The 46,016-nt window shown below is 63.4% G+C and carries 46 protein-coding genes and 2 tRNA genes; 26 read left to right on the forward strand and 22 right to left on the reverse strand.

The features are described 5' to 3' along the window. Positions 1-90: 90 nt before the first annotated feature. Complete coding sequence (gene ilvD / locus ACX80T_RS15585; protein WP_459304882.1) at positions 91-1,794, reverse strand: dihydroxy-acid dehydratase; 1,704 nt, start codon at positions 1,792-1,794, stop codon at positions 91-93. Between the two features lie 152 nt (positions 1,795-1,946). Here ilvD and ACX80T_RS15590 point away from each other — a divergent pair, with 152 nt between their 5' ends. Next, positions 1,947-2,402, forward strand: coding sequence for a hypothetical protein (locus ACX80T_RS15590; protein WP_459304884.1), 456 nt, complete (start codon positions 1,947-1,949; stop codon positions 2,400-2,402). A gap of 35 nt (positions 2,403-2,437) precedes the next feature. On the opposite strand, the gene ACX80T_RS15595 is transcribed toward ACX80T_RS15590, so the two are convergent. After that, the gene (locus tag ACX80T_RS15595) at positions 2,438-3,388 is read right to left on the reverse strand and encodes a 2-hydroxyacid dehydrogenase (protein ID WP_459304885.1); all 951 of its coding nucleotides are present in this window, start codon (positions 3,386-3,388) and stop codon (positions 2,438-2,440) included. Between the two features lie 116 nt (positions 3,389-3,504). On the opposite strand from ACX80T_RS15595, the gene ACX80T_RS15600 reads away from it, so the two are divergent. The 5 genes from ACX80T_RS15600 (at position 3,505) to ACX80T_RS15620 (ending at position 7,318) form a co-directional block, all read left to right on the forward strand. Further along, a complete protein-coding gene (locus ACX80T_RS15600; protein WP_019481268.1) occupies positions 3,505-3,636 on the forward strand; it encodes a hypothetical protein in 132 nt (43 codons plus the stop codon). Between the two features lie 6 nt (positions 3,637-3,642). Beyond that, on the forward strand, positions 3,643-4,740 hold the full coding sequence (locus ACX80T_RS15605) for a PQQ-dependent sugar dehydrogenase (RefSeq protein ID WP_459304886.1): 1,098 nt from the start codon (positions 3,643-3,645) through the stop codon (positions 4,738-4,740). Positions 4,741-4,830: 90 nt separating this feature from the next. Next, positions 4,831-4,903: transfer RNA gene (locus ACX80T_RS15610), tRNA-Lys, on the forward strand. A gap of 479 nt (positions 4,904-5,382) precedes the next feature. After that, entirely contained in the window at positions 5,383-6,078 is a 696-nt protein-coding gene (locus tag ACX80T_RS15615) for a helicase associated domain-containing protein (RefSeq protein WP_019481266.1), read from the forward strand. 859 nt (positions 6,079-6,937) lie between these two features. After that, on the forward strand, positions 6,938-7,318 hold the full coding sequence (locus ACX80T_RS15620) for a hypothetical protein (RefSeq protein ID WP_459304887.1): 381 nt from the start codon (positions 6,938-6,940) through the stop codon (positions 7,316-7,318). 313 nt (positions 7,319-7,631) lie between these two features. Here the strand turns inward: ACX80T_RS15620 and ACX80T_RS15625 are convergent, their stop codons facing one another. The 3 genes from ACX80T_RS15625 to ACX80T_RS15635 all read right to left on the reverse strand — a co-directional run bounded on the left by ACX80T_RS15625 (position 7,632) and on the right by ACX80T_RS15635 (position 10,308). After that, positions 7,632-8,342 (reverse strand): hypothetical protein, encoded by a 711-nt coding sequence (locus ACX80T_RS15625; protein ID WP_019481263.1) that lies wholly within the window; start codon positions 8,340-8,342, stop codon positions 7,632-7,634. A 10-nt stretch (positions 8,343-8,352) separates the two neighbouring features. Continuing rightward, a complete protein-coding gene (locus tag ACX80T_RS15630; RefSeq protein WP_019481262.1) occupies positions 8,353-8,532 on the reverse strand; it encodes a hypothetical protein in 180 nt (59 codons plus the stop codon). A gap of 1,617 nt (positions 8,533-10,149) precedes the next feature. Then, a complete protein-coding gene (locus tag ACX80T_RS15635) occupies positions 10,150-10,308 on the reverse strand; it encodes a hypothetical protein (protein ID WP_019481260.1) in 159 nt (52 codons plus the stop codon). Between ACX80T_RS15635 and ACX80T_RS15640 the strand changes: the two genes are divergently transcribed. Then, the gene (locus ACX80T_RS15640; protein WP_443110800.1) at positions 10,262-10,426 is read left to right on the forward strand and encodes a helix-turn-helix domain-containing protein; all 165 of its coding nucleotides are present in this window, start codon (positions 10,262-10,264) and stop codon (positions 10,424-10,426) included. The genes ACX80T_RS15635 and ACX80T_RS15640 overlap by 47 nt on opposite strands. A 130-nt stretch (positions 10,427-10,556) precedes the next feature. Beyond that, complete coding sequence (locus ACX80T_RS15645) at positions 10,557-10,877, forward strand: hypothetical protein (RefSeq protein ID WP_019481259.1); 321 nt, start codon at positions 10,557-10,559, stop codon at positions 10,875-10,877. Here the strand turns inward: ACX80T_RS15645 and ACX80T_RS15650 are convergent. The 3 genes from ACX80T_RS15650 to ACX80T_RS15660 all read right to left on the reverse strand — a co-directional run bounded on the left by ACX80T_RS15650 (position 10,865) and on the right by ACX80T_RS15660 (position 13,944). Continuing rightward, positions 10,865-12,067: an IS110 family RNA-guided transposase gene (locus ACX80T_RS15650; RefSeq protein ID WP_459304888.1), complete on the reverse strand. Its 1,203-nt coding sequence runs from the start codon at positions 12,065-12,067 to the stop codon at positions 10,865-10,867. The genes ACX80T_RS15645 and ACX80T_RS15650 overlap by 13 nt on opposite strands. A gap of 1,145 nt (positions 12,068-13,212) precedes the next feature. Continuing rightward, positions 13,213-13,455, reverse strand: a complete 243-nt coding sequence (locus tag ACX80T_RS15655; protein ID WP_019481255.1) for a hypothetical protein — start codon at positions 13,453-13,455, stop codon at positions 13,213-13,215. Positions 13,456-13,512: 57 nt separating this feature from the next. Further along, a complete protein-coding gene (locus ACX80T_RS15660; RefSeq protein ID WP_019481254.1) occupies positions 13,513-13,944 on the reverse strand; it encodes a hypothetical protein in 432 nt (143 codons plus the stop codon). Positions 13,945-14,330: 386 nt separating this feature from the next. Between ACX80T_RS15660 and ACX80T_RS15665 the strand changes: the two genes are divergently transcribed. Continuing rightward, positions 14,331-14,924, forward strand: coding sequence for a hypothetical protein (locus ACX80T_RS15665; protein WP_156808918.1), 594 nt, complete (start codon positions 14,331-14,333; stop codon positions 14,922-14,924). Here the strand turns inward: ACX80T_RS15665 and ACX80T_RS15670 are convergent. After that, the gene (locus tag ACX80T_RS15670) at positions 14,921-15,133 is read right to left on the reverse strand and encodes a helix-turn-helix transcriptional regulator (protein WP_019481252.1); all 213 of its coding nucleotides are present in this window, start codon (positions 15,131-15,133) and stop codon (positions 14,921-14,923) included. The two genes, ACX80T_RS15665 and ACX80T_RS15670, sit on opposite strands and share 4 nt — an antisense overlap. Positions 15,134-15,250: 117 nt before the next feature. Here ACX80T_RS15670 and ACX80T_RS15675 point away from each other — a divergent pair, with 117 nt between their 5' ends. Next, on the forward strand, positions 15,251-16,303 hold the full coding sequence (locus ACX80T_RS15675; protein ID WP_459304890.1) for a hypothetical protein: 1,053 nt from the start codon (positions 15,251-15,253) through the stop codon (positions 16,301-16,303). 531 nt (positions 16,304-16,834) lie between these two features. Continuing rightward, positions 16,835-17,263, forward strand: coding sequence for a hypothetical protein (locus ACX80T_RS15680; RefSeq protein ID WP_156808917.1), 429 nt, complete (start codon positions 16,835-16,837; stop codon positions 17,261-17,263). A 54-nt stretch (positions 17,264-17,317) separates the two neighbouring features. On the opposite strand, the gene ACX80T_RS15685 is transcribed toward ACX80T_RS15680, so the two are convergent. Then, a complete protein-coding gene (locus tag ACX80T_RS15685; RefSeq protein ID WP_237715195.1) occupies positions 17,318-17,827 on the reverse strand; it encodes a MarR family winged helix-turn-helix transcriptional regulator in 510 nt (169 codons plus the stop codon). Between the two features lie 141 nt (positions 17,828-17,968). Between ACX80T_RS15685 and bcp the strand changes: the two genes are divergently transcribed. Continuing rightward, the gene (gene bcp, locus ACX80T_RS15690) at positions 17,969-18,439 is read left to right on the forward strand and encodes a thioredoxin-dependent thiol peroxidase (protein ID WP_019481248.1); all 471 of its coding nucleotides are present in this window, start codon (positions 17,969-17,971) and stop codon (positions 18,437-18,439) included. Positions 18,440-18,496: 57 nt separating this feature from the next. Beyond that, positions 18,497-18,581, forward strand: a tRNA-Leu gene (locus ACX80T_RS15695). A 21-nt stretch (positions 18,582-18,602) separates the two neighbouring features. Here the strand turns inward: ACX80T_RS15695 and ACX80T_RS15700 are convergent. After that, positions 18,603-19,811, reverse strand: coding sequence for an IS481 family transposase (locus tag ACX80T_RS15700; RefSeq protein ID WP_459304891.1), 1,209 nt, complete (start codon positions 19,809-19,811; stop codon positions 18,603-18,605). Positions 19,812-20,299: 488 nt separating this feature from the next. Between ACX80T_RS15700 and ACX80T_RS15705 the strand changes: the two genes are divergently transcribed. The 5 genes from ACX80T_RS15705 (at position 20,300) to ACX80T_RS15725 (ending at position 28,422) form a co-directional block, all read left to right on the forward strand. Continuing rightward, positions 20,300-21,004: a fasciclin domain-containing protein gene (locus tag ACX80T_RS15705; RefSeq protein ID WP_024476199.1), complete on the forward strand. Its 705-nt coding sequence runs from the start codon at positions 20,300-20,302 to the stop codon at positions 21,002-21,004. 217 nt (positions 21,005-21,221) lie between these two features. Continuing rightward, positions 21,222-22,946, forward strand: a complete 1,725-nt coding sequence (locus ACX80T_RS15710) for an ABC transporter substrate-binding protein (RefSeq protein WP_459304893.1) — start codon at positions 21,222-21,224, stop codon at positions 22,944-22,946. A gap of 90 nt (positions 22,947-23,036) precedes the next feature. Continuing rightward, positions 23,037-24,539, forward strand: a complete 1,503-nt coding sequence (locus ACX80T_RS15715; RefSeq protein WP_459304895.1) for a malate:quinone oxidoreductase — start codon at positions 23,037-23,039, stop codon at positions 24,537-24,539. 49 nt (positions 24,540-24,588) lie between these two features. Then, complete coding sequence (locus ACX80T_RS15720; RefSeq protein ID WP_459304896.1) at positions 24,589-27,726, forward strand: efflux RND transporter permease subunit; 3,138 nt, start codon at positions 24,589-24,591, stop codon at positions 27,724-27,726. Between the two features lie 162 nt (positions 27,727-27,888). Then, positions 27,889-28,422 (forward strand): MarR family winged helix-turn-helix transcriptional regulator, encoded by a 534-nt coding sequence (locus ACX80T_RS15725; protein WP_459304897.1) that lies wholly within the window; start codon positions 27,889-27,891, stop codon positions 28,420-28,422. On the opposite strand, the gene ACX80T_RS15730 is transcribed toward ACX80T_RS15725, so the two are convergent. Continuing rightward, positions 28,416-29,219 carry a transglutaminase-like domain-containing protein gene (locus ACX80T_RS15730; protein ID WP_019481241.1) on the reverse strand — a complete coding sequence of 268 codons (804 nt, stop codon included), beginning with the start codon at positions 29,217-29,219 and terminating at the stop codon, positions 28,416-28,418. The two genes, ACX80T_RS15725 and ACX80T_RS15730, sit on opposite strands and share 7 nt — an antisense overlap. Before the next feature lie 105 nt (positions 29,220-29,324). Between ACX80T_RS15730 and ACX80T_RS15735 the strand changes: the two genes are divergently transcribed. Further along, positions 29,325-30,242 (forward strand): oxidoreductase, encoded by a 918-nt coding sequence (locus tag ACX80T_RS15735; RefSeq protein ID WP_459304898.1) that lies wholly within the window; start codon positions 29,325-29,327, stop codon positions 30,240-30,242. A 13-nt stretch (positions 30,243-30,255) separates the two neighbouring features. On the opposite strand, the gene ACX80T_RS15740 is transcribed toward ACX80T_RS15735, so the two are convergent. Next, on the reverse strand, positions 30,256-31,038 hold the full coding sequence (locus ACX80T_RS15740; RefSeq protein ID WP_459304899.1) for a hypothetical protein: 783 nt from the start codon (positions 31,036-31,038) through the stop codon (positions 30,256-30,258). Positions 31,039-31,144: 106 nt separating this feature from the next. On the opposite strand from ACX80T_RS15740, the gene ACX80T_RS15745 reads away from it, so the two are divergent. Beyond that, entirely contained in the window at positions 31,145-32,062 is a 918-nt protein-coding gene (locus tag ACX80T_RS15745) for an alpha/beta fold hydrolase (RefSeq protein ID WP_459304900.1), read from the forward strand. Positions 32,063-32,099: 37 nt separating this feature from the next. Here the strand turns inward: ACX80T_RS15745 and ACX80T_RS15750 are convergent, their stop codons facing one another. The 7 genes from ACX80T_RS15750 to ACX80T_RS15780 all read right to left on the reverse strand — a co-directional run bounded on the left by ACX80T_RS15750 (position 32,100) and on the right by ACX80T_RS15780 (position 39,525). Next, positions 32,100-33,044 carry a DUF368 domain-containing protein gene (locus ACX80T_RS15750; RefSeq protein ID WP_237742098.1) on the reverse strand — a complete coding sequence of 315 codons (945 nt, stop codon included), beginning with the start codon at positions 33,042-33,044 and terminating at the stop codon, positions 32,100-32,102. A 42-nt stretch (positions 33,045-33,086) separates the two neighbouring features. Further along, positions 33,087-34,235: a cysteine desulfurase family protein gene (locus ACX80T_RS15755; protein ID WP_459304901.1), complete on the reverse strand. Its 1,149-nt coding sequence runs from the start codon at positions 34,233-34,235 to the stop codon at positions 33,087-33,089. Continuing rightward, positions 34,232-35,149 carry a carboxylating nicotinate-nucleotide diphosphorylase gene (gene nadC / locus ACX80T_RS15760; protein ID WP_459304902.1) on the reverse strand — a complete coding sequence of 306 codons (918 nt, stop codon included), beginning with the start codon at positions 35,147-35,149 and terminating at the stop codon, positions 34,232-34,234. Before nadC ends, ACX80T_RS15755 begins: the two co-directional genes overlap by 4 nt. Further along, positions 35,146-36,708, reverse strand: a complete 1,563-nt coding sequence (gene nadB / locus ACX80T_RS15765; RefSeq protein WP_459304904.1) for an L-aspartate oxidase — start codon at positions 36,706-36,708, stop codon at positions 35,146-35,148. Before nadB ends, nadC begins: the two co-directional genes overlap by 4 nt. Then, positions 36,705-38,003: a quinolinate synthase NadA gene (nadA, locus tag ACX80T_RS15770; protein WP_459304906.1), complete on the reverse strand. Its 1,299-nt coding sequence runs from the start codon at positions 38,001-38,003 to the stop codon at positions 36,705-36,707. Before nadA ends, nadB begins: the two co-directional genes overlap by 4 nt. A 17-nt stretch (positions 38,004-38,020) precedes the next feature. Continuing rightward, entirely contained in the window at positions 38,021-38,794 is a 774-nt protein-coding gene (locus ACX80T_RS15775; RefSeq protein WP_459304907.1) for an NUDIX hydrolase, read from the reverse strand. Between the two features lie 239 nt (positions 38,795-39,033). Then, a complete protein-coding gene (locus ACX80T_RS15780) occupies positions 39,034-39,525 on the reverse strand; it encodes an Lrp/AsnC family transcriptional regulator (RefSeq protein WP_116778622.1) in 492 nt (163 codons plus the stop codon). 296 nt (positions 39,526-39,821) lie between these two features. On the opposite strand from ACX80T_RS15780, the gene ACX80T_RS15785 reads away from it, so the two are divergent. The 5 genes from ACX80T_RS15785 (at position 39,822) to ACX80T_RS15805 (ending at position 44,128) form a co-directional block, all read left to right on the forward strand. Further along, on the forward strand, positions 39,822-40,853 hold the full coding sequence (locus ACX80T_RS15785; protein ID WP_459304908.1) for a thiamine pyrophosphate-dependent enzyme: 1,032 nt from the start codon (positions 39,822-39,824) through the stop codon (positions 40,851-40,853). Beyond that, positions 40,846-41,883 carry an alpha-ketoacid dehydrogenase subunit beta gene (locus tag ACX80T_RS15790; protein ID WP_459304910.1) on the forward strand — a complete coding sequence of 346 codons (1,038 nt, stop codon included), beginning with the start codon at positions 40,846-40,848 and terminating at the stop codon, positions 41,881-41,883. Before ACX80T_RS15785 ends, ACX80T_RS15790 begins: the two co-directional genes overlap by 8 nt. Further along, on the forward strand, positions 41,876-42,205 hold the full coding sequence (locus ACX80T_RS15795) for a biotin/lipoyl-containing protein (RefSeq protein ID WP_019481228.1): 330 nt from the start codon (positions 41,876-41,878) through the stop codon (positions 42,203-42,205). The genes ACX80T_RS15790 and ACX80T_RS15795 overlap by 8 nt, the downstream gene beginning before the upstream one ends. Before the next feature lie 25 nt (positions 42,206-42,230). Continuing rightward, complete coding sequence (locus tag ACX80T_RS15800) at positions 42,231-43,031, forward strand: alpha/beta fold hydrolase (protein ID WP_459304912.1); 801 nt, start codon at positions 42,231-42,233, stop codon at positions 43,029-43,031. Positions 43,032-43,159: 128 nt separating this feature from the next. Then, on the forward strand, positions 43,160-44,128 hold the full coding sequence (locus ACX80T_RS15805; RefSeq protein ID WP_459304913.1) for a serine/threonine-protein kinase: 969 nt from the start codon (positions 43,160-43,162) through the stop codon (positions 44,126-44,128). A 115-nt stretch (positions 44,129-44,243) separates the two neighbouring features. On the opposite strand, the gene ACX80T_RS15810 is transcribed toward ACX80T_RS15805, so the two are convergent. Continuing rightward, complete coding sequence (locus ACX80T_RS15810) at positions 44,244-44,399, reverse strand: hypothetical protein (RefSeq protein WP_156911140.1); 156 nt, start codon at positions 44,397-44,399, stop codon at positions 44,244-44,246. Positions 44,400-44,527: 128 nt separating this feature from the next. Between ACX80T_RS15810 and ACX80T_RS15815 the strand changes: the two genes are divergently transcribed. Next, entirely contained in the window at positions 44,528-44,980 is a 453-nt protein-coding gene (locus ACX80T_RS15815; RefSeq protein ID WP_459304914.1) for a PGPGW domain-containing protein, read from the forward strand. Positions 44,981-45,006: 26 nt separating this feature from the next. On the opposite strand, the gene ACX80T_RS15820 is transcribed toward ACX80T_RS15815, so the two are convergent. Then, positions 45,007-45,903, reverse strand: a complete 897-nt coding sequence (locus tag ACX80T_RS15820) for a DNA-formamidopyrimidine glycosylase family protein (protein ID WP_459304916.1) — start codon at positions 45,901-45,903, stop codon at positions 45,007-45,009. Positions 45,904-46,016: the final 113 nt, after the last annotated feature.

Here is a 46,016-nt window from a genome sequence, read left to right on the forward strand (position 1 = left end):
TTCCACCTATTTGCAAGAACGAGACTCAAGAAAAAAAAGACCCGTCCCGGGACCCCCTTTCTTTGGGGGGGGGGGCTGTTCCGGGAGGGGTTAGCCGCAGTACGCGCCCTCGGAGGCCGAGTGCACCAGCTTGGCGTACTTCGCGAGCACTCCCTTGGTGTAGATCGCCGGGAGCGGCTCCCAGCCGACCTTCCGGCTTTCGAGTTCGGCTTCGTCCACCAGCAGGTCAAAGCTCTTGTTGGGGATGTCGATACGGATCCGGTCGCCGTCCTTCACGAAGGCGATGGGTCCGCCGTCGACCGCTTCTGGTGCCACGTGCCCAATGCACAGACCCGTGGTGCCACCGGAGAACCGGCCGTCGGTCAGCAGCAGCACATCCTTGCCGAGGCCCGCGCCCTTGATCGCGCCGGTGATTGCGAGCATTTCGCGCATCCCCGGGCCACCCTTGGGTCCCTCGTAACGGATGACGACGACGTCGCCGGCCTTCACGACGCCGTCGGCGAGCGCCTTCAGCGCACCCTGTTCCCGCTCGAAGACGCGGGCAGTTCCTTCGAAGACCTCGGCGTCGAACCCTGCGGTCTTGACGACTGCACCTTCAGGAGCCAGCGAGCCCTTGACGATGGTGATGCCCCCGCTGGCGTGGATCGGGTTGTCCATGGCGCGAAGGATCTTGCCATCGAGGTCCGGCGGATTGATCGACGCGAGGTTCTCGGCCAGAGTCTTGCCGGTGACGGTCAGGACGTCCCCGTGCAGCAGCCCGGCGTCGAGCAGCGCCCGCATGATGACCGGCACGCCTCCCACCTTGTCGACGTCGGTCATCACGTAACGGCCGAACGGCTTCAGATCGCCCAGGTGCGGGATTGTGTCACCGATGCGGTTGAAGTCATCGAGCGTCAGCTCAACTTCGGCTTCACGCGCAATCGCCAGCAGGTGAAGCACGGCATTGGTGGACCCGCCGAAAGCCATGGTGACGGCAATAGCGTTCTCGAACGCCTTGCGGGTCATGATGTCCCGCGCGGTGATCCCGAGGCGCAGGAGGTTGACCACTGCTTCACCCGACTTGCGGGCAAAATCATCACGACGGCGATCGGCCGACGGCGGCGCGGCCGATCCTGGCAGCGACATGCCCAGGGCCTCGCCGATGCAGGCCATGGTGTTGGCCGTATACATGCCGCCGCAGGCGCCTTCGCCGGGGCAGACTGCCTTCTCGATGCGGGTCAGGTCTTCTTCGCTCATCTTGCCGGCGGCGCAGGCGCCCACCGCCTCGAAGGCGTCAATCAGTGTGACTTCCCGCTCGGTGCCGTCTTCCAGTTTCACCCAGCCCGGCATGATCGAACCGCCGTAGAGGAAGACGCTCGCGAGGTTCAAACGTGCTGCGGCCATCAGCATGCCAGGCAGCGACTTGTCGCAGCCAGCCAGCAGGACCGAACCGTCAATCCGCTCGGCCTCCATGACGGTCTCCACCGAATCGGCGATCACTTCACGCGAGACCAGCGAGAAGTGCATCCCGGAGTGGCCCATTGAAATGCCGTCGGACACGGAGATGGTGCCGAACTGCATCGGGAACCCGCCGCCTGCATGAACGCCTTCCTTGGCGCACTGGGCGAGCCGGTTCAGTGACAGGTTGCAGGGAGTAATCTCGTTCCACGAACTTGCGACGCCGATTTGCGGCTTCGCAAAGTCGTCGTCGCCCATGCCGACCGCACGGAGCATTCCGCGGGCTGGCGCCCGCTCAAATCCATCAGTGACGGCCCGGCTTCGCGGCTTAATATCAGGGGTATTTTCCAGGCTCATGGGTCAAAGTCTAGGCGTACCCGCATTCCCCGCAATGCCATATGACCACCCTGTTACGGGACGCGGGAGTCACGCGGACTCTCGTCATCGGAGCTATGGCACGTAAACTCGGTCCTATGTCGACGCCTCCATCGGACCCTGACCCGCCAGAAGTGACCGACAAAGCCCCTGATAGCGACCAACTCAAGGATGATCTGCGAAAAGTCTTCGACTCGCAGATCCCCAACTACGGCGATTACAACCTGGTCTTTGCTGCCAATGAGCGCTACAAACAACGGGAATCCGATGGCGCCCGTGTCACTATGCCGAAATATTACGTACTGGGCTACCGCTGGCAACCAACCGAAATCATGATCGCTCCTGTCGACTCGCATACTCTGGCGGGCACCGGCATCCCCGTGGAAATCAACATGACCAACCTCTCGCATGCCCACCGTCTGGCCAGCGGTAACTACGAAGTAGGCACCAGCACCGGAAAGACATTCCAGTTCGGAGTGCAACCGGAGGCGCGCTTCAGTTCAGGTCCGCACTCACAGCTGGTGATCGATCAACGCGACGATCATCAGGACTTCGACGCGTTTATGGCCGCCTTCATCGCGATGGCCTAGCACCCAAACTCCAGGGCACCCGCCGTCGGGAACCGTTAGCGGTAGAGGGATCCGCGCTGCACCAGGTTGGTTGGCTCCTCGCCGGCAGCAAAGCTGACCAGCTGGCGCCGCAATAACTTGATCATTCGCGGCCAGAATGCGCCGGTGTTGCCGCCGCTGTGGGGTGTGATCAGCGCCCCGGACGCCGACCACAGGGGGTGTCCCTCGGGGACGGGCTCCGGATCGAACACATCGAGAGCCGCCGACAGGCGACCGGCAATCACTTCCGCCGTCAGAGCCTCGCTATCCACCACCGCGCCGCGGGCCACGTTGACGACCAGTGCGCCATCGGGCATCGCTGCCAGCACTTCGGCGTTGATCAGCCCTCGGGTCGCATCGGTGAGTGGTGTGATGACGATCAGCACTTCGGCTTCCCCTGCAAGCGTCACCAACTCGTCGCTGCCGTGCACGTGCCCCCATTCGTCGTCGCGGGCTGAACTGCCGACCCGGGTCAGCTCCACCTCGAACGGCTCAAGACGCCGGGCAATCTCGACGCCGATTCCTCCGACGCCCACCAGCAGCACCTTGCGGTCGGCGAGGCCGAGATAGCGGCCGGGCCGCCACTGACCCAGAGTCTGGTTGCGGACGGCGTCGTCAATGCCTCGGAGCGAGGCGATTGTGAGGCCAACCGCGAGCTCAGCGGTCGCGGCGGCGTGGACGCCCGCGGCGCTGGTAACGGCGACGTCGTCGCCCACCAACTCGGGGATACCCTCATAGCCAGTGGATTGGGTGTGTACCAGCAGCAGGTTCGGCGCGCTCTTGACTGCAGCACCGAAAGTCTCGGGCGAGGACATGTAAGGCAATACGGCGGCGTCAATCTCCGCCAGATCTGCACCCACCGGATCCGCGTCGAAGTCCCACACCACCACCGAGATTCCATCCGGCGCTGGCTGCAGCGCATCGAGCATTTCAACACTGGGCACCGAAACTGTCTTGATCTTGTCCATCCCGAAAGCCTAACGTCCAGTTGCGGCCAGCGCCCTCCACGGCTGTGGACACTCGCGCGGGTTGGTCGTAACGTCGAAGGCGGTGGGTGTCCCACCAGGTGCGTAAGGATCGTGTCATGGACGTAGTTTTCTGGGTGCTGCTGATCGTCGTCATTGTTGGCGCTGTCTGGTGGTTCCGCTTCCGGAGCGCGCCCGACGACGTCGACACCCACCCGCGCACTGATCCGCCGGCCAGCCGGAAGGATTAGACCATTTTGGCGAGCACCCGGCGGCTACCGTCCGCTCTGGCAACCGCCGTCGTCGTGCTTCTGTCCCTTGCAGCGTGCACGGCTGGTGAGCCCAGTCCAATTGTCGGCGGCAGTCCGGCGCCAGCGCCAGCGACTGAACCGGAACCTATCCGGCTTCCCGACCTCTCCCCCGGCGACCTTCGCGCGGAAGGGCTTAACGTCCCGTGGGCGCTGGCCACGCTGCCCGACGGATCGCTGCTGGTCACCGAACGCGAGACCGGGGAGATCAAACGGGTGGCTGACGGCGAGACAACTACCGTCGGAGCCCTCGGCACCGAGGTTGCAGCCGCCGGTGAAGGCGGCTTGCTGGGGCTGGCCATCGGCCCAGACTTTGACACGGACCCCAGATTGTTCGTGTTCTACACCGGCCCGACCGACAACCGGATTTCCAGCCTCACCTACAGCGAGGAGGGCCTCGGCCAGCCCGAAGAGGTGCTGACCGGTCTGCCGAGGGCCCATATCCACAACGGCGGACGGATCAAATTCGGCCCGGACGGCTACCTGTATGTGGGCACCGGCGACGCCGCTCAGGCGGACGCCGCGCAGGACCCTGATAGCCTGGCCGGCAAGATCCTCCGAATCACCAGCGACGGCGAGCCGGCGCCTGGCAACCCCATTGACGGGTCGCCCGTCTACAGCCTCGGACACCGCAATGTGCAGGGCCTCGCCTGGGATTCAGCCGACCGGTTGTGGGCCAGCGAATTTGGTCCCGAGGTCGACGACGAGCTGAACCTCATCGAGCCCGGCGGGAACTACGGGTGGCCGTCAGTCACTGGCGCCCCCGGCGTAGCCGATTTCATCGACGCCCAGGTGGTGTGGCCCTCTACCGCCACCTCCTCCCCGAGTGGAATGGCAATCGTCGATGACATTGCCTATATCGGCGGACTACGCGGAGAGAGGCTGTGGCAGGTGCCACTGCTGGCGGGGGCCGCCAACGCACCGGTCAGCCACTTCGACGGCGAATACGGACGGCTACGCGATGTAATCCAGGGAACGGACGGAGAACTACTGATCGCCACCAACGAGGGCACCGAATCGCGGGTGATCACCGTCGACGCCTCGTAGCCGCCCAGCAAAGAACCAATTTCAGGTTTCAGCAGAAGTGCTGGTAGAGTTTCATGCTGTTGCGGTTGGCCCGATGGGCCCAGTCAACATGCACCTCTAGCTCAATTGGCAGAGCATCTGACTCTTAATCAGAGGGTTTCGGGTTCAAGTCCCGAGGGGTGCACCTAGTAGATGACCGTCTGACTAGGCATTATGCCCGGTCAGACGGTTTTTTAGTACCCCATGAAAACGCGAAAAGTGTCACTTTGCGGGTTACTTTGATTGGAAGTCGGCCCGCGGTCCCTTGCTGCTATCGCATGCAACACAACGAATCCGTAACGCGGACCCTGCGAGATTCACCAGGTTCACAAGGGTTCACAAGGGTTCACACCGAAGCACGGCTGGGTTAGTCCGCATGTCAAACAGGTGCGGTCCATCACGCCCTCGGACGTCACCGCCTGCCGACACCGGGCCACCGCCGCGTGACCAAGAACCTGCGGTAGTGCTGCAGAGATCATTGCCCGGTTCAAGTTCTGCTCGACCGAGGTGGAGGCGGTGATGGAGTTGCGCCGGACGGCGGCCCTGATCGCCAAGACCCACCACCGTTTCACCGGCGGTCAGGTGCTCCTTCCGCAAGCAGAGTGATGGACCTTATCCTTGGCTATGGCCGTCCCCGCTGGCATTGAGGCTGAGGGTCCCGAGGACTGGGGTCCGTGCATTTCTGCGGCCGAGTGGCGGCTCATGTACCTGCGCGGAATGAGCAGCGAGCAGATTGCCCACCACTGCCGGGTTCCCCTCAAGCGGGTCCGCCGGGTGATCCTCACTTTCCAGAGGACCCGCCCGGAGCTGGCAGGCAAACGCCTGATGCTCCACGACCAACCTTCGCTGCCGTCGGCCGCTGACCGGGCGCGCAAGCCGCCGCGGCCATCCTGGGAGAAGCGTCTCCAGGAGGTGCGGACGTTCTACCGGCGGCGTCGGCGGATGCCTCGGGCACTCTCCAAAGACCCTGCTGAGAAACGCATGGCCGAATGGGTTGCCGGCCAGCGCAGGCAGATCCGCCGCGGAACCATGGCAGAGGAACGCCGGGCTGCCCTACAGGATGCCTTCGGAGACTGGGTGGGCCCACCGCGGGCGGAAGCCCACGTGCAGCTGTGGGCGCAGCGCCTGGATGAGGTCGCAGCGTTCCAGGCAGCAGAAGGGCATCTCCCCCGGTTCCGCAGGGGCGAGGACCGGCACGAGAACATCCTCTCGACCTGGGTGACGACGCAACCCGGCCTGCACCGGGACGGCACCCTGGACCCGGACCGCCACCGGCGGTTGGACGAACGGATCCCCAGATGGGAAACCTGGCGGCGGTGAGCCTAGTCCTCTGATTATCCCGGCTGAGGCCTTCTCAGCTGGCTCTGGCCCATATACTGCTTGCGGCCTCGAGTAGGCGTCCATCTAGCGCTGATTTGCTACATCCGTGCGCCGGTTCTTGTCGCGGACCATTACCGCAAGATCGGCGGGGGCAACGGTGAGGACCACTTTAGGCACAGAGGGATGCCAAGACTGACAGCCGTTCTGCTCTTTGCCTATCAATCCAAGATCCCTCGTGATTTGCTGACCACGTGGTTCTGCACGTCGATGTCGCCGACGGAACGAATTCGTCCTGGCGTAGCTACGGCGCGCCGAAACCCGTTGCGTAACAGGCACACCTATTGTCAAGGCCGCGCCGAAGAACTCCGTTCTTTCTCTGATCTTGTCGGCTGCCTCGGGAATCTCCCGGCCGGGGAATCGAGTATCGACCGAGTTCGCTCGCTCGTCAAGACGCGATTTATAAGAGGACGGCACCTATCCCGACCGCCAGAAGACGTTCCGGAGCTACCACATGCGAGCTGGCATGCCTATCGCTTTCATCGCGAAGAAGCCCCGAAGTTTTCGCTCCTTCGGGGCTTCAATATGGGCAACTCACCCTGCGAATACGGGTTAAGCGTGCTGATTCGTCAGTATGGCTTACCGGCTACCATGGTCACCGGAACGCTACAGAACGAACATTAGCAGGCCCTGAATGTAGCGGGAACGGGAGTATGGAGCGGGTACTCATTCTCGCCGCTCGCCTTCGCATCACGACTGATTCCAAGCTCGGAAAGCCGACACCCAACTGGGTCTTTGAACTCGCGAACCGGCCAATTGCTGGTAGCTACCGGCCGAACCAACGGTGAACCAGGAGCAGTCGATGAGCATGCTCGACGCGCAAGCAGCAGAAGTAGGAATCCGGGAGCTCGTGCGCCGTCTAAACGCGGGGCTCGGAGTAACGCTGGTCGGTGGGCTGACCGGGAGCCCTGTTCGTGGCATCAGTAGCGATTGGCAGAAGGTCAACGGCCCGGAACCCAGTCCGGAAGCTCAGCAGCGTCTCCGGTTGGCTCACCGGGTGTGGCGGATAATCTCCGACGCCGAAGGAGAGCATGTAGCCCGGCTATGGTTCATCGGATCCAACCCTTGGCTCAACGACGACTCCCCCGTCGACGCAACACGAGAAGACCGTGCCGAGGACCTAATCCACGCGCAGGATAAATCGCAGGCAAACTCCCACGTCCGGGCCACGCTCGAGATCTAGTACCAAGCATGCGGATTGGGTATGGAATCCGCGGGCAATTACCGACATACTCGTCGGATACTGACCTTGTGGAACATGCAGACGCCATCGTAATGGGCGACGTCCTGTCCGAAAAACCGAGCACGGCAGTGGCACGCTGCCGCAGGGTGCTCCGAGCATTCGTCGCACAGTCGCGACAGCAATGGACCTATCTACGATACTACGAGCGATCTTTAATTCTTCTCACCTGAGACGTCCTGAAGATTTTTACCAGCGCCTTCCAGTTTAATTTCTATATTCTCTAGGCGCATTATTGCGGGGCACATACCCGGCGTCAGCCGTTGCCGTAATAACGTGGCAGTTGAGTCTTATGGGTCTCCGAAAAGCGCTTTAGGGCTAGCGATGTTCCTAGTCCAAGCGGTCGCTCGTCAGCCCACTGATGATTCCACCTGCCGTTAAATCCCTCCTGGCGCGTTGCCTGAGCTTCTCGCCCGAATCCACCGGTACCCAGACGCCACGACCCGAAGTTGTTCGCCCCCCATGTGTTGCGCCCCCAGGAATCGACATTAGCATCTAAGAATGTATAGCTCCTGCCTTCTTCTTCGAAGTAAAAATGACCAAAGAACTCAGTCTTCGCGACGGAACCATTCGTGAATAGAACTAAGGCAGTGCCGGAGCACAACCCTTCCCTCATGTAGCCCTGTCTGAGAGTCCATTTATTCTTCACCGGGACGTGCCACGTTGCCTCCAACACATCAGCGGAAATCACCCAGTAACCCTCATCCAGCCACGTTGGTACTTGTTCCTGCTGCAAGCCGTGGCTAACCTTCCGGGCATAGCGAACGATGTTCTGTGCCCATGGAGTCGTTGCCACGACAACCTCAGGCGGGAGTAGCGTGTTCTTGGCGGCTTCCACTTTCGGTGGCTCTGTGGCGGCTTCCACTTTCGGTGGCTCTGTGGCGGCTTCCACTTTCGATGGCTCTGTCGTTGTGCTTGAGCTACCCTGCTTCCGAGCTTCGCCTTTGAACCAGTCGAGCAATCCCATCAGAATCCTCTCAGCTAACGTTGCTGCACTCCGCCGGAACATGAGTGTTTAGAGCCTTGTGAACGGCTTCACCATCCGCTGCGGAAATTTGCTGGTCAATGTCCCCGGTGTTGTCGACGTCGATCCCGTAGCGCTGCCGTACCTGGTCCTTGATCCGTTCTGCGTACTCCGCGGCGATTGGGTCATTCACGACAATTGTGTAGCAGCAAGAACAGTGCGGTTCTCAGGATGAAATTGACGCCTGTCAAACTAGCTACCACTTAATACCGCACACTGGGCATTTGCGGTATTTATCCGGATAAGCCACTTCCGCCCCACACGACCGGCAGATGTACATCGACATTCGTATTGCCCGTTGCATAGTAACCTCCAACGACCATTGAGTTTTTCCTAGTCTAGGAGTGAGGAGACTTGCGGGCAATAGCTTGCCCGAAAAGTGTCGTTTATACAAAGCTTGTTCAACGCCGCCTCGCAACAAGCGCCTTGAAAGCGGCCGGCGCAAATCACCCGCCGGTAAATCCCCTTCGCGGCAGGTGAAGCTTAATCGTCGTAGAACATTAGGAAATTGCGAGGCCATCTAACCGTTCCGTTGGATTCGACGTAAGCCTTGAGTGCCATGCTGGTTCCTCTACCATCAGTGTGGCTGTCGGAACCAGGCTTGTATCTGTACTCGAAACGCATCGATTCAACGGTGAGTTGGAGACCGTAGAGCTCCATGTCGTCCTGCGGATGTAACCGCCAGCGCCCCGCATTTCCCCAACCCCAGTCGTATGACTGCAATTGCACGGAGTTGGCCCCGAGACCTGTGAACACGATGTCCATAGTTCGGCTGTCGACCACACCTTCGCTGCCTGCAATAGATCCCCACGCATCGGCTGTGCACAAAACCCCGGATGGCGTCAGGAGCAACGCAGGGCCCCGGAACTGTCCATCAAACTCATTTTTGCTCGGCAGCGGAGGGCAACCTAGGTCAGCCTTCGAGCCGTTGTGGACAACCTCTTTGTTCCAACTTCGGTTCGCTCGGCGGACATCGACCGCCAGAAGCCAAAAAGCGTTAGTGTACGTGCCGGTCCCGTTCCTAGGCCACTTACTTCGAAAGAGTGGGACGCCGGCGCTAGCAAGCTGCCCTGCACACTTCCGAGCGTACGCATACAATCGCTTTTCCCAGTCGGATGAGGGCGGACGAACAATCGGGTCACTCCAGATGCCGAAAGCTACCGGCCTCGCAGACATACCGTCCAGTTCTGCCACCGGCTGGACTATGTGCACGCGATCCAAGATGCCTGCCGATGCTGGGTCCGAGGGGGGCGGCTGGCCGCCAAAAAGCCTACTGAACCAGCTCACCCTACCGTGCGCCTATACATTTCAGCCTCGGATCACAAAATTTCGATGTCACCGGATTCACCATCGACATGAGTTAACTTTCGTCCCCACAGCCAAGGCAAGGTTTGCCTGGAACCTTAGGTGATCCGCACTTTGCGCATTTAGTTGACTCAGCCACAGGGACCCCTCGGTCGACCGGAAAGCACCCCTCCTAGGCTGCTTTGGAGTGACCATACCGGAATGATCACGAGATGGAAAGGGATCTTAGCTCTGTTCCCGCTACGTTCTCCAGCCTTGGAGAGGCTCTCCGGGCAGCCACCCATGAGATTGTCGGTGACGGTCGAAAATTGAGCCGTTCTGACGGCTTGGTGTCTAGTGGTCGTTGCAACACCTGCCTACAAGGAGTTGCAATTATGGCCGTGATGAAACGAGCTGGAAGGGTTCGGGGAGCGCCTCCGAAGAACGCCGCGCGCGTTCATTATGATCAGCTGATGAAACAGGGAATGGGCAATCCTGAAGCCTGTCGGGTCGTCGGGATCAGCCGGAGTTCGGGAACGCGGTGGCGGCACGGGCACACCGCCACCTCGAAGACGGGGGTGGTCACAAAGTACCCGCCGATCTCACGGCGAAAACCATCGGTCATCTCCGTCCGTTTCCTCTCGGAAACAGAACGAATCATCATCGCGGACCTGCTCCACTCCCGGCGCAGTGTTCGAGCCATTGCTATGGAGCTCGGGCGTAGTCCGTCGACCGTGAGCTGAGAGATCCGACGGAACACCCACCATCCCTCCGGCAACTACCGACCCGCGGACAGCCCAGCGCAGCGCCGAACGCAGGCGGAGCCGTCCCCGGGTCGGGAAGATCGCCGCCAGCGCAGAGCTGACAGAGTTCGTGAGGACCCACCTCCTCGAACGCTGGAGTCCACGCCAGATCAGCAACCGGCTCCAGTCTGAGTTCCCCGGCCGCACCGAGATGCAGGTCGTCCCCGAAACCGTCTACCAGGCGTTGTATGGGCGCGGAAGCCTCGATCTTGCGGTCAACCCTGCCCTGACTCTGCGCACCGGACGAACCGGACGCCGGCCCCGCAGGAGGAAAGAACACCGCACCAAACGCTTCCCCGACATGGTGATGATCCGCGACCGGTCAGCCGAGGCCACGAACCGGCTAGTGCCAGGGCATTGGGAATCTCAATGCGTTAGTCAAGCAGCATGAGCGGTGAGGTGCGGGGCTGGTTCTTGGTAGGGGGTGTGGTCGCGGAGCATGGCCCAGATGACGTTGATGCGGCGCCGTGCGAGGGCAATGAGTGCTTGTTTGGGTGATTTTCCTTCACCGCGTTTCCGGTCGTAGTAGATGCGCGAGGCTGGGCTGTTCTTCAGGCTGGAGAGTGCAGCGAGGTAGCAGGTTCGGAGGAGTCTGCGGTTGAAGCGGCGGGGCCGATGGAGATTTCTGCTGATTCGTCCGGAATCACGTGGGACCGGAGCCAGCCCGGCGACGCTCGCCAGCCGGTCAACTGAGTCGAAAGCGTCCAGGCTACCGCCGATGTTCGCGAGGAACGTTGCTGCCAGAATGGGACCGAAGCCTGGCATGCTCAGCAGAACATCTGCGCTGGGGTGCTGCCCGAAGAGCTCGGTAATTTCGGCGTCAACGTCGGCGATCTCCGTGTCGATAGCGCTGATCTGTTCGGCCAGCCGGTTGACGAGGGCAGAGCCGGTGCGTTGGGTTGGAAGGACTGTGTGCTGGGAGTTCGCGGCGATGAGTGCTTTCTGCGCCATCTTGGCGCTGTTCCGGCAGCCGCGTTTCCGTAGCCAAGCAGCGGGCCGGGTCAGACCGATCCGGCGGATACCCTCCGGAGTCTGATAGCCGCCCAGGAGGATCAAGGGGGCCTTTTTGGAGTAGTCGAATGCCCGCTCTAACGCTGGGAAGTATTCGAGCATAGTGGCGCGCAGCCGGTTGATCGCCCGGACACGGTCACAGATCAGGTCGGTGCGGCGGGCGGTCAGAAGCCTCAGATCCACGCTGATCTGGTCGGCGCCGCGGAGGGGTTGGAGGTCCGTGCGCATGCGGGCCTGGTCGGCGATGATCCGGGCGTCTTTCGCGTCAGTCTTACCGTCGCCTCGATATGTTGCAGCGGCGTGATGGACGATTCGCCCAGGAATATAGAGCAGATGCTGCGCGTGCGTAGTTAGAAGCTCGATTAACAGTGCTGCGCCGCCGGAGTTCAGATCAGTGGCCCAACACGCCTCGGCACCCGCCGTAATTTCCGCGATCGAGGCTATTAAGTCGAGCAACACTGTTTCGTCGTTCTCGACCCGTCTCGAGAGCAGCACCGCGCCCGTCTGATCGATTAGAACGCAATGATGGGCGCTTTTGCCCGAGTCGATTCCCACCCAAAATGTTGGCATATTCTTCGGTCCCTTCGATCAGCTCCACTGCTAATTGGCCCTATCGATAACCACGCCGGCACGTCCTTACCCAACGATCAATGTCGCAAGTCTCAATCAGCGGTCGAGTTATCGGCCGGGCAGCGGGCGGCCATTCCCAGTGAGCCGTCCACGCGGCAAGGAGATCTGCGCCATACCCGCCACCCGAGGGTGATCGAAACACTACGACAGCCCCGAAATCACCCACAACAAAACCGTAAGGAAGGGGACCTCAACATTGGGAAGGGCAGCCGATCGGCGATCGGCACCCTCGTGGAACGCACCACACGATTCACGATCCTCGTGCATTTAGCCGGCAACAGAGGAGCAGAGAACCTCCGTGACCGCCTGGCCGGGTCGATGACCGTGGTCCCGGAGCATCTACGTAAATCGCTGACCTGGGATCAAGGGACCGCGAACTCTCAAGATCGACTCCGGATCGCCCACCGCGTGTGGCAGACAGTCGCCTCCGCGGAAGGAGGGGATGTTGCACGGCTATGGTTTCATCGGTTCCAACCCTTGGCTCAGTGAAGACTCCCCCATCGATGCCATCTCGGAAGGCCGCTCCGAGGAAGTTTTGGCTGCCGCATGTGCAATGGTCGAAGGTAGGTTCACCGGATGACTGGGCTGGGACTCTTGGAGGATCACTAAACTACCGTCTCTCACCTCGGTCCGGGCGTCTTAAACGTATGCCCCATCCACGAAGGCTCTGGCTGCGCCTAAGGTCCCTTTTTTGTGCCCGTCACGCAGGGCATCCAGGGGGCGTTGTCCGTCCAAGATCCGGTTCCGGGCGTAGAGCCACTGTCCTACTCCGCGTGGGCTTAGCGAGTCGGAGAGTAGAAGAATGATCTCCCGCAGGTCCTCGAGTTTGGCATGGGTGCTGGCTTGAGGCTTGGCACCCCTTACCTTCCAAGCAGCCATTGTTTCCACATCTACATTCACTACCCGGGCTATGTCAATCGGGTGAAGTCCATAGATTCTCAGCGCAGCCACAAGATCGGGCGCCTCTACTGCCCGACCTAGTCGTTTAGTAGCCATCACGTTTCCTCCCGCTACGCTTTCCGCCGGTGAATGCAGCGATCGCGGCGTCCTGGATCTGGGCAAGCCTGCCAATCGGAAGGTGCCGCTTACTGCTCGAGCGGCTGCTTGGCAGCTAAATCCTTTACCCATCCGGGGGTCTCTTCCCCGAGGTTCTTGTCGACGGTGACGCGCAGCTGTGCGGCGGCCACCTGAACTTTTTCCTTTTCAGAGAGCCTGCTGTAGCCAAGCGTGGCCTTCACTGGACGAATAATGGTGATGCCTTCGGGCAACTTCTTGACGGAAGTGCCGGGCTTTTCGGACTTCCGTTTCTTCAACTTAAATACTGGCATCCGGACCTCGCTTCCCTAATCGGATGCATCCATTATCGCTGACCCATCTCTGTGAGTCTATGGCCTGCGTCTCCGGCCAATACGTCGCCGAGTCTTCGGGGGCGGCCCAGCCAAGACTATGTCGGTCACGATAAGAAGTATTCTCTGCTCAGCGGTTCCCACGTCAAGCTCCATAGCCGCATCGTTTAGCATTCCAAGACCGATACGCTGGCGTTTTGGATCCTGCTCGGCCAGCGCAGCGTCAATGGCCCACTGAACCCGTCGCCACCATTCTGCCTCGGAGTCAGACTTAGTTTTCTGTTCGAGTGCGTCCCTTTGGTGCTTTAGCGACTGCCTCTGGACGAAGAAGGTAATCAGAGCAGCCAGCACGATGGCCGTTGGGCCGAATGCGGCAAGGATTTCCCACACCTCAGCACCGCCATCAACCATCTCTATCCGGATCGGTTCGTTGGTAGCCTCAGGGGCCCAGTAGGCCGCAGGAAGAATCATTCACTCACCCTAGCGGTACTGGACCCCGAGACTAACTAACTGGACTGACGAGCGGCGTATCCAGCTTGGCGTGGACTAACCGACACGAGGACCCAATGTATTGGCATTTGTACCGCTATTGACCTTCTAAATCAGGCCCTTTGACGGTAGAATCGAGAGTAGTAACACCGCTCTCGTGAAAGGCCCGGTCCTCGCCGTGGTTAACGAAATCCCATACGCCAACGTTCTGCAGCTCAAGCGTGAGAAATGCACCTGCGACCGTCAAAGTGAGGCGTGCTACGGAGTCGATCAGGCTCAGCCTGGAGCAACTTCTCGGGGCCCCAGGGAGCAACGAGGTTGCTCCCTGCTGCAGCTCAAGCTGAACACGGCCCCTGACATCTGCATCAGTGAGATCAAAGAGGACAAGGGCGGCGAAGGGGCCAGCGGATCAGCCAAGAACTCCGGCCCCTCAAAACATCGACTCGGTTGAGCTCCTGCTCGACATCGAGGCATTGATCACCGAGAAGATCGCCATCATCACCGGTGAGACCGGCGTGACCGGAAAACTCGCCGAGCGTCTCCGCCGGTGGGTCTCCCTGCTTCCCAGCCAAGAGGCGCACGTCATCTTCAATGCTGAAGAGATCCTGCGCCGATGGGTCGCCATTATTGAGCAAATCTTCGTACCGGAGGACCTACTCGCTATCCCCCAGGCATGCACCGCCGCCGGCTGCGGAGTTTCGAAAGTGACCGAGTTCAACGGCCGCGAGTTCGTTCAGGTCCATGCCATGTACTGGTCCATGGCTTCCGGTGCCGTCTCATGCAAGGGGTCCGGAGGTCGTTGGACCGAAAGAAGCCATGTGGAAGTCCTGGTCGAGCCCCTGACTGGCGGCCGCAGCGCTTCGAAGTGGCCAGGCATCAGGGCCACCCGCCCCATCCGCGCAGCGATCAAGGAATCCGCTTACGAGGCTCGGCACGAACGCCAGGACCAGCTGGCGGCCTAGGCAGCCAAATAAGCAGGCTGCACCCTGGCGTTTGCGTCAAGGTACGCGTCGAGGTCCCGCAGACGGTACCTGACGGAGCGGCCGATACGGATAAATTGGGGGCCGGAAAGAGAGCCACGGAGGTTCTCCACCGTCCCCTCTGAAACCTGCAAGTAGCGGGCGACGTCGGCGGTGGTCATAAGACCATCAACAATTTTGATCGTGTTCATAGTGTTCTCTATGCGTCGACTTCCGCGACGGGTGTCAGGAGAGAAAATGCAAAGTAGTTATGGAGTCAATGGGTTAGTGTCGGGAAGACCAGCACCCGCACCCAAAGGACTCGACGCATGGCTCGAATTGCCCTCGAACCCGGTGGCCCGCACGGCGACCCGAGCTGCTCCAAAGACGGGAAGAAGCATGTCTGCTCCGTCTACTACCGCGACTCACACGGAGAGAGGCGCCGCATGAAGGCCACCGGTGCCACCAAGATGGAGGCCAGCGAAAAACTTGACGCGAAATTCGAAGACCTTCGGCGGTCCGGCCCAGACGCACTGGTGCGGAGCTCGACCACCATCGCAGAGCTCTCGGAGCTATGGCTGGCCTCGCTCCGAGATTTGGCCCCCGGCACTATGACGACCTACCGCAATCGAGCACGGATCAGCATTATCCCGACGATGGGATCCAAGAAGATCGGAGAAGCTACCACCGGGTATATAGAGGGTCAGCTCCGGAAGATCGCGGCCGGGGGTGTGAAAGAGATAGGTAGTGGCGGCAAAGTGAGGAAAATCAAGACGGGTGGACCCACCGCCGAGTTCACGGCCCGGACGGTCTTGAAGATGATGTTCGACTTCGCCTTGGATCATCGTGCAATCCCGGGCAATATCAATCCGGTCGGGCTCGACAAATCAGCGAAAGAGCGCAAAGCCCAAAGGGTGAAGGTTCGCGCACTGACCGCACAGGAGTATTCCGAGATGTATCGGCGGATGGCCGCCTGGCAAGAAGCCCAGCAATACGGTCCCCGCCGCGGCAAGGACCTCCTGGTTGCGGTCGATGTGCTCCTCGGCACGGGGGTCAGGACGGGCGAGCTCTTGGCCATGCGATATGAGGACCTATGGCTCCGCGACGAGATTCCGTTTTTCCTGGTGACCGGAACGATCACTCAAAACGAAGAGACTAAGAAGTACTACCGCCAGGATTACACCAAGGGCAATACGGCACAGGAGAAGAAGGTGCAGCCAATCGCGTTGCCCCAATATGTGACCAAACTGCTTCTAGATCGCCAAGAGGGACTTGCCAGAAAGCGACCAACGGGATTGGTTTTCACTAACCAGCTCGGAGGTCTGGTCCTCCCCCCCGAACTTCCGGCGTGCTTGGAGACTAGCGCGGATATTCGATGCTAGGGGAGGGGATGATTTCTCATGGGTCACCCCGAAGAGTATGCGGAAATCGGCCGCCACTCTGGTCGCCAACACGGAGGGGCTCGATGCCGCTAGGCAGCAGCTCCGGCATAAATCAGAGTCCACCACTAGGGAGCACTACTTCGACCAACTCATGACGTTGGTTGATAACCGGGCCGCGTTCGATGGCATTTTCGCAGGCCGCTCCACCCCACCTAGGTGACCCCAGAATCAAGAAAGTGTTACTTTGCGGTTTACTTTGGCATGGAAGGGTGACTTTCGTTAGGTCTGGTTGGGTCTCGACTCCCCTCCTAAAGGCCTCAAATACTGGTAACGGCGCTCAGTTTCGCCCAGTTGCAGAAGCGTTGTTCTTACTGACCCCGTATCAAAGGGTTTCGGGATCAAGTCCCGAGGGGTGCCCCACTAAACCGTCTGATCGGCAGCCCCGCTGATCGGACGGTTTTTTTGTACCAGTTTGGTAGCGATTTTTCGCTCACTCTTCCCCTCCTTGCTCGCCCGCAGTAGCTTGGCGGCATGGAAGGGATGCCATCCCTCGGAGAAATACACACCGGAGAAATGAACCGGCGGGTGGCACGCGGTCGCTGGGCGTCGATTGCCGCAGAATTCGGCATGCTCACCGGGCCCGAGGTCGACGCAAAGGTTGGACCAAATTCCCCGCCGGCCGGATGCCTCGCAGCGAAACGACAGATCCTGGGGGTGGTTACCAGAGCAGGGCGGGTCCTCTATCCGGGGTTCCAGTTTGATCCCGAGTCTGGCCGGGCCCGACCCATGATTGCCGTCATCGCCTCGATTGGTCTTGCCGGCGGCTGGAAGGATCGACACCTACTCCAGTGGTTCTGCTCACCCAACGGGTATCTCAGCGGCGACAGACCAGTTGACGTCCTCGACGACCCAGACCGCCTCGTCTTCGCTGCGCACAGCGACCTGGACCTCGTCTGGTGAATGACTGGTGAAAGGCTGAGTCCTTGGTCCGTCAGTCGTCGGTCGTCGGTCGTCCTAGTTGTTTGACGGCAGCGGGCCGTCGGTGCCCGATGCGGTGGGAACCGTCGTGGCCCACCGGGGAGCTCCGAGTTCCCGGATCACACTCTGCAGATGGTCGCGGAGTTCGTCGGAGATCAGGCCCTCACCGGTCACCAGTGTGCGTTCGATATCTTTTGACTGCGCGAGGACGCCAAGGCCAGCGTCCGTTATTGAAACCATATGGCTACGCCGGTCCAGATCATTTCGAGTTCGGGAGACATGCCCCCGAGTTTCCAGCCGTGAAAGTGTCTTCCCCATGGTCTGCGCCTGTACCCGTACTATCTGGGCGAGGCTCGCCTGAGTCATCGGACCTTGACCCTCCAGAACACCCAACGCAATGACTCCGGCGTGGGTGACACCCAGGTTCACCAGCCGTTCATTCCACGCGTGCTCGACCAGGCGGGCAGCAGTGGTCAGCAGTCGGCCGGTGGGCCATTGCTCCAGGTCCGGCATAAAAGAAAGCACTTCCTCTCGCCGCACAGACATGCAGCGTTGATCATGGTAACGCCGACCGGTGTAGTTTCAAACGTATCGACCTTATTTACTTATGATAGCTACGGATTTGCGAAAAGTGTCAGCGCCACCATGGCCGACGCAACTAACAAACAAGCAGAAGGAATACAAATAATGGCTGAACGTCTAATGTCGGGCGAGGTAGCCCCCGATTTCTCCCTGCCCGCAGCCGACGGTTCCACCGTGTCCCTGAAGGACTATGCAGGCTCCAGCGTGGTGGTCTATTTCTATCCGGCGGCTTCCACTCCCGGCTGCACCACCCAGGCATGCGACTTCCGCGACAACCTGGCATCCCTTGCTGCCGCGGGCTACACAGTCCTCGGCATCTCACCCGACAACGTGGCAAAGCTCCGGAAATTTGCCGATACAGAAGAGCTCACCTTCCCCCTCCTATCCGACGAAGACCACGCGGTAGCCGAGGCGTGGGGTGCATGGGGTGAAAAGAAAAACTACGGCAAGGTCTACGAAGGCCTGATCCGCTCGACGGTCGTCGTCGGACCCGATGGACTGGTGCAACTACCCCAGTACAACGTACGCGCCACCGGCCACGTCGCGAAACTTCGGAGAGACCTCGGCGTCCAATAGATTCGCGTACACTGGAGGCTGACGTTTTCGACAGCTTGTCTGTCCTAGGCGTCGAACGCGCGAGTGGCGGAATTGGCAGACGCGCTGGATTTAGGATCCAGTGTCTTCGGACGTGAGGGTTCAAGTCCCTTCTTGCGCACCATGTTATGAGTCGCGACATGGACTACATGTGAGTCGCGACATCGACGACACCCCCAGCTTCGGCTGGGGGTGTTTTCTTTTGTCTGGATTGATAGTTGCGGGTTGGGTCGATGGTGAGTTCGCGGAGGATCTCTCCGGTGCCGGGTGTGGTGATCATGACTTCGCGGTCGTGGACGAGCATCAGGACGGTTTGGCGGGCGTACGCGCGACCGATTCCGATATGGTGCAGGCGTCCGTTGTAACGCAGGGTGACTTTGCCGGCAGCGTCGATCCGGTCGACGCGGATGCGCCAGTGTCCTCCTTGTTTGGGTTGGCTGGGACTGGCTTTCGGCGTGGTTTGGTAGGCCTGCGCTGGGGTTCGACGGTTCAGTGCCCGGTGCGGGCGTTGATGGTTGTAAACCCGTTGGAACGTGTGGAGCTGCTGGTTCAGTGCCTGGAGTGTCGGTGCTGGGGGCTGGCCGTGGAGCCAGCGTTTGAGGGTTTGGTGGAAACGTTCAATCTTGCCTTGGGTTTGCGGGTGTCCCGGGGACCCGTTTTTCTGGGTGATGTTCAGCGTGTGGAGCAGGTTTTCGAAGGCGTTGCGGCCTCCTTTGCCACCGGCGAAGCGTGCGGTGTAGACGAGCCCGTTATCGGTCAATGTTGAGGCGGGGAGCCCGTATTGCTCGGTGGTGGCAAGGAACGCCTGGACGACGATGGATCCGGTCACGGGGCGGTAGCCGGTGCAGGAGAGCAGATAGCGGGAGTGATCATCGAGGAAGTTCAGGATCTCGACGTCGGTCCCGTCGTCCAGGGTCCAGTGAGTGAAGTCGGATTGCCAGGTTTCGTTGGGTTGGGCCGCTTCGAAGCGGTGCAACGATGATTTGGGGTGTTTCTTCGGTTCCGGGGTGATCAGCCCGGCGTTCACGAGGATCCGGCGGATCGTTGAGGTTGAGGGGGCTTTGAGCCCCTCTTGTTCGAGGTGCCAAGCGATGGTCTGCGGTCCTGCGTCCAGGCCTGCCTTCGTGAGCTCCGCGCGGAGTTCTCGGATCCGCTGGATCGTCGCTTCCGGTGTGGCGTGCGGGCTGGCCCGCGGCCGTTTCGAGCGGGGTTCAACTGCGTCCAGACCGCCGTGTTCGTAGCGGCGGATCAGCTCGTGGACCCACTGTCGGCCGACCCCGTATCGGCGGGCTGCTTCGGCTTTGGTGAGTCCTTGTTGCACCACGGACAAGACAATGACCTTTTGCTTCGACATGGGCTCATACTCAGGCCCCTAAAGTGTCGCCGATGTCCCGACTCACCGGCGGGTATCAACTGTCGCCCATGTCGCGACTCATGTGTCGCCTATGTCCTGAACCTAGACACCTTCTTGCGCACCATTGTTATGAGTCGCGACATGGACTACATGCGAGTCGCGACAAAAGAAAACACCCCCAGCTTCGGCTGGGGGTGTTTTCTTTTGTCTGGGTGACCCGCTCGACGCGAGATTCGTCATCCCCGCCCGGGCCGACACAGTTTCCCACCCCGGCAGGCCGCCCCACGGTGGGACCTGGGTCACATTGGGCCTCGGGAATCGCCGACCTTGCGCGGTCTTTACCCGGTGTAGAAAATTTCAGGAATCGCCACCCATCCTCGCTCCGAACACGACCGAAGTACCTATGAGACATCGACACGATGTGTTCGACAAGTTAGTTAGCTGATCGGCAGAGTACGCCCGGTCACACCAATGAAGGAGAAAATCCAATGGGAAACATCAAGAGCCGTAAGCTCTCCATCCTCGGTGTTGCTGCAGTGGCCATGTTCGGCCTCGCAGCATGCGGTGGCGGCGACACCGCAACTGAGTCCACCGGGGAAATGACCAGCGAGGAAATGACCACTACCGAAGCCGCTCCCGAAGCAACCGAGTCGGCAATGGAAGAGGAAATGGGCGAAGACATGGACCCAGCCGCAAACCTGGTTGGCCCAGGTTGCGCCGGCTACGCCGAGCAGGTTCCAGAAGGCGACGGCTCAGTTGCCGGCATGGCCCTGGACCCAGTAGCAACAGCGGCGTCGAACAACCCGATCCTCACCACGCTGACCGCAGCCGTCACCGGCGAACTGAACCCAGATGTCGACCTCGTTGACACCCTGAACGGCGACGAGTTCACCGTCTTCGCACCAACCGATGACGCCTTCGCGAAGATCGACGAAGAGACTATCGCGGCTCTCCAGACCGATGCTGACCTCCTCACCGGCATCCTGACCTACCACGTAGTCCCCGGCCAGCTGTCCCCGGATGAGGTCGCCGGAACCCACACCACCGTCAACGGCGCAGAGCTGACCGTTGAAGGCATGGGCGACGAAATCACTGTCGGCGACGACGCTTCAGCAGTAGTCTGCGGTGGCGTAATGACCCAGAACGCAACCGTGTACATGGTCGACACCGTTCTGATGCCTCCTAGCGAGTAATTGACTCCCTGCTTCGAATCCTCTAACTCGAAACAGGGCGACACAGGCTGGGATCCTGAACACCTTACGGTGCTCAGGGTCCCAGCCTTTCCTCGTATCCGGGGTTTGCTGGGGGATCACGGCCGGCGCCTGTCCGAACACCACTGGGATCATCATTTAGACTGGGAAACCTAAACAATTTCCGCCGTGTGCGGGTACGGCTGAGGAGACAATGGCAATGACCGCTGCTGCCAGGCACTCCGGTTGGGCCCGCGTGGCGCAGAGTGCCGTTGCGGTCTCCCTCTGCCTGACGGTTGCTGGCTGCACCGGGGCAACGCCCTTGCCGACGACGACGACGTCGTCGACTCCTGCACCCTCCCAAACCAATCCCGCCCAAGCCCCCGAAGCGGTCTTCACGTTCGGCACCGCCGCTGATCCGATCGGGCTGGACCCGGCCCTGGTGGCCGACACCGAGTCATACCGAATCACCCGGCAGATTCTCGAGGGCCTGGTGGGCATCGATCCGCTCACCTCCGAGCCCGTCCCGCAGCTCGCTGCCTCCTGGGATGAGCGGGAGGACGGCCGGGCCTACGCATTCACCCTCCGCGAGGACGTCGAATTCCACGATGGTGTGCCGTTCAACGCCCAGGCAGTCTGCGCGAACTTCGACCGCTGGTACACGCTCCCCCCGGAGACGCGCCCCTCGGACGGAACCGTCGCCTTCGGCTCGGTCTTCAACGCCTACTCGGACTCCCCCGAGCTATCCGTCTACTCCTCCTGCCAGCCCCTGGGCGAGTTCGAGGTGTTGATCCGGCTCAATAGCCGCCTGACAGGGTTCATCCCCGCCCTGGCGATGCCCTCCTTCGCGATGTCCTCACCCCGGGCGCTTGAGGAACTCGCCGCCGATGAGCTGACCGAGGAGGTCAACGACATAGCGGTGTCGCAGTACGCGCTCAGCCCGGTCGGCACCGGACCCTACACCTTCGAAAGTTGGGAACCAGGGGAAGTGCGGTTGTCCTCGTATGAGAATTACTGGGGGACCCGGGGCGAGATCGGCACCGTCGTGTTCACCACCCTCCCCCTCCCCGATGATCGGCTGGAAGCACTCAACACCGGACAGATCGACGCCTACGACTTCGTTACAGTCGACAACGCCGGCGCCCTGGTCAGGGAAGGCCAACAGCTGCTCCAGCGCGACCCCTATTCCATCCTGTATCTCGGAATGAACCAGGACTTCCCCGGTGTGGACAGTCTGCTGTTCCGCCAGGCCGTAGCCCACGCCATCGACAAACAGGCCATGATCGATGGGCAGTTCCTGAACGGCACGGCGCCCGCCGATCAGTTTGTCCCGCCCAAGCTGGCGGTCACCAATGACGAGATCACCCGCTACGACTACGACGTCGAACTGGCCCAGGAGTTGCTGGCGGAATCCGGGTACGACGGCGAACCTCTGCCCTTCCACTACCCGACCGACGTCTCACGCCCCTATCTGCCGGCACCTGAGGGGGTGTTTGCTGTCCTCCAAACGCAGCTCGAAGAGGCCGGTTTCACTATTGACCCGGTGCCCACCGCCTGGGCCGATGGTTACCTTGAGGCCTTACAGAACGACGACGAGCGCGCGTTCCACCTCCTCGGCTGGAGCGGAACCTACCAGGACCCCGACAACTTTATCGGCCAGCTTTTCGGCGCAACCACCGTCGAGTTTGCCTTCGAAGACAACCAGCTCTTTAGCAAAATTGACCGGGCCCGCACCCTTCCCAACGGCGACGACCGGGTGGCCGCCTACCAGGACATCAGCGACCAGCTGGCCCGGCGGCTACCAGCGGTTCCCCTCGCCTTCCCCATCTCTGCCCTGGCAGTCTCGGAGCGGGTAGCAAACTACCCCGTCAGTCCCGTGATGAACGAAGTGTTCAACCTGGTTGACCTGACCGACGTCGAGCTGGAAGCCACCGGGAGCGACTGATGACCTGCCACCCCCGCCACGACGGCGGACCAATTACCCAAGGAACCCACCAGACGCTACGCTCAAAGCTAAGCGCCCTCGCCACTGGAGATGAAGTTGACTGCTAAGAACCAGGCGGAAATTCCCGCGGAACACACCGACGTCGTCCTGATCGGTGGAGGAATCATGAGCGCCACCCTTGGCGCCTTCCTCAAACAGCTGCAGCCTGACTGGAGCATCTCACTATTCGAGCGCCTCGACCGGGCCGGACTGGAAAGCTCCGACCCGTGGAACAACGCCGGGACCGGCCACGCGGCACTCTGCGAACTGAACTACACCCCGGCAGGCCCGGATGGGACAGTTGACCCGGCCAAGGCCGTCGCCATCAACGAGCAGTTCCAGGTGTCACGCCAGTTCTGGGCCCACATGGTGGAAAGCGGCCATCTGGGTGATCCGTCCGGATTCATCAACCCCGTGCCGCATATGAGCTTCGTCTGGGGCGAAAAGAACACCGCCTACCTGCGCAAGCGCTACGAAGCCCTGCGGAGCCAGCCCCTCTTCGAAACCATTGAGCACGCCGAGGACCCCTCGGCCATCGCCGACTGGGCGCCGCTGCTGATGAGCGGCCGGACCGCCGGCCAGCCGGTGGCAGCCTCACGCGTGGCCGGCGGGACCGACGTCGACTTCGGGTCCCTGACCCGCGGCCTGACCAGCTACCTCGAAGCCAACGGCGTCGACCTCAACTACAACCACGACGTCGCCGATCTCTCCCGCGGCTCGAAAGGCCGCTGGGAAGTCAAGGTCCGCAACCGCGCTACCGGACAGGCCCGCACCGTCAACGCGCGCTTCGTCTTCATCGGGGCCGGCGGCGGGGCACTGCACCTGCTGCAACGCACCGGCATTCCCGAGGGTAAGGGATTCGCGGGCTTCCCCGTCTCGGGTCAGTTCCTGAAGTGCGGCGACCCGGACATCGTCAACCAGCACAACGCCAAGGTTTACGGCCAGGCGTCGGTCGGCGCACCACCCATGTCGGTGCCGCACCTGGACACCCGGTATGTCAACGGCGAACGGTCGCTATTGTTCGGCCCTTACGCCGGGTTCTCCACCAAGTTCCTCAAGCGTGGCTCGTTCTTCGACCTGCCCGGGTCCATCCGGCCGTCGAACCTGGTGCCCATGCTGACCGTGGCCAAGGACAACGTGCCGCTGACCAAGTACCTGATCTCCGAGGTGCTGAAGAACCGGGACGCGAAAAACACCTATCTCAACGAATTCATCCCCGACGCCGACGGCGACAAATGGGACCTGATCACCGCCGGGCAGCGCGTCCAGATCATCAAGAAGGCTCCGGGCAAGGGCGGGGTGCTGCAGTTCGGCACCGAGGTCATCACTGCAGCCGACGGATCGGTCGGAGCACTGCTGGGGGCCTCCCCCGGTGCTTCCACCGCCGCGCCGATCATGCTCGAGATCCTGAAGCGCTGTTTCCCAGCCCAGCTTCCGGGTTGGGAGCCGAAGCTCAAAGACATGATCCCCGGCTACGGTGTGAAGCTCAATGAGAACTCCTCGCTCGCCGCTGACATCCTGTCCCGTACCGACCGGGTGCTGAAACTCCAGTAACCATCGCCAGAGCCGTCGACCCGGCCGGCAGAAGTAGAAGGCGCGGCACATGTTCCGTCTGGCTCAACTTTCCCTGGGAAACCGTGCACTGATTGCGCTGATCACCATTCTGGCGTCGGTGTTCGGTGTGATCACGATGGGCTCCCTCAAACAGGAGCTCATCCCGTCACTGGAGTTTCCGCAGATCACCGTGCTGTCGTCGGTCCCCGGCGCCTCACCGGAATACCTCGACCAGCAGGTGAGCGAACCGCTGGAGACCGCGCTTAGCGGCGTGGAGGGGCTCGAGTCGTCGTCGGCCACGTCCCGTACCGGGGTCTCGACCATCAACCTGATGTTTGCCTACGGCACCGACCTCGACCGCGCGCGCGGCCAGGTGGACCGGGCGATCTCGACGGTGCGGCCCCTCCTGCCCGAGGACGTCTCGCCGCAGTCCTTGGCCGGGAGTATCGCCGACCTCCCAATCGTGTTCATGGCCGTCTCTTCCGATCAGCCGCTGAGCGAGCTGAGCGGCGACCTCAGCCGGCTGGCCGTCCCGCGGCTGCAGCAGCTGGAGGGCGTTCGCGCGGCCGAGGTCAGCGGCGGGGCCGGGCAGTACATCTCGATCCTCCCCGACCGGCAGGAACTCGCCGCCAACGACCTCACGGTCGCCGATATCACTGCGGCGCTGGAGAACAACGGCGACCTCATCCCGGTGGGGACCCTTGAGGACGGCGACCGTTCCCTCACCATCCAGGCCGGGAGCCCCATCACCTCGCTCGAGGACATCCGCGTGCTGCCCCTCCTGCCGGAGGGCGGCTCCCCCGACGCCGGAGAGACGCCGCCGACGCTCGGCTCCGTCGCCGAGGTGGCAGTGGCCGACGACGACGCCACGTCGGTGACCCGCACCAACGGTATTGAGACCCTCGCCCTGACCGTGACGAAAATCCCCGATGGGGATACGGTCGCGATCTCCAACCTGGTGGAAGAGTTGCTGCCGCAGCTGGAAGCCGAGCTGGGCAACGGCGCCGAGATCACCGTGATTTTTGACCAGGCGCCCTTCATTGAACGCTCTATCAGTGACCTGACCACGGAGGGCATCCTGGGCCTCGGCTTTGCCGTGCTGGTCATTCTGGTGTTCCTGCTGTCGGTGCGGTCCACCCTGGTGACGGCAATCTCGATCCCCCTGTCGCTGCTGATTACGTTCATCGGCCTGTGGGTCACCGGCTACTCGTTGAACATCCTCACGCTGGGCGCCCTGACCATCGCGATCGGGCGGGTGGTGGACGACTCGATTGTGGTCATCGAGAACATCAAACGGCACCTCAGCTATGGCGAGGACAAGCGTGAAGCCATTCTCACCGCCGTCCGTGAAGTGGCCAGCGCGATCACCGCATCAACGCTGATCACCGTCGCGGTGTTCGCACCGATCGCCTTCGTCGGTGACCTGGCGGGTGAACTCTTCAGGCCGTTTGCCCTGACCACCACGATTGCGCTACTGGCTTCCCTGGCGGTGTCGCTCACCATCGTCCCCGTGCTGGCGTACTGGTTCCTGCCAGCCGCGGCATCCGATGTAGACCCGGACCTGGTCCGCGAGCAGGCGCATCAGGCCGAACGAAAATCCTGGCTGCAGCGCGGCTATCTTCCGCTCCTCGGAGCAACCCAGCGGCATCCGGTCTGGACCCTGGCCGCCGGTGGCCTTGTCCTCGCAGGCACTGCCGCGATGATCCCCCTCCTCCAGACCAATCTGCTGGGGAACACGGGACAGAACAGTTTCAGCATCAACCAGACCCTCGAACCGGGTTCCAGCCTGGACACCACTGTTGCTGCCGCTGCGCAGGCCGAGGAAGTGCTCGCTGGCTTTCCCGAGGTGGAGGAGATCCAGGTGACGGTGGGTAACGCGTCCAGTGGTTTCGCCGCCCGACTGTCCGGTGGAACGTCGGTGGCCGCCTTCACGGTGATTACCGCCGAGGACGCCGACCAGGAGCAACTACAGAACGAGGTGAGGCAGGAACTGGAGTCGTTGACCGGCGTCGGGACCTTCGCCCTCGCCACCCAGCAGGGTGGGCTTGGCACCTCAAGCACTATCGATGTGAACATCACGGCACCGGGTCCGGACGAGCTGCAGGCCGCCAATGACGCCGTCGTCGACGCCATGCAAGGTGTCGAGGGCGCCCGCGACGTGACCAGTAACCTCTCCGCAGCCCAACCCCAGGTGCAGATCAGCGTTGACCGGGCCGCCGCCGTCGCCGCCGGGCTCAGCGAAGGGCAGATCGCGGGGTTGCTCGGTGGGAGCATCAGCCCGATCCCCGGCGGACAGGTACGGCTGGAAACCACCGACTACCCGGTACTCATCGGTGAGGGCACCGAGGCGACCAGCCTGGACCAGTTGGAGGAACTCAATCTTCCGACCCCCGAGGGCCCGGTACCGCTGACCTCCGTTGCATCGGTGGTTGAGGTTCAGGTGCCGTTGACCATCACCAGTGCCAACGGGGAACGGACCGCCCAGGTCTCCATCACACCGTCCGGACAGAACCTGGGGGCGCTGACCACCTCGGTGACTGAACGTCTGGAGGGTGTTGAACTCCCTGCGGGAACCACGGCAACCCTGGGTGGAGCATCCGCCGAGCAGGCCGAATCCTTCGCTCAACTGTTCCTCGCCCTGTGGGCGGCCGTGGCGATTGTGTACGTGATCATGGTGGCCACCTTCAAGTCCCTGATCCAGCCGCTGATCCTCCTGGTCTCGGTGCCGTTCGCCGCCACCGGCGCCATTGCCCTCCTCGTCATCACCCAGATTCCGCTGGGGCTGCCGTCCCTGGTTGGCATGTTGATGCTGGTGGGCATCGTGGTGACGAACGCTGTGGTGCTTATTGACCTCATCAATCAGTACCGGCGCCCGCACGACGGAAGTCCGGGCATGAGCGTCGAGGAGGCGATCATCCAGGGTGCCCGGCAGCGACTGCGCCCCATCCTGATGACCGCGCTGGCAACGATCTTCGCACTGACGCCGATGGCGCTCGGCTTCACCGGCGAGGGTGGGTTCATCTCGCAGCCGCTGGCGATCGTGGTGGTGGGCGGTCTGGTCTCCTCCACAGCGCTCACGCTGATCCTGGTACCGGTGTTGTACCGGCTGGTTGAGGGTCGCCGGGAGGCCCGGTTGCAGACCCGCCGCGACGCGCCCGTCTCAGGGCGACGTGCCCGGGCCCACTGACCAGGATCTGGCTGCTCCACGGGGAACAGAATGCCCGCCGGCCCGGTTGTAACTATTGTGGATGCAGATGCATCTAGTTGGAGGAGGAATCATGCAGAGCGGTATCTTTACGGTGGGTAACGCGTTCCGGAACCTCCGACCTTCCAGCACCGACTCAAAACGATGACCGGACTCACCGTGCCTGAAAAATCCGGGCCCGAGACAACTGGGCCTGAAACAAGAGTGCCCGAAACAACAGAACCGGCAATCCGGCTGACAGCCGAGGCCTGGGAATCCCTCTTCAGGGCGCAGGTGGCGGTGATGCGCCGACTACGCAACGACCCGTCGTTCAAGAAACTCGCCATTGGCGAATACGACGTCCTGTTCAACCTCACCCGCTGCCCCACCGGCTGGACCCGCCTCAACGAGCTGAACCGCAGCCTGCTGATCTCGCAGCCGAGCCTGAGCCGCATGGTGGAGCGGCTCGAAGCCAAGGGTCTGGTCCAGCGGAAACAAGCCCCTGACGATCAGCGCGGCGTGATGGTGGCCCTGACCGATGCTGGCCGTGAGCTGCAACGCGAGATTGGCGCCGCGCACGTCCGGGTGATCCACACCCTGCTGGGCCCGATCCTGAAGACCGGGGAGCTGGAACAGTTACTGGAACTCACCCACCGGATCCGCGAGGGCGTCGACGACGCCGAGCGCGCCGACTACTGAAGCTGGATCAGCTCTCCCGGCTGATCGACCGGCAGGGAATCCACCACGGCTGTCACCTCGAGCGTCTCGAGTTGCAGGCTGCCCCCCACGGTGGAGAGGAATGCCGTATCCGAGGCGTCACGGCCGGTAGCGACCCGCAGCAGGGACTCCCGGGGAGCCAGACCGGTGGCGTCGACGACATGCCAGGCGCCGTCCACCCAGGCCTCAGCCACAGCGTGGAAGTCCATCGGACTCAGTCCGGGCGCATACACCGCGGCGAGCCGGGCGGGAACGTCCTTGGCGCGCAACAGGGAGATCACGAGGTGCGCGTAGTCCCGGCACACACCACGCCGCCCCAGCAGGGTTTCCACGGCGCCGTCGGTGGGGCGGGACGAACCCGACACGTAGGCGAGTTCCTTGCCTACCCACTCCCGTACCGCGTTAAGCAGTTCCGATCCTGCCAGAGTGCCAAATTCAGCGTACGACGTCGGCAGGAGCCGGTCCGATTCGCAGTAGCGGCTCGGGCGAACGTACCGGATGAGATCCGCTTCAGACGCCGCTTCGGCGGATGCGGTACCCGTGACCGTGGCGCTGTACTCAAGGGAAATGTTCGCCTCGCCGTCCACTTTGAGGGTATGAAGCCGCCCACCGTGGATATCTTCCAACTCGCCTGGGACCACCGGTGCGCCATCTACCAGCACCACCAGGTTCTCTTCAAAACTGCTGTACCCGGGGTTTCGCACCGGGGCCAGGGCAAAGACGAGTGACGAAGCGGAACGGGTCCGCGCGATGATGCGGGCAGTCACTGATCGCTGCATGGGGGGTACTCCTGATTGAGGGTATGAGGTGCCGGGCGCGGTAGGCCCACGGTGCGGACTCTATGCTGAAAGCTACCACCACGTTAGAACAAGAAAGGCCCCTTAGTGAATTCCACTCACCAGCACCAGATCCAGGACCTTGAGGGTCGCGCCGTCGTGATCACCGGAGCCAACAGCGGTCTGGGCTTGCAGACGGCGATAGCCCTGGCCCGGCGTGGAGCCTCGGTGACGCTCGCCTGCCGGAACGAGGCACGGGGAACTGAAGCCCTAAAGACGGTCAGCTCCCGGGTCCCGGGAGCCACTGTTGACCTGCGGATCCTCGATCTCTCGTCGCTGGCTTCCGTGCGGAGCTTCGCCGCCGGTTGGACCGCACCGCTGGACCTCCTGATCAACAACGCCGGTGTGATGGCCACGCCGAGGATCCTCACCGAGGACGGGTTCGAGCAACAGCTCGGCATCAACCATCTCGGCCACTACGCCCTGACCGGCCTCCTGCTGCCGCGGCTCCGCGAAGCGTCAGCTCCCCGCGTCGTCTCAGTCTCCAGCCTGGCGCACAAGCGGGGCACCATCAACTTCGACGACCTCAATTCCTCCACCAGGTACCGCCGGTGGACTGCCTACAGCCAGAGCAAAATAGCCAACCTGTACTTCACCATGGAACTCGACCGGCGTGTCCGGGCCAACGGAGAGCAGCTTCTCGCGGTCGCCGCCCACCCTGGTCTGTCCAATACCAACCTCACGGCTGGCATGGGCACCACACCGGTACTTGACGTGCTGGGCGGTTTCTTCAAACTCTTCGGGCAGTCCGATATCGCTGGTGCCCTGCCGATCCTGCGGGCAGCAACCTCGCCGACGGCGAGCGGTGGGGACTACTCGGGCCCCGATGGTCCAGGTGAAACCAGGGGAAATGCCGTCTTGGTGGCACCAGCACCGCGGGTGCTCGACCCGCTGGTCGCCGGAAGGCTGTGGGAGGTCAGCGCCGCGATGACTGGCGTCACCTTCCCCGATCTTCCTGGTGCCTGAGAGAGAAACCAGGTTATTCCGCCACCTCGAGGGAAGCGATCATGCGCCGAATCTGGGTGAATTGTTCGGCATCGAAGAACTCCTCGGCGTCGGCAATGGTTTCAAACGATGCGGTCCGGGATCCCACCTGCTCGGGGGGCAGGGCTGTCAGTGAGATCGCGTCCCCAAAGGAATACAGTCCAACGTGCTCCGGGCCCTGCACTGTGTTGTACAGCGTGCAGGCTACGCCGTCCGCGCCGCCCAGCACATCGGTGACACCGAAGGAACTGAAGAACCGGTAGCCCTCGATCAGCCGGACCACCAGCCGCGGCTCAATCGACTGGTCGGACTCGGCGGTCGACGGCAGATCCACGGGCTGGCTGAGGATCACTGTGTAGGGGCTGGCGTCGTCGGGCGCGCAGTCCTCGTCCGTGGGCGTGATGCCCGTGTGCAGTTCAGCCACCGGACGCCCGTCGGCATTCTCGACGGCAACGTGAACTGATTCCGGCTCGAAACCTTCACCGGGATCCTCCATCGGCTCGGCGGTCCAGTCCGGTGGGAGCTCAAAGCTCACCAGAGCCTGAGGGTCGGTGAAGACCTGCCAGTCGTCGTCGGGAGCCGGGCGGTCTGCCACCGTTGGCTTCGGCGCCGGTGGGGTGGTCGCCGGCGCTGCGGAGCTGGGGTCCGACGACGGCGTCGCTGACTGCGCCGGCCGGTCGCCGATTTCCACGCCGGTACACCCGGACGCTGCCAGCGCCACGCTTAGCAACAGGACGCCCGCCGCAGCAATCCGCGCTGGTCCCCGTGATCGACTCATCTGATGCGTCCCCTAATCGTCGGTTGCCGGGCCTCTGATCTGAGTCTAATCAGTGAAGCACCCCACCATGAGGCATCCACACCGGCCGCCGTGGAGAATTACTGTTATGACCCCTGATCTGTCCGATGCGACTGTTTCCACTGATGCACGTGTCTCCACGATGCGGTATCCCACAGCACTGGGGCCCGTCCAGGTCAGGATCTCGAGGACCGCCGGGGTAGCAGCGCCGCCGTGGGTCCTGCTGCACGGCGCCGCGGGGTCCTGGAAGACCTTCAGGGAGTTGCAGGCAGCACGTAACTTTCCCACCGGCGTCGACACCGTGGTGATCGACCTCCCCGGGTGGGGCGACTCCCCCGGCGTCGGGACTTTCACGATCGAGTCGCAGGCCGCGGCCGTCGTCGAGGTCCTGACCCTTGCGGGCTACCGCCAATGGCGACTTTTCGGTCATTCGATGGGCGCTGTTCCGGCACTGGAGATCGCGGCGCGGGAACCGGACCGGACCCTCGCGGTGATCGTCCTATCTCCCACCTCGGTGATCGCTTCCGGCGCGTTCCGTCGCCCCTGGCGGAATCTCCTGACGATGGGACCACTCCTCGGGATGAAGGCGATCATGCGGTTTCTGCAGCTCACCGGGGTGCTGGCGCCACGCGTGGTGGCGGTTGCCCGACGCACCGGATTGCTCAGATTGGTGTTGCGGCCCTTCGTCGTCGACCCTGCCGCCCTGACCGGCCCGGTTGTCGACGCGCTCGCCCTCGATGCCCGTCCTGCCGCCTTCGCCGTCGCCGCCCGGGCGTTGAAGCACTACGACTTCTCCCACTGGGCCCTGGCCGGGGGGACCCACCTGGTGCTGCGGGGCGAGCGGGATGTCTTCACCCCTGCCGCGGAGATTCGGGAGCTGGCACGATTGCTGCCCGACGCCCGTGCCCACGTGCTGCCGGGAACGGGACACTTCGCGCAGGTGGAGGACCCGGAGGCCGTAGCAGGATTCCTGGTGCGGGAAACCGTGTCACCACCGAACGCGTAGGGCGCCTGGGCAGGAAGGTCCTGGCCGAGTAAGGGTCCTACAAGGAAGCTGCCACTGCGGTGCCGCGCCGCTCCCGCAGCCAGAGGAGCAGGACCACTGTTGCCCCGCCCAGGGCGGCCAGGAGTGGGCCGAGCCAGTCGCCGTCGGGCTGGAGCAGTGTTCCGTTGTCCTGCCAGGGCCAGAGTGCCCGCAGCGATCCCAGGATCAGGCCGGTCGCGACCAGCAGCACCGCCCGCCGATGCACCCGCAGGAGATATGCGAGCAGCTGGACGATTGAGGCGAGTCCCAGGACCGCGCCGCTGGCGAAGAGGGCGAGGTAGCCGAAGTCCCGCTCGCTGACCGCCTCGAGGGTCGGTTCGTACATGCCGAAGGTCAACAGGATGAACGACCCGGACAGCCCCGGCAGGGCCAGCGCGCACACGGCAGCGGCACCGCTCAGGATTAGCACCCACCAGGCGGGGTCTTCGACCTGCATGGAAGGGATGCCGAGCAGCCAGAAAACTGCTGCAGCGACGAGTAGAACCACCACGGGGCCGAAGATCCGGGTGTTTCGAGTGATCGGGCCGGCTTCCCTGGCCATTGAGATGGGGACCAGCAGGCTGGCCGAAACCATGCCGAGGAAGAGCGCATTCGAGAGTACCGGCTGGCCCTCTACAAAGCCGTGCAGCGGGCCAGACAGAGCGAAAAGGGCGAAGAACATGCCGATGAGCAGCGGAATCACCAGGGACCATTCGACGTCGCCCAGGTGGTGGGCGAAGCCCTTTCCGCCACGTTTGAAGACGAGCCGGACCACACCACGGATCAGGTGATTCGCCGAGGTGATCAGGCGATCAAAAATACCCAGCACCAGGGCGACAGTCCCACCGGAGACGCCAGGCACCAGCTCGACAATGCCGATCAGGGCCCCACGAACTGCGTGGGCGAAACTGGAACGGAGAGTGGGGGCTGCGGGCTTCACTGGGAGCGGCGGGGAGGACGTCACCTATTCAACAGTAGTATGCCGACGGCCAGGGCGGGGATTCCGTTAAGCAGGGCGGCCCAGTGCCCTGACCGAGGCGACCGCCGCGGTGACGGCACGGGAGGCCAGGGCCATGTCGCGTTCGGTGGTGGCTGCGGTCCACGAGAACCGGACCGCCGTCTGGGCTGTTGCACGGTCGATTCCGAGCGCCAGCAGGACAGCCGACGGCTCGTCGCTTCCCGCGGCGCACGCCGACCCGCTGGAGCAGACCACGCCGCGGCGCTCGAGCTCCAGCAACACCGATTCACCGCTGGTTCCCGGGAAGCAGAACGACGCGAGATTCGGGAGACGTTGCTCCCGGTCTCCGGTCAGTACGGCGCCGGGCACGGTGTCCAGGACGTGGTTGATGAGATAGTCCCGCTGGGCTTTTGCCGCGGGGACCGCGGTATCCCGCTCGTCCTGCGCGAGGGCGAGCGCCGTGGCGAGCCCCACCGCTGCGGCAACGTTCTCGGTTCCGGAACGCCGTCCACGTTCCTGGCCGCCACCATGGATGAGCGGTTCCACCGGGATCCGGCCTTTGAGGTAGAGCAGACCGGACCCCTTGGGCGCGCCCAGTTTGTGCCCGGACAGCGTGAGCGCGTCAACCCCGAGCTCGGCGACGCTCAGTGGCAACCAGGCGCCCGCCTGCACTGCGTCGGTGTGGAAGGGCACCGATGCCGCCGCGCAGAGGCCAGCGAGTACCCGCAGTGGCTGGACCGTCCCGACCTCGTTGTTGGCGTACATGATCGAACACAGCGTGGTGCCCGGTGTCAGTGCCTTCTGGAGCGAGTCAGGCTCAACGAGACCGGTGGCCGACACCGGGACAACAGTGATCCGGAACCCATGAAACCGGTGCAGGTAGTCGAGGGTTTCCAGCACGGCGGGGTGCTCGACGGCGCTGGTCACGAGGTGGCGGTCGCGGGGGGCGGCAAGCGCTATGCCCTTCAGGGCCAGGTTGTTGGCTTCGGTGCCGCCCGAGGTGAAGGTGAGTTCGGAGGGGCGGCACCCCAGCACTGTCGCGGCCTGTTGCCGTGCAGCTTTCAGGGCAGCCGCTGCCGTTTCCCCCAGCGCATGGTGGCTGGAGGGATTGCCGAAGTTGGTGCTCATCAGCGGCCACATCGCCTGCAGCACTTCCTGACGCGGCGGGGCAGTGGCCGCGGCATCCAGATAAATCACAGGGCGGCCTCCGTGGCGCTCCCGGCGGCGGCTGGCTGGGCGGAGGGCAGCTCAAGGTCCAACCCCAGATCGAGTGAATGGACGCTGTGCGTCAGTGCGCCGGAGGAAATGATGTCCACCCCGGTGCGGGCAATGGCTGCGACGGTGTCCAGCCGCACGTTTCCGCTGGCTTCCACCAGGGCACGCCCAGCCACCAGCCGCACTCCCTCAGACAACTGGGCCAGGCTGAAATTGTCGAGCATGATCGTGTCCACCCCTGCCGCCAGCACCGGCTCGATCTGATCGATCCGGTCCACTTCGACCTCGAAGTGCACCGTGTGGGGAAGCCGGGCCTTCGCTGCGGCGAGCGCCGCGGTGAGCCCGGTGGTTCCCCCGCGGGTCAGGAGGGCCAGGTGGTTGTCTTTGGCCATCACCGCGTCCGAGAGACTGAAGCGGTGATTGAACCCGCCCCCGCAGCGGACCGCGTAGCGTTCCAGCACCCGCAGGCCCGGGGTGGTTTTTCGGGTATCGACGATGCGGGCGGGCGTGCCATCCACTGCCCGCACGAACTGGGCGGTCAGGGTGGCAATCCCGCTGAGCCGCTGCGCCAGGTTCAGGGCAACCCGCTCGGCGGTGAGCAGGGATCGGGCGGGACCGGACAGGACGGCCAGCACAGTGCCGACGTCGAACGCGTCCCCATCCGTCACCGGAAACCGCACGGTGAGGCGCTGGTCGGTTAGCCGCATCGCGGCCTCGATGACCTGCTGACCGCAAAAGATTCCCGTCTCGCGGGCAACTATCGCTGCGTCGGCTCTAGCCGACGCCGGGATCAGGGTCTCCGACGTGATGTCGCCCCAGGGCGCATCTTCGGCGAGCGCCGCAGCAACGATGCGGTCGACGTCGGCCTGTGCTGGCTGCCCGGTCGGCTGGCTCATGACCTTGCCCTTCGATAGGAGGTGAGATGCGGGGCGCTTTCCGCCGGGCGGGGGCCCGGGAAATCCGTGCGGTAGTGGGCTCCGAGGGACTCCTCGCGCGCAGCGGCAGCGTGCACGAGCAGCCGTGCGGCGACCACCAGGTTGGCGGTTTCGCGTTCCGCGACGGTGTCCCCGGCGGTGGAGTATTGGTCGAGCTGTTTGGCGGCCACCTGCAGGCCGGCTGCACTGCGCGTCACTGCTGCGTGATCGGTCATCAAGCTCTGCAGGGTGCGGCGTTCGCAGACCTCGGACCGGTCGGCTTCGGGGAACTCGAGCCCGATGGCCGGGAACGTGGGCCAGCCGCCGTCGTCGGCCGCTGTTTGCGTGGCGAGGGCGTCGACTGCCCGCCCGGCATAAACGAGACCTTCCAGCAGGGAGTTGGACGCCAACCGGTTGGCGCCGTGGACGCCGGTGCAGGCGGTCTCGCCGACGGCGTAGAGGCCGGGCAGGGAGGTCCTCCCCCACAGGTCGGTCTGGATTCCCCCCATCCAGTAGTGGGCTGCGGGGACGACCGGCAACGGCTCAGCAGACCAGTCAAAACCGTGGGCAGTGGTTTGCCGGTGCAGGGAGGGGAACCGGGCGGCAAGGAAGCCAGCTCCGCCGAGCCCGGTGGCGTCGAGGTATACCCGGTCCTCGCCTCGCTCCCGGAGGTGCAGGGCGATGCTTCGGGAAACGACATCCCGTGGGGCCAGCTCCGCCGCCGGGTGGTAGGCGGTCATGAACCGTGCCCCGGACCCATCGAGCAGGATCGCGCCTTCCCCGCGGACAGCCTCTGAGATCAACAGGTTGCCGGGGACATCGAGGGCTGTGGGGTGGAACTGGAGGAACTCGAGATCCTTCACGACGGCGCCGGCCCGCCAGGCGGCAGCCAGCCCATCCCCGGTGGCGACCAGGGGATTCGTATTGTGCGTGAACAGCTGCCCGGCCCCACCCGTCGCAAGGATGACGGCGTCGGCGTCGACAGTGGTCAGTACCCCGGCACGCAGGATCAACGCACCGGTGACCGTGGGCGCTTCAGCCTCGTCGGTGCGCAGGTCGGCGAGGAACGCGTGTTCGAGCACCGCGATGCCGGGATCCTGCCGGACCGCGGCAATCAGCGCCTGCGCGACGGCCGCACCGGTCGCGTCGCCACCGGCGTGAAGGATGCGCGACGCCGAGTGCGCGGCTTCCCGCCCCAGTGCCAGTTCTCCGCTGGCCGTGCGGTCAAAGGGCGCGCCCAGCGCCAGTAGCACCCCAATGTGGTCCGCAGCCGCAGCGCAGAGGACCTCCACCGCTTCGGGTACGCACCAGCCGTTGCCGGCCAGCTGTGTGTCTGTCACGTGGCTGGAGACCAGGTCATTCCCGCCCGGGAGTACCGCGGCGATGCCGCCCTGGGCATGCCAGGTGTTGCTGTCCGCCAGGTTCCCTTTGGTGAGCAGGGTGACCGCGGCGCCGGGTAGGGCTTGCCGGAGGCGAAGCGCCGAGTACAGGCCGGCGATGCCGCTGCCCACAACGAGCACGTGTGCCGGCGAGGTGTTCATGGCTGGACCGGTCGCGGCTGGACGGCGAGCATGCGCTCCAGCGCTACCCGGGATGGCGAGGCGACCGATTCAGCCACGGTAATCCGGTTCAGCACCGTGCCGGCCACCAGCGCTTCGAGGACCCACGCCAGGTATCCCGGGTGGATGCGGTACATGGTGGAGCAAGGGCAGATCACCGGGTCGAGGCAGAAAATGGTGTGTTCGGGGTGCTGGCTGGCAAGCCGGTTGACCATGTTGATTTCGGTGCCGACGGCGAAGGTGGTGCCAGGTGCGGCGGCTTCGATCGCTTTGCGGATGTAGTCAGTGGAGCCGGACTCATCGGCAGCATCAACCACCTCCATGGGGCATTCCGGGTGGACAATTACCCGGACACCCGGAAAGTCCGCCCGGGCCTTTTCGATCTGGTTCACGGAGAAGCGTTTGTGCACCGAGCAGAAACCGTGCCACAGGATCACCCGGGAGTCCTGCAACGTAGCCTCCTCGTTGCCTCCCAACGGCTTCCGCGGATTCCACAGCGGCATCTGCTCCACCGGTACCCCCATCGCCTTGGCCGTGTTCCGGCCAAGGTGCTGGTCGGGGAAAAACAGCACCCGCTGGCCCCGTTGAAAGGCCCACTCGAGGACGGCCGCGGCGTTCGAGGACGTACACACGATTCCGCCGTTGCGACCGCAGAAACCCTTCAGCGCGGCCGAGGAATTCATATAGGTGACGGGGATAACGGGGACGCGGCCGTCGTCGTCGGGCTCTGTTCCGAACAGCTCGGCAAGGTCTTCCCAGCAGTCGGTCACCGAATCGATGTCGGCCATGTCGGCCATTGAACAGCCCGCCGCGAGGTTGGGGAGGATCACCGCCTGTTCTGGCCGGGAGAGCATATCGGCGGTTTCGGCCATGAAGTGGACGCCGCAGAAGATGATGGCTTCCGCCTGGGTCTTCTCGGTGGCGGCGCGGGCGAGCTGGTAGGAATCGCCGATGAAGTCGGCGTATTTGACCACCTCGTCGCGCTGGTAGAAGTGGCCCAGGATGACCGCCCGGTCCCCGAGGGTCGCCTTGGCCGCGAGAATCCGGACGTCGAGCTCTTCGTCGGTGGCGAGCCGGTACTCCTCGGGCAGCTCCCCCTGTCGCGGCGAAGAAAGCGGCGCCGGGTCGGCCATCGAGGCGCCGGGGCCGTAGGTGGGCTGGATTTCCCGGTCGATCGCCCAGGGGTCTTTGGCGAGGGCTGGCGAGCACGTGGTGACTCGCTGGGTCTGGGCCTGCTCGCGGGTCACAAGCTGGATCGCAGTGGTGACACTAGTCATGGGAAACTCCTGAAACTCTAGCCAGTCGAGGCGATGGTGGAGGTGGAAGCGCTGGTGGAGGTGGTCTCTGCTGGCGTGGCCTGGCCGGACGTGGCCTGGGTGCCGAGGGTCCCCGTGGACCCCGTATAGCGGTAGAGCCGGGGCGGCCGGTGACGCACTCCCTGGAGGTAGTCATCGGTGGGGGTGATATCGGGGGTGGCCCGAAGCTGACGGCGGAAATTGGCGGGATCCAGGTGCCGATCCAGGACCGCCTCGTAGACTTCCCTGACCTGCGCCAGGGTGAAGGTCTCGCCAAGAAAGTGGTAGGCGATCGAGCCGTATTCCACCTTGCTGCGCAGCCGCCAGAGGGCGTAATCCACGATGGAGTTGTGGTCGAAGGCGAGATCCTCGAGCTTGTCGGCGCGGAACCATTTCACATTCTCGGATTCCTGGGTCAGGGCAGCCTCGTCGGGTTGTACCAACGCCCAGTAGACGATAGAGACCAGGCGTTGAGTGGCGGCCCGGTCCAAACCGCCAAACGCGTAAAGCTGCTCCAGATAATTGGGGACCAACCCGGTAGTCTCCCGCAGGTTGCGCGACGCGGCATCCTGGAGCGACTCCACCTGGGCTAGCGGGCCACCCGGCAACGCCCACTTGCCGAGATGCGGCTGCCTGATCCGCCGGACCAGCGGCAACCACAGGGTGGGCCGGCCCGACGTCGCACTCGGCCGGAGCGCGAAGATCACCGTTGAAATCGCCAGCGCGGGTGGCTGCAACTGCCGCTCGGAGACGTTTGCTGCGTCTGCGTACATCGGATCCCCTCGCCTAGTGCTTCACCCATGAGTTAATGTCAGATTGACTCTAACTGATTTTAGCTGGAAATCCCCGGTTCTCCAACCCGCCCCCGCACGGAGCCGCCCCAACCCGGGATCGAGTCAACAGATATGACGGGTTACGGCCCGACAATCGGTTATTCCTGGCGACTCGACCCGGGGGTGGGGTGACTTAGGTGCGGGGCTGGTGGCTACTCGACCCGGAGGGTGGGGGTGACTTAGGTGCGGGGCTTGGTGGGGGCGTGCTCGGCGGCGGCACGCATCAGCGGCAGGGTCCGACCCTCGAAGTGGGTGTTCAGCACGATCACGGTCGATGAGCGCACCACCGTCCGGGTAGCGATGATGGCGTCAATCACCCGCTGCAGGTCCGGGTTGGACCGGGCCGCCACCTTGGCGAGCAGATCGCTCTCGCCCGAAACGGTGTGCACTTCCTGGATCTCCGGGATCTTCGCCAGCGCGACGGCGACGGCGTCGTGCCCGGAGTCCTGGTGAATGGTCAGCGAACAGTAGGCCACCACCGGGTAGCCCAGGCTGCGCGGTTCAATCCTCGGCCCCCAGCCGGCGATCACCCCGTCGCGCTGCATGCGGTCGAGCCTCGCCTGGATGGTGGCGCGGGCAACCGAGAGGCGCCTCGACGCCTCAAGCACACTCATCCGCGGATCATCGGTGAAGAGCTCAGCGATTCGTGAATCGAGGGGATCGATGACCATGGATAACCTTTCGGGAGCAAAAGAGGCGCCGGTGTTGTGTCTTGGCGAAATAGTGACTACTGTCACAGACGTTGGTCTATTCGACCAAGCGGCAGGGGTGGGTTCGACGGCGCACGTGCTCCTGTCGCTTTTTTTGTGCCGTCTTTTTCCCAGCCTATCGAACACTTTGTATATCAATTGCCAACATGTCTCAGCATTTCGAGACATACTGCGCAGCTCTCACCACACAGATTGCAGAGGCTGCATTTTGGACGTAGCGTCGCTCGAGCAGAGTGACTTCGATCATAAGGATGGCAATGAACTCCACGCCCACCCCTCCCGAGGAGGAACTGAAGAGGCTCTACCGGCTTTTGGTAACAGTGCGTCAGCTGGATATTGCGGCCGTCCGCTGGCAGCGGCAGGGCATCATCCCCGGCTACGCTCCCCTGCTGGGTCAGGAGGCGGCCCAGGTGGGCAGCGGCTTCGCCGTGGACACTGCGCTGGACTTCGTTTTCCCCACCTACCGGGAGATGGGCGTGGCCCGGGCCATGAACGTTGACATGGTGCAGTACATGGCCACCCACAAGGCCACCTGGCATGGCGGGCTTTACGATCCGGCTGCCACTCACCTTGCACCCATCCAGGCGGTAGTCGCCGGATCGGTTCTTCACGCCGTCGGGTGGGCCCACGGCCAGACCCTCGCCCGGCATGAGCGTCAGCCCGGTGCCGGCAGCGGCGTCGCTCTCACCTATTTCGGCGACGGAGCCAGCTCCCAGGGCGACGTCCATGAGGCAATGAACTTCGCTGCGGTGATGAAAGCCCCCGTGGTCTTCTTCGTGCAGAACAACGGGTGGGCGATCTCCGTCCCCACGGCCGCGCAGGTTGCCGGTGGCGCCGTGGCGGCCCGCGCCGCCGGTTATGGGATGCCGTCCCTCACCGTGGACGGCAACGACGTCGTCGCCGTCCTTGCGGCGACCCGGCAGGCGGTTGAGCATTGCCGCGCCGGGAACGGACCAATGCTGATCGAAGCCAACACGTACCGCCTGGGTCCACACTCCACGAGCGATGACCCAGGCCGTTACCGTTCCCTCGCCGACGAGCAGACAGCCCGCAGCCTCGATCCGGTGCAGCGTTGCGCGGACCTGTTGCGTACCGTCTACGAAACGGAGACCGATTACTTCGGCGCCGTCCTCGCCGAGGCCGAGGCCGAAACCGAACGGGTCAGGGAGGGTCTGGAGGCTCTCGAGCCGCGGCCCGGATCCGACATGTTCACCTACGTCTTCCAGGAAAGCACGCCCGCCCTGCAGCAGCAGGAGACAACATGGAGAGAGGAATCAGAGCATGTCTGAGCAGACGGCGGAGATCACGGCTCCGGTCACAGTCGATCCCGAGTCGCCCCTCGAGCACCTCTCCATGCAGCAGGCGCTGAATCGGGCGCTGGCAGAATCGCTGGACGAGAATCCCAAGACCCTCATCTTCGGGGAAGACGTGGGCCAGCTCGGCGGCGTGTTCCGAATTACCGACGGGCTGCAGCAGCGGTTCGGTGCGGACCGGGTATTCGACACCCCCCTGGCCGAATCGGGCATCCTGGGCATGTCGGTGGGGCTGGCGATGGCAGGTTTCCACCCCATCCCTGAAGTGCAGTTCGACGGGTTTGCCTACCCCGCCGTCAACCAGATTGTGTGCCAGATCGGCCGGATGAATTACCGGAGCCGGGGCACCCTCCCCATGCCGATCACCCTGCGGGTTCCCTCCTTCGGTGGGATCCGCGCGCCCGAACACCACGGCGAAAGCCTTGAGAGCCTCTTCGCCCACGTGCCCGGGCTGAAGGTGGTGTCGCCGTCGGACCCCCATCAGGCCTACCACCTGCTCAAGCATGCCGTGCGGCGCCCCGACCCGGTGATCTTCATGGAGCCCAAGGCCCGCTACTGGCAAAAGGGACAGGTCGACACCGCCGACGGCGGCACCCTCGAAGGCTCGCGCGTCGCCCGCAGCGGTCGGCACGTCACCCTGATCGCCTGGGGTGCGATGGTGTCACGCTGCCTTCAGGTAGCCGAGCTCGCGGCCGAAGACGGGATCGAGGTCGAAGTCCTCGATCTGCGCTGGCTGAAGCCGATCGACGCTGCAGGCCTTGCAGCGTCAGTGCTGAAGACGAAGCGCGCCGTCGTCGTCCACGAAGCGCCGCGCACCAGCGGACTGGGCGCCGAAATCGCGGCATTGGTGACCGAGCAGTGCTTCAATGTTCTGAAGGCACCGGTGGAACGGGTGACAGGGTTTGATGTCCCGTATCCCTCCGGCGATCTGGAAGACGAGTACGTACCGAACATCGACCGGATCCTGTTCGGCATTCAACGAGTATTGGAGCATCGCCGTGGCTGAACTGTCCTTTCCGCTACCCGACTTGGGTGAGGGCCTGATCGAGGCTACAGTCCTGGAATGGCTGGTCGCCGTGGGTGACACTGTTGAACGCAATCAGCCGCTGGTTGAGGTGGAAACCACCAAGTCTGCGGTGGAGTTACCCTCACCGCAGGCGGGAACAGTGGTTAGAGTTCATGGTGAGCCGGGAGACGTAGTGAAAGTGGGGGACCCTCTGATTGTGTTTGAGGTCCCCGACAACACGGCCGGCATTGTTGGCACCGTGCCCGAGGAACGCGCGCCCAAGCGGCGGGTGCGCCTGAGCCTCGGGTCCGACGACGACTGACACGCCTAATCTGAGGGAGATCGATATGGGACGCCACCGGGACCACCTCGTGGAGGGCATTGACCCGCACCTGTCCGTTGAGGAATACAGCCCTGCGCAAAAGTCCGACGCACGCCCTGTGCTGTTGTTGCATGGATTTGCGTCGTCGTCGAAGTTGAACTGGCATGATTCGGGCTGGGTGAGGGCATTGACCGACGCCGGTCGGCGGGTGATTACCGTCGATCTGCCGGGCCACGGGAGCAGCGCCTCCCCCGAGGAACGTGATGCGTACGCACCAAGCCGGATCCGGGCCGACCTGTTGCAGCTCCTGCTGGACTACCAGGTGAGCCCCCTCGACGAGTCCAAGCCTTCCAGCGGCGTGGACATTATCGGATACTCGCTGGGATCGAGACTTGCCTGGGAGTTTGGCGCCACCCAGCCTGAACTGGTGCACCGGATGGTCCTCGGGGGGCCGGGCACCGCAGACCCCCTGGCTGATTTTGACCTTCCCGCCGCCCAGCAGCACCTGACCGACGGCACCCCCATCGACGACGCCTCGACCGCCGGCCTGTTACGGATGGCCCGGCTGGTGCCATCCCACGACGTCTTCGCGCTGCTGACCATGGTGGAGGCGATCAAGGGCGAGCCGTTCAACGCTGCCGAGGCAGTGCCGCACATGCCGTTGCTGCTGGTCGCCGGCGACAAGGACGACCGGGCAACCACCATGCCCGAGCTGGCCGCGTTGAGTCCGCGCGCGGAGACTGTGTGGCTCCCGGGCCGAACCCACACCAATGCGGTGACGTCGAGGGCCTTCAAAACGGCTGCGATTGAGTTCCTCAACGGTTAGCTCACCGCGCTTTTCGCTGGCTCCGTGCGGCGCGTCACTACTCGCGCCAAAGTACGATAGCGTGGCATAGTCAGCCGACTTAGTAATACGAGCTGATCCCTGTCAATCTCTCGTACGGTGAGGACCCCGTGAACCAACTGCTAGCGCAGCGGTATCGAACCGCCGAGCTCCTCGGCACGGGCGGCGCGGCGGCTGTGTACCGCGCGATTGATCAGAACCTGGGCCGCGACGTCGCGGTCAAGGTGTTCAACCCCAGTACCTCCGACGACGACGACTACCGCCGGCAGCACACCGAAACACTACTGCTCGCCACGCTGAACCATCCGGGCCTTGTTACCCTCCACGATGCGGGGCTGCAGCAGGACGAGTCGGGCCGGACCACCAGTTTTCTGGTCATGGAACTCGTCGATGGGCTGGATCTGAGGAAACTCCTGAAGACCGAACGCCTCCAACCCCTAGCGGTGGCCCAGCTCGGTGCCGACCTGGCCGATGCGCTGGCCTACGTCCATTCCCAGGGCGTCATCCATCGGGACGTCAAGCCCGCAAACATCCTGCTGTACCGTTCCGACGAGCAGGACACCCGACTGTACTCGAAGCTGACCGACTTCGGCATTGCGCGGATGGTTGACGCCTCGGCGGCGACCGCGACCGGCGCCACCATCGGCACCGCCAACTATCTCAGCCCCGAGCAGGCGCACGGAACGGCTGTCGACTACAAATCCGACATCTACTCCCTCGGCCTGGTGCTGCTCGAATGCCTTACCGGCAAAAAAGCCTTTCCCGGCGCCGTCGTCGAAGCGGCCGTCGCCCGGCTCCTGCGCGATCCTGAGGTTCCCGCCGATCTGGGACCCTTCTGGGCTCCGCTCCTGACCAGCATGACGGCACGCGGCCCCCAGCAGCGCCCGGATGCCCACGAGGTTGCCCTGGCCTTGCGTGAGTATGCCGCGGCCGACGACGACCTCCTGGTGTCCAGGCCCGCCGGGCAGGCCCACTCGGACGAGTCAGCCGCTGAGTCGCCGGGGGCGATCACCGGCGGGATAACCACCGGCAACGTCTACATTCCGGCACCGCCGGCCCACGCACCCACCCTTGGCTAGCACCCCCACTCCCCCGCACACGAGCGCATCGGACCCAGGTACTGGCGCCGCGCATCGTGCCATGCGTCGCGGCCCGCTCAGCGGCGCTCAGTACCTGGAAAAGTGGTTCGGGGAGCTAGTTGTCTTCGTCCGAGGGTTCCTCGGGCTCAAAGCTCGAGGCCTCTTCAGTGACTCCTGCTCCTACCCCCTCCTCGGACTCCGGGATAGTGCCTTCGGGGCCTTTCGACTTCTCGTCGGCGTTCGCATTTTCCGGCTCAGGCTGCTCAGTCATGGCGCTCCTTCTGGTTGCTGTTCAACTCGTCCTGTCATCCTAGCGAGTCCCGGTGGCGCTGACTCATCGAATGGCCCAGGGCTCGCTCCTGGGCGCGGGCGCCGGACCGAATATGGCAAGCTAATCAAATGATGAAGGCGGACCGCGTGCACCCCTGGATACGGCGAGTCGCCATTGAAGTGGGCGGGTGGACACTGGTGGTGCTTGGTATTGCCGGGTTGGTCCTCCCCGGTCCGGGCCTGCTATTGGTCGCTTCCGGACTGGCAGTGCTGTCCTTCCGCTATCCCTGGGCGGAACGGCTCTTGCATCCGGTGATGGCGCGGGCCATGCAGGCGGCCGAGCTGGGCATGCTGACCTGGCCCCGTATTGTGCTCAGTGTGCTGGGCGCGCTGACGCTCATGGCCACGGGAGTGATCTGGGGGTTACAACCCGATGTCCCCGGCTGGTGGCCGCTGGAAGACCGGTGGTGGCTGCCGGGCGGCTGGGTCACCGGTGGCACCATGATCGGCTCAGGCATCATTGCGTTGGGCCTGGTCGTCTACAGTTACCGACGGTTCAGGCCCGGTCGGTCAGAACGCTAGACGCACGGCACCGCCAGGTGCGTCGGCTATTTCAGGAACTTCGACGTACGCCGGTCGGCCAGCGGTTTGCCGCCGGTCTGGCAGGTGGGACAGTACTGCAGCGAGGAATCCGCGAAGGAAACTTCGCGCACCGTGTCACCGCAGACCGGGCACGCCTCGCCCGTGCGGGCATGTACCCGCAGTGACTGCCGTTTGGTGTCCTTGAGTTCCTTGGCGGGCCGCCCGGACGCAGCCTCGATCGCTGTCCTCAGCAGGTGGTGCATGGTGGTGTGGAGGGTGGCGACGGCGTCGTCGTCGAGCTTGTTGGCCAGGGCAAACGGCGAGAGCCGTGCCGCGTGCAGGATTTCATCGCTGTAGGCGTTGCCAATTCCCGCGATCTTTGACTGATCCCTCAGCAGCCCCTTGATCTGGCCAGCGTGGGCGTGTAGCAGGGGCTTGAATCCCGCCAGGTCCAACTCAAGCGCATCCGGTCCCAGCCTGGCGATCCCGGGAACCTCCTCAGGGCTCTCGACCACGTAGGCGGCCAGCGACTTGCGGGTCCCAGCCTCGGTCAGGTCGAAGCCCGGCTCACCCCCGGGTCCAGGTTCGGTGCCAGCGTCCGCGAACCGGACCCGCAGCGCGATTAGCCCCTTGCCCGGCTTCAGGCGTGCCGTGCTGAGACTGTCGGACCATCTGAGCCACCCGGCGCGGGCCAGATGCATCACCAGGAATAGCCCGCCGATCTCCAGCACCAGGAATTTGCCACGCCGGTCAACTGATTGAACCTGCAGCCCAGCCAGGGACTGCACGGGTACCTTGGCCGTCTTCAGCACCGAAAAGGACGCCACCTCAAGACCGGCGACGACGGCGGGCGGACCGTCCTCGGGGATGAGTTTCCGCCGAAGGAAGTCAACGAGTCCCTGCACCTCAGGCATCTCTGGCATGGACCTAGGTTAACACTGCTGCACAACGGACGGGGGCGGGGGGGGGGGGGGGGGGGGGGGGGGGGGGGGGGGGGGGGGGGGGGGGGGGGGGGGGGGGGGGGGGGGGGGGGGGG

It is taken from the genome of Arthrobacter sp. Sr33 (assembly GCF_054511195.1).

Coding starts and splice junctions, on each gene's coding strand:
- ilvD (WP_459304882.1), bottom strand. CDS start 1,794: ATGAGCCTGGAAAATACCCCTGATATTAAGCCGCGAAGCCGGGCCGTC.
- ACX80T_RS15595 (WP_459304885.1), bottom strand. CDS start 3,388: ATGGACAAGATCAAGACAGTTTCGGTGCCCAGTGTTGAAATGCTCGAT.
- ACX80T_RS15600 (WP_019481268.1), top strand. CDS start 3,505: ATGGACGTAGTTTTCTGGGTGCTGCTGATCGTCGTCATTGTTGGCGCT.
- ACX80T_RS15615 (WP_019481266.1), top strand. CDS start 5,383: ATGGCCGTCCCCGCTGGCATTGAGGCTGAGGGTCCCGAGGACTGGGGT.
- ACX80T_RS15620 (WP_459304887.1), top strand. CDS start 6,938: ATGAGCATGCTCGACGCGCAAGCAGCAGAAGTAGGAATCCGGGAGCTC.
- ACX80T_RS15625 (WP_019481263.1), bottom strand. CDS start 8,342: ATGGGATTGCTCGACTGGTTCAAAGGCGAAGCTCGGAAGCAGGGTAGC.
- ACX80T_RS15635 (WP_019481260.1), bottom strand. CDS start 10,308: ATGACCGATGGTTTTCGCCGTGAGATCGGCGGGTACTTTGTGACCACC.
- ACX80T_RS15650 (WP_459304888.1), bottom strand. CDS start 12,067: ATGCCAACATTTTGGGTGGGAATCGACTCGGGCAAAAGCGCCCATCAT.
- ACX80T_RS15655 (WP_019481255.1), bottom strand. CDS start 13,455: ATGCCAGTATTTAAGTTGAAGAAACGGAAGTCCGAAAAGCCCGGCACT.
- ACX80T_RS15660 (WP_019481254.1), bottom strand. CDS start 13,944: ATGATTCTTCCTGCGGCCTACTGGGCCCCTGAGGCTACCAACGAACCG.
- ACX80T_RS15670 (WP_019481252.1), bottom strand. CDS start 15,133: ATGAACACGATCAAAATTGTTGATGGTCTTATGACCACCGCCGACGTC.
- ACX80T_RS15675 (WP_459304890.1), top strand. CDS start 15,251: ATGGCTCGAATTGCCCTCGAACCCGGTGGCCCGCACGGCGACCCGAGC.
- ACX80T_RS15680 (WP_156808917.1), top strand. CDS start 16,835: ATGGAAGGGATGCCATCCCTCGGAGAAATACACACCGGAGAAATGAAC.
- ACX80T_RS15685 (WP_237715195.1), bottom strand. CDS start 17,827: ATGTCTGTGCGGCGAGAGGAAGTGCTTTCTTTTATGCCGGACCTGGAG.
- bcp (WP_019481248.1), top strand. CDS start 17,969: ATGGCTGAACGTCTAATGTCGGGCGAGGTAGCCCCCGATTTCTCCCTG.
- ACX80T_RS15700 (WP_459304891.1), bottom strand. CDS start 19,811: ATGTCGAAGCAAAAGGTCATTGTCTTGTCCGTGGTGCAACAAGGACTC.
- ACX80T_RS15705 (WP_024476199.1), top strand. CDS start 20,300: ATGGGAAACATCAAGAGCCGTAAGCTCTCCATCCTCGGTGTTGCTGCA.
- ACX80T_RS15710 (WP_459304893.1), top strand. CDS start 21,222: ATGACCGCTGCTGCCAGGCACTCCGGTTGGGCCCGCGTGGCGCAGAGT.
- ACX80T_RS15715 (WP_459304895.1), top strand. CDS start 23,037: ATGAAGTTGACTGCTAAGAACCAGGCGGAAATTCCCGCGGAACACACC.
- ACX80T_RS15720 (WP_459304896.1), top strand. CDS start 24,589: ATGTTCCGTCTGGCTCAACTTTCCCTGGGAAACCGTGCACTGATTGCG.
- ACX80T_RS15725 (WP_459304897.1), top strand. CDS start 27,889: ATGACCGGACTCACCGTGCCTGAAAAATCCGGGCCCGAGACAACTGGG.
- ACX80T_RS15730 (WP_019481241.1), bottom strand. CDS start 29,219: ATGCAGCGATCAGTGACTGCCCGCATCATCGCGCGGACCCGTTCCGCT.
- ACX80T_RS15740 (WP_459304899.1), bottom strand. CDS start 31,038: ATGAGTCGATCACGGGGACCAGCGCGGATTGCTGCGGCGGGCGTCCTG.
- ACX80T_RS15745 (WP_459304900.1), top strand. CDS start 31,145: ATGACCCCTGATCTGTCCGATGCGACTGTTTCCACTGATGCACGTGTC.
- nadC (WP_459304902.1), bottom strand. CDS start 35,149: ATGAGCCAGCCGACCGGGCAGCCAGCACAGGCCGACGTCGACCGCATC.
- nadB (WP_459304904.1), bottom strand. CDS start 36,708: ATGAACACCTCGCCGGCACACGTGCTCGTTGTGGGCAGCGGCATCGCC.
- nadA (WP_459304906.1), bottom strand. CDS start 38,003: ATGACTAGTGTCACCACTGCGATCCAGCTTGTGACCCGCGAGCAGGCC.
- ACX80T_RS15775 (WP_459304907.1), bottom strand. CDS start 38,794: ATGTACGCAGACGCAGCAAACGTCTCCGAGCGGCAGTTGCAGCCACCC.
- ACX80T_RS15780 (WP_116778622.1), bottom strand. CDS start 39,525: ATGGTCATCGATCCCCTCGATTCACGAATCGCTGAGCTCTTCACCGAT.
- ACX80T_RS15785 (WP_459304908.1), top strand. CDS start 39,822: ATGAACTCCACGCCCACCCCTCCCGAGGAGGAACTGAAGAGGCTCTAC.
- ACX80T_RS15790 (WP_459304910.1), top strand. CDS start 40,846: ATGTCTGAGCAGACGGCGGAGATCACGGCTCCGGTCACAGTCGATCCC.
- ACX80T_RS15800 (WP_459304912.1), top strand. CDS start 42,231: ATGGGACGCCACCGGGACCACCTCGTGGAGGGCATTGACCCGCACCTG.
- ACX80T_RS15810 (WP_156911140.1), bottom strand. CDS start 44,399: ATGACTGAGCAGCCTGAGCCGGAAAATGCGAACGCCGACGAGAAGTCG.
- ACX80T_RS15815 (WP_459304914.1), top strand. CDS start 44,528: ATGATGAAGGCGGACCGCGTGCACCCCTGGATACGGCGAGTCGCCATT.
- ACX80T_RS15820 (WP_459304916.1), bottom strand. CDS start 45,903: ATGCCAGAGATGCCTGAGGTGCAGGGACTCGTTGACTTCCTTCGGCGG.